At 67.3% G+C, this 57,671-nt stretch carries 46 protein-coding genes (1 of these 46 running past the window's edge); 13 read left to right on the top strand and 33 right to left on the bottom strand.

Annotated elements, in window-relative coordinates:
- On the top strand, window positions 1–617 hold the 3' end of the coding sequence (locus KY501_RS00230; protein ID WP_224360293.1) for an NUDIX hydrolase. Its footprint begins 1,141 nt before the window's first position; the window shows 617 of its 1,758 coding nt (coding positions 1,142–1,758); the start codon falls outside the window, past its left edge; it ends in the stop codon at window positions 615–617.
- Window positions 618–643: 26 nt separating this feature from the next.
- Here the strand turns inward: KY501_RS00230 and KY501_RS00225 are convergent, their stop codons facing one another.
- Together KY501_RS00225 and KY501_RS00220 are read right to left on the bottom strand one after the other, a co-directional pair.
- The gene (locus tag KY501_RS00225) at window positions 644–2,458 is read right to left on the bottom strand and encodes a tetratricopeptide repeat protein (protein WP_224360292.1); all 1,815 of its coding nucleotides are present in this window, start codon (window positions 2,456–2,458) and stop codon (window positions 644–646) included.
- Between the two features lie 59 nt (window positions 2,459–2,517).
- Window positions 2,518–3,360, bottom strand: coding sequence for a LysR family transcriptional regulator (locus KY501_RS00220; protein WP_224360291.1), 843 nt, complete (start codon window positions 3,358–3,360; stop codon window positions 2,518–2,520).
- Window positions 3,361–3,458: 98 nt separating this feature from the next.
- Between KY501_RS00220 and KY501_RS00215 the strand changes: the two genes are divergently transcribed.
- Window positions 3,459–4,433 (top strand): quinone oxidoreductase family protein, encoded by a 975-nt coding sequence (locus KY501_RS00215; RefSeq protein WP_224360290.1) that lies wholly within the window; start codon window positions 3,459–3,461, stop codon window positions 4,431–4,433.
- Between the two features lie 22 nt (window positions 4,434–4,455).
- On the opposite strand, the gene KY501_RS00210 is transcribed toward KY501_RS00215, so the two are convergent.
- Complete coding sequence (locus KY501_RS00210) at window positions 4,456–5,301, bottom strand: class I SAM-dependent methyltransferase (RefSeq protein ID WP_224360289.1); 846 nt, start codon at window positions 5,299–5,301, stop codon at window positions 4,456–4,458.
- 102 nt (window positions 5,302–5,403) lie between these two features.
- Between KY501_RS00210 and KY501_RS00205 the strand changes: the two genes are divergently transcribed.
- Complete coding sequence (locus KY501_RS00205; RefSeq protein WP_224360288.1) at window positions 5,404–6,033, top strand: hypothetical protein; 630 nt, start codon at window positions 5,404–5,406, stop codon at window positions 6,031–6,033.
- 22 nt (window positions 6,034–6,055) lie between these two features.
- On the opposite strand, the gene KY501_RS00200 is transcribed toward KY501_RS00205, so the two are convergent.
- The 7 genes from KY501_RS00200 to KY501_RS00170 all read right to left on the bottom strand — a co-directional run bounded on the left by KY501_RS00200 (window position 6,056) and on the right by KY501_RS00170 (window position 14,873).
- A complete protein-coding gene (locus tag KY501_RS00200; protein ID WP_224360287.1) occupies window positions 6,056–6,382 on the bottom strand; it encodes a hypothetical protein in 327 nt (108 codons plus the stop codon).
- A gap of 3 nt (window positions 6,383–6,385) precedes the next feature.
- Entirely contained in the window at window positions 6,386–7,141 is a 756-nt protein-coding gene (locus tag KY501_RS00195) for a hypothetical protein (RefSeq protein WP_224360286.1), read from the bottom strand.
- A 412-nt stretch (window positions 7,142–7,553) separates the two neighbouring features.
- A complete protein-coding gene (locus KY501_RS00190; protein ID WP_224360285.1) occupies window positions 7,554–8,702 on the bottom strand; it encodes a serine/threonine protein kinase in 1,149 nt (382 codons plus the stop codon).
- A 155-nt stretch (window positions 8,703–8,857) separates the two neighbouring features.
- Window positions 8,858–10,717: a serine/threonine protein kinase gene (locus KY501_RS00185; protein ID WP_224360284.1), complete on the bottom strand. Its 1,860-nt coding sequence runs from the start codon at window positions 10,715–10,717 to the stop codon at window positions 8,858–8,860.
- Window positions 10,714–11,577, bottom strand: coding sequence for a DUF2381 family protein (locus KY501_RS00180; RefSeq protein WP_224360283.1), 864 nt, complete (start codon window positions 11,575–11,577; stop codon window positions 10,714–10,716). The genes KY501_RS00185 and KY501_RS00180 overlap by 4 nt, the downstream gene beginning before the upstream one ends.
- 1,364 nt (window positions 11,578–12,941) lie before the next feature.
- The gene (locus KY501_RS00175; protein WP_224360282.1) at window positions 12,942–13,505 is read right to left on the bottom strand and encodes an imm11 family protein; all 564 of its coding nucleotides are present in this window, start codon (window positions 13,503–13,505) and stop codon (window positions 12,942–12,944) included.
- Between the two features lie 15 nt (window positions 13,506–13,520).
- The gene (locus tag KY501_RS00170; RefSeq protein WP_224360281.1) at window positions 13,521–14,873 is read right to left on the bottom strand and encodes an AHH domain-containing protein; all 1,353 of its coding nucleotides are present in this window, start codon (window positions 14,871–14,873) and stop codon (window positions 13,521–13,523) included.
- 3,777 nt (window positions 14,874–18,650) lie between these two features.
- Here KY501_RS00170 and KY501_RS00165 point away from each other — a divergent pair.
- Together KY501_RS00165 and KY501_RS00160 are read left to right on the top strand one after the other, a co-directional pair.
- Complete coding sequence (locus tag KY501_RS00165; RefSeq protein ID WP_224360280.1) at window positions 18,651–19,031, top strand: hypothetical protein; 381 nt, start codon at window positions 18,651–18,653, stop codon at window positions 19,029–19,031.
- Between the two features lie 1,558 nt (window positions 19,032–20,589).
- Window positions 20,590–20,985 carry a hypothetical protein gene (locus KY501_RS00160; protein WP_224360279.1) on the top strand — a complete coding sequence of 132 codons (396 nt, stop codon included), beginning with the start codon at window positions 20,590–20,592 and terminating at the stop codon, window positions 20,983–20,985.
- Here KY501_RS00160 and KY501_RS00155 read toward each other — a convergent pair.
- The 10 genes from KY501_RS00155 to KY501_RS00110 all read right to left on the bottom strand — a co-directional run bounded on the left by KY501_RS00155 (window position 20,963) and on the right by KY501_RS00110 (window position 34,251).
- Window positions 20,963–22,156: a site-specific integrase gene (locus tag KY501_RS00155; RefSeq protein WP_224360278.1), complete on the bottom strand. Its 1,194-nt coding sequence runs from the start codon at window positions 22,154–22,156 to the stop codon at window positions 20,963–20,965. The genes KY501_RS00160 and KY501_RS00155 overlap by 23 nt on opposite strands.
- Before the next feature lie 623 nt (window positions 22,157–22,779).
- Entirely contained in the window at window positions 22,780–24,246 is a 1,467-nt protein-coding gene (locus KY501_RS00150; protein WP_224360277.1) for an MATE family efflux transporter, read from the bottom strand.
- Window positions 24,243–25,343 carry a glycosyltransferase family 4 protein gene (locus KY501_RS00145; protein ID WP_224360276.1) on the bottom strand — a complete coding sequence of 367 codons (1,101 nt, stop codon included), beginning with the start codon at window positions 25,341–25,343 and terminating at the stop codon, window positions 24,243–24,245. The genes KY501_RS00150 and KY501_RS00145 overlap by 4 nt, the downstream gene beginning before the upstream one ends.
- Window positions 25,344–25,435: 92 nt before the next feature.
- Window positions 25,436–26,716: a bifunctional diaminohydroxyphosphoribosylaminopyrimidine deaminase/5-amino-6-(5-phosphoribosylamino)uracil reductase RibD gene (gene ribD, locus KY501_RS00140; protein ID WP_224360275.1), complete on the bottom strand. Its 1,281-nt coding sequence runs from the start codon at window positions 26,714–26,716 to the stop codon at window positions 25,436–25,438.
- A gap of 97 nt (window positions 26,717–26,813) precedes the next feature.
- Window positions 26,814–28,484, bottom strand: a complete 1,671-nt coding sequence (locus KY501_RS00135) for a WD40 repeat domain-containing protein (RefSeq protein ID WP_224360274.1) — start codon at window positions 28,482–28,484, stop codon at window positions 26,814–26,816.
- Between the two features lie 17 nt (window positions 28,485–28,501).
- Window positions 28,502–29,131, bottom strand: a complete 630-nt coding sequence (locus KY501_RS00130) for a GTP cyclohydrolase II (protein ID WP_224360273.1) — start codon at window positions 29,129–29,131, stop codon at window positions 28,502–28,504.
- Window positions 29,132–29,473: 342 nt separating this feature from the next.
- Window positions 29,474–31,330: an NACHT domain-containing protein gene (locus KY501_RS00125; RefSeq protein ID WP_224360272.1), complete on the bottom strand. Its 1,857-nt coding sequence runs from the start codon at window positions 31,328–31,330 to the stop codon at window positions 29,474–29,476.
- On the bottom strand, window positions 31,303–31,692 hold the full coding sequence (locus KY501_RS00120; RefSeq protein ID WP_224360271.1) for a hypothetical protein: 390 nt from the start codon (window positions 31,690–31,692) through the stop codon (window positions 31,303–31,305). Before KY501_RS00120 ends, KY501_RS00125 begins: the two co-directional genes overlap by 28 nt.
- Before the next feature lie 130 nt (window positions 31,693–31,822).
- The gene (locus tag KY501_RS00115; RefSeq protein ID WP_224360270.1) at window positions 31,823–32,263 is read right to left on the bottom strand and encodes a hypothetical protein; all 441 of its coding nucleotides are present in this window, start codon (window positions 32,261–32,263) and stop codon (window positions 31,823–31,825) included.
- A gap of 1,106 nt (window positions 32,264–33,369) precedes the next feature.
- Window positions 33,370–34,251: a LysR family transcriptional regulator gene (locus KY501_RS00110; protein ID WP_224360269.1), complete on the bottom strand. Its 882-nt coding sequence runs from the start codon at window positions 34,249–34,251 to the stop codon at window positions 33,370–33,372.
- A gap of 99 nt (window positions 34,252–34,350) precedes the next feature.
- Here KY501_RS00110 and KY501_RS00105 point away from each other — a divergent pair, with 99 nt between their 5' ends.
- A complete protein-coding gene (locus KY501_RS00105; protein WP_224360268.1) occupies window positions 34,351–35,028 on the top strand; it encodes a peroxiredoxin-like family protein in 678 nt (225 codons plus the stop codon).
- Window positions 35,029–35,067: 39 nt separating this feature from the next.
- Here the strand turns inward: KY501_RS00105 and KY501_RS00100 are convergent, their stop codons facing one another.
- From KY501_RS00100 to KY501_RS00090, 3 genes are read right to left on the bottom strand one after another with little or no spacing between them, the layout of a single operon-like run.
- Window positions 35,068–35,250 (bottom strand): hypothetical protein, encoded by a 183-nt coding sequence (locus KY501_RS00100; RefSeq protein WP_224360267.1) that lies wholly within the window; start codon window positions 35,248–35,250, stop codon window positions 35,068–35,070.
- A 24-nt stretch (window positions 35,251–35,274) separates the two neighbouring features.
- On the bottom strand, window positions 35,275–35,736 hold the full coding sequence (locus KY501_RS00095) for a carboxymuconolactone decarboxylase family protein (RefSeq protein ID WP_224360266.1): 462 nt from the start codon (window positions 35,734–35,736) through the stop codon (window positions 35,275–35,277).
- Window positions 35,737–35,745: 9 nt separating this feature from the next.
- Window positions 35,746–36,156 (bottom strand): cupin domain-containing protein, encoded by a 411-nt coding sequence (locus KY501_RS00090; RefSeq protein WP_224360265.1) that lies wholly within the window; start codon window positions 36,154–36,156, stop codon window positions 35,746–35,748.
- Between the two features lie 91 nt (window positions 36,157–36,247).
- On the opposite strand from KY501_RS00090, the gene pdxR reads away from it, so the two are divergent.
- Window positions 36,248–37,651: a MocR-like pyridoxine biosynthesis transcription factor PdxR gene (gene pdxR / locus KY501_RS00085; protein ID WP_224360264.1), complete on the top strand. Its 1,404-nt coding sequence runs from the start codon at window positions 36,248–36,250 to the stop codon at window positions 37,649–37,651.
- Window positions 37,652–37,822: 171 nt separating this feature from the next.
- Here pdxR and KY501_RS00080 read toward each other — a convergent pair whose 3' ends face one another.
- Entirely contained in the window at window positions 37,823–40,633 is a 2,811-nt protein-coding gene (locus KY501_RS00080; RefSeq protein WP_224360263.1) for a penicillin acylase family protein, read from the bottom strand.
- A gap of 228 nt (window positions 40,634–40,861) precedes the next feature.
- Here KY501_RS00080 and KY501_RS00075 point away from each other — a divergent pair, with 228 nt between their 5' ends.
- Together KY501_RS00075 and KY501_RS00070 are read left to right on the top strand one after the other, a co-directional pair.
- Window positions 40,862–43,513: a GH92 family glycosyl hydrolase gene (locus KY501_RS00075; protein WP_224360262.1), complete on the top strand. Its 2,652-nt coding sequence runs from the start codon at window positions 40,862–40,864 to the stop codon at window positions 43,511–43,513.
- Window positions 43,514–43,555: 42 nt separating this feature from the next.
- A complete protein-coding gene (locus KY501_RS00070; protein WP_224360261.1) occupies window positions 43,556–44,677 on the top strand; it encodes an ABC transporter substrate-binding protein in 1,122 nt (373 codons plus the stop codon).
- Between the two features lie 95 nt (window positions 44,678–44,772).
- On the opposite strand, the gene KY501_RS00065 is transcribed toward KY501_RS00070, so the two are convergent.
- Window positions 44,773–45,375 carry a hypothetical protein gene (locus KY501_RS00065; RefSeq protein ID WP_224360260.1) on the bottom strand — a complete coding sequence of 201 codons (603 nt, stop codon included), beginning with the start codon at window positions 45,373–45,375 and terminating at the stop codon, window positions 44,773–44,775.
- 781 nt (window positions 45,376–46,156) lie between these two features.
- Here KY501_RS00065 and KY501_RS00060 point away from each other — a divergent pair.
- Window positions 46,157–47,848, top strand: a complete 1,692-nt coding sequence (locus KY501_RS00060) for a sulfatase-like hydrolase/transferase (protein WP_224360259.1) — start codon at window positions 46,157–46,159, stop codon at window positions 47,846–47,848.
- Between the two features lie 759 nt (window positions 47,849–48,607).
- Here KY501_RS00060 and KY501_RS00055 read toward each other — a convergent pair.
- On the bottom strand, window positions 48,608–48,889 hold the full coding sequence (locus KY501_RS00055; RefSeq protein ID WP_224360258.1) for a hypothetical protein: 282 nt from the start codon (window positions 48,887–48,889) through the stop codon (window positions 48,608–48,610).
- A gap of 640 nt (window positions 48,890–49,529) precedes the next feature.
- Here KY501_RS00055 and KY501_RS00050 point away from each other — a divergent pair.
- On the top strand, window positions 49,530–51,092 hold the full coding sequence (locus KY501_RS00050; protein WP_224360257.1) for a tetratricopeptide repeat protein: 1,563 nt from the start codon (window positions 49,530–49,532) through the stop codon (window positions 51,090–51,092).
- A gap of 65 nt (window positions 51,093–51,157) precedes the next feature.
- Here the strand turns inward: KY501_RS00050 and KY501_RS00045 are convergent, their stop codons facing one another.
- The 4 genes from KY501_RS00045 to KY501_RS00030 all read right to left on the bottom strand — a co-directional run bounded on the left by KY501_RS00045 (window position 51,158) and on the right by KY501_RS00030 (window position 52,707).
- Entirely contained in the window at window positions 51,158–51,502 is a 345-nt protein-coding gene (locus KY501_RS00045) for a hypothetical protein (RefSeq protein WP_224360256.1), read from the bottom strand.
- Window positions 51,503–51,543: 41 nt separating this feature from the next.
- Complete coding sequence (locus KY501_RS00040) at window positions 51,544–51,822, bottom strand: hypothetical protein (protein ID WP_224360255.1); 279 nt, start codon at window positions 51,820–51,822, stop codon at window positions 51,544–51,546.
- 9 nt (window positions 51,823–51,831) lie between these two features.
- Entirely contained in the window at window positions 51,832–52,209 is a 378-nt protein-coding gene (locus tag KY501_RS00035) for a hypothetical protein (protein ID WP_224360254.1), read from the bottom strand.
- A gap of 126 nt (window positions 52,210–52,335) precedes the next feature.
- Window positions 52,336–52,707, bottom strand: a complete 372-nt coding sequence (locus KY501_RS00030; protein WP_224360253.1) for a winged helix-turn-helix transcriptional regulator — start codon at window positions 52,705–52,707, stop codon at window positions 52,336–52,338.
- Between the two features lie 121 nt (window positions 52,708–52,828).
- On the opposite strand from KY501_RS00030, the gene KY501_RS00025 reads away from it, so the two are divergent.
- Window positions 52,829–53,719, top strand: coding sequence for an SDR family oxidoreductase (locus tag KY501_RS00025; RefSeq protein WP_224360252.1), 891 nt, complete (start codon window positions 52,829–52,831; stop codon window positions 53,717–53,719).
- A gap of 7 nt (window positions 53,720–53,726) precedes the next feature.
- Here the strand turns inward: KY501_RS00025 and KY501_RS00020 are convergent, their stop codons facing one another.
- Window positions 53,727–54,245: a hypothetical protein gene (locus tag KY501_RS00020; RefSeq protein ID WP_224360251.1), complete on the bottom strand. Its 519-nt coding sequence runs from the start codon at window positions 54,243–54,245 to the stop codon at window positions 53,727–53,729.
- Between the two features lie 85 nt (window positions 54,246–54,330).
- Complete coding sequence (locus tag KY501_RS00015; RefSeq protein ID WP_224360250.1) at window positions 54,331–55,224, bottom strand: NmrA/HSCARG family protein; 894 nt, start codon at window positions 55,222–55,224, stop codon at window positions 54,331–54,333.
- A gap of 71 nt (window positions 55,225–55,295) precedes the next feature.
- Between KY501_RS00015 and KY501_RS00010 the strand changes: the two genes are divergently transcribed.
- Window positions 55,296–55,913 (top strand): TetR/AcrR family transcriptional regulator, encoded by a 618-nt coding sequence (locus KY501_RS00010; RefSeq protein ID WP_224360249.1) that lies wholly within the window; start codon window positions 55,296–55,298, stop codon window positions 55,911–55,913.
- 482 nt (window positions 55,914–56,395) lie between these two features.
- Here the strand turns inward: KY501_RS00010 and KY501_RS00005 are convergent, their stop codons facing one another.
- Window positions 56,396–57,583, bottom strand: a complete 1,188-nt coding sequence (locus KY501_RS00005; RefSeq protein WP_373691542.1) for a tyrosine-type recombinase/integrase — start codon at window positions 57,581–57,583, stop codon at window positions 56,396–56,398.
- Window positions 57,584–57,671 lie beyond the last annotated feature (88 nt).

Raw genomic sequence — 57,671 nt, 5'->3', positions numbered from 1 at the left:
TCACGAACGGGCGTGCCACCTGGGAAGCGGTGATGGCCGAGCCGTTCCGAGGCCACCTGGGCTTGAGCGGGAACTTCAACCGGACGCTCTGGCACGAGGTGGGTCACTACCTGGGAGTGGATCGAGACGTGAAGGGCCGCTCGGTGAACAGCGACGCCCTGGAGGAGAACTCGAGCGCCCTGGAGGAGATGAAGTCGGACCTGGTGTCCCTGTACCTGGGCAAGGCGCTGCGCGAGCGGCTCTTCTACGACGACACCACCTTGCGAGAGCTGTACGCGAGCGGCATCCAGCGGGTGCTGCAGATCGTCCGCCCGCGCCGCGATCAGCCGTACCAGACAATGCAGCTCATGCAGATGAACTACTTCCTGGAGAACGGACTGCTGGAGGCCCGGCCGGACGGGCTGCACATCCACTACGAGAAGTACCACGACGTCGTCGGCAAGCTGCTGCGCGAGGTGCTGGCCATCCAGCGCGCCGGAGACAAGGCTGCGTCGGATCGCTTCATCGAGAAGTACACCCGCTGGGACGACTCACTTCACGGCGCGTTGGCCGAGAAGATGCGTGCCCAGACGAAGTATCGCTTCACGCTCGTGAAGTACGCCGCGCTCGGCGAGTAGCCAGCACAGCGCCTCCATCGGCTCCGTCACGAGGGCTTCGCCCTGTGCTGGCGGAGCTGCTCCACAACGCGCTCCTTGCGCAGGAGCGCCTTGTCCACGGATTCGAGAACAGGTTCCTCACTCGCTCCGCCGAAGCCGCGGAGCAGCTGATCGTAGGCGGCGAGTGCCTCTTCGAGGCGCTCCAGGTGCTCGAGTGCCACGCCCTTGTTGAAGAGCGCCCGCGCCGCCAGCATCCGCACTCCCGCCGCGGAGCTTCCGCTGAAGCGCCGGACCGCTTCGTCATAGACGGCCAGCTCCTCGTCGCGCCGGCCCAGCTTTCCCAGGGCCGCGCCCTGGTTGAAGAGCGCCAGGGCCACCATCTCCAGCACCTCCGGCGCCGCGTCCGCACCGAAGCGCTGGAGCGCCTCCTCATAGACAGCCAGCTCCGCCTTGGGCTGCTTCAGCAGCGCCAGGATCACTGCCTTGTCCACGAACGCTTCGGCAGCCATGCCACGAAGAGCTCCCTCCTGGGAGGAGGCAAACCGCCGGATCACCTCATCATGGACGGCCAGGGCCTCCTCATAGCGGTGGAGTTGTTTCAGGGCCGTGCCCTTGTGGACGAGCACTCTGCCCAGCATCTGGGGAATCCGCCCGCTCCGCTCCTCGCCGAAACGCTGGACCATCTCATCGCAGCAGGCCACGACTTGCTCGGGTCGCTCCAGCTCAACGAGGAGCAGGGTCCGGCTCCAGAGGGCTCGAGCCACCTGAGAACGCAGCGACTCCTCCCCTCCTTCCCCCACCCGCTGAAGCAGCGCGTCGAGCGTGTCCAGGGCTCCTTCGGGCTGCCGCATCCGCCTCAGGAGCAGCGCCTTGCCTATGAGGGCCTGGGCCACCTGCTCCCGGACAGGTAGCTCTTCCACGTCGCCCAGCCTCTGGACCAACTCGTCATACGTGGCCAGTTCCTCCTGGGGCCGGTTCAGCTCTCCCAGAGCGGTCGCCTTCAAATTGAGCGCTCGGGCCACCGCCTCCCGAAGGTTCAGGAGCCCGAAGCCCGCGAAGCGCCGGAGCAGCTCATCACATACGGGCACCACCTCCGCGTGCTGGCGCTGCTCCATCAAGACCAGAGCCTTGCTCAAGAGCGCCTTGGACAACTGAAGGCGGGTCTCATCATCTGACGCCACGTCCAGGCTCTCGATCGCCTCGTCAAAGACATCCAGCGACTCCTGCTTCCGTCCTGTCACGGCGAGCAGGAGCGCTTTGCTGATGCGCATGCTGTTCGTCCCCGGCAGCAACGCTGGATCGGAAGCATCTCCGAAACGCTGGATGCCCTCCTCCAGGACAGCCCATGCCTCCTGGAGTCTCCCGATCTGCCAGAGGTGAACGGCCTTGGCGTTCATGGCCATGGCCACGGAGTTGAGAACGGGAGCGTGGGACGCGCCACCGAACCGCTGGATGATCTCGTTACCGAGGACCAGGGGATCCTCACTGCGCCCCAGATCCACCAAGCGGAGCATCCGGTTGACGAAGGCTCTGGCCAACCATTCCTGGAGGCTCGCCTCCGTGGTTCCACCCAAGCGCTGGATGACGGCATCGCAGGCGGCCATGGACTCGTCGGCTCGATTCAGGCGCCGGAGGATCACGGCCTTGTTCACGAGCGCCCTGGCCACTTGTGCGACGACTGCCGTCTCGGTCTCTCCGTCGAAGCGCAGGATGATCTCATTGAGGAGCACCAGCGCCTGCTCGGAGCGGCCCTGTCGCTCCATGGCCAGGGCTTCCGCGACGAGCGCCTGAGCCTCCTGCCCGGCCGACGCTGTGCCGTGCGGACGCTCGGGGTGGAGACTCACGTCATCGTCGACAGCCATGGACTTGCCTCTGAGGTGGTGGAGCAACGGGCCTTGCTACAGCATAGTCCATGCACGCCTCAGCCGAGGCAGTCCTCGAGGAACGCCATGACCGCGCGCACGGGAGGCGCGCGGCGCAGATCCCGGTGCACGACGAGCCAGACATCCCGAGACACCGGCTTGCTCTCCACATCGACACGCTGAAGGCCGGAGTCCCCATCGCCCAGGAAATGCGGGAGCGCGGCGATCCCCACCCCGGCACGGGCCGCGGCCCGTTGGCCTTCGAGATCATTCATCCTCAGGACGATCGGCCTCGTGCCGGCGATGGCCTTCAGCCACTGCTGCTGCGGCACATCATCCAGACCTTCGTCGTAGGCGATGAATTCGTAGGTCTCGGCCGAGTGCTCCGCCAGATAGCCGGGCGAGGCATACAGCGAGAAGGAGAACGAGCCGATCTTGCGAGCAACGAGCGCCTTCTCCGCGGGCCGACTCAGACGAACAGCGATGTCCGCTTCCCGGCGCGAGAGGGAAGCAAAGCGCTTCTCTCCGAGCAGGCGGACGTGGAGAGCGGGGTGCAGTCTGCGCAGCTCGCGCAGCCGGGGGGCGATCAGCGTGGCCGACATGGTTGGTGGAGCACTGATGGTGACTTCGCCTGCCAGCCCCTGGACTGCGCGAGCAGCCCGGCCGATGGTGAACGCCTGCTCCTCCATTCGAGCAGCGAGCGCGGCGATGCGTTCTCCATCAACGGTGAGGACATAGGAGCGAGGGCGCCGATCGACAAGCTTGAGCGCCAGCGAGGTCTCCAGCGCGGAGACCCGTCGAGCGACCGTGGCGTGATCCACATAGAGCCTGCGGGCAGCAGCCGACAGCGATCCTTCCCGTGCGAGCGCCGCGAAGTGGTGGAGGTCTTCCCAGTCGAACATTGCGCGTTTTCTCACATGCAGGGTGCAGGAATGGGGAATTTCGCATCTTGCGCTCCGGGCACAAGCTCCTCTTCGCGACGAACAGAAAGGAAGGGCGCATGGCTCGCGTGGTGCACATGAAGGACCCCGGGGGACTGGAGACGCTCGAGGTTGCGGAGCTCTCGCTGCCGACTCCGGGTCCTGGGGAGATCCGGATTCGACAGGCCGCGATCGGGGTCAACTTCATCGACATCTACCACCGCATCGGGTTGTACCCGCTCCCCTCGATGCCCGCGGTCCTGGGGGTCGAGGGTGCTGGGGTCGTCACTGCGGTCGGGACTGATGTCACGACAGTCGGAGTCGGCGACCGCATCGCCTACGCGTGCACTCCTGGAGGAGCTTATTCCTCTGAGAGACTCCTCCCCGCGTGGAGGGCCATCCCCCTCCCCTCCTCCGTAACGGACGAGGTGGCGGCCACCGCGATGGTCCGAGGGCTGACCGCGCAGATGCTGCTGACGCGCGTGCATCCCGTGGGCCCCGGAACGACAGTGCTCGTGCACGCTGCGGCGGGTGGGCTGGGGAGCCTGCTCACGAAGTGGGCGAAGCGCCGGGGAGCCACGGTGATTGGAACCGTCGGATCCGAATCCAAGTCCGCCATCGCGCGGGAGGCTGGCGCGGACCACATCATCGTCGGCCGGGAGACGGACTTCGCTCGAGAGGTCACGGCGTTCACGAACGGCCGCGGAGTCGATGTCGCGTATGACGGCATCGGCGGCACGACGCTCTTGAAGACGCTCGACTGCGTGCGTCCGTTCGGAACGGTTGCCAGCATCGGCCAGGCCGGAGGGCCCATCCCTCCCCTGGACGTCTCGGAGATAGGGCCACGGCGCTCGCTCTCGCTCGCCCGCCCGAGCGTCCTGCTCTACACGCGCGACCCGGAGACCTACCGAAGCGCGGCGGCGGAAGTCTTCGCGACGCTGGAGGAAGGCGTGGCTCCGGTCATCGGCCGTGCCTATCCCCTGGTCGAAGCAGCCGCGGCCCAGGCTGATCTCGAAGCGGGACGAACGACGGGCAGCCTGTACCTCGTCCCGTGACGTCCGAGAGCCTGCGAGCCCGTCACACGCGCGCGCTGGCAATCCGCGCGCGGCGCGGGGCAGGCAACCGGTCGCTCCGCCCCTGGAAGTACCGCTCGCGCGATTGCTCAGGCGTCAGGACGGTGACCTCGGAGAAGCCAAGGCCCGTGAGCTTGGGCACGAGATCTTCCTCGAAGAGATGGGAGCGAAAAGGCTCGCCGAGGGACTCCACTCGCGAAGCCAAGGCGGGGAGTGCGGGCTGGTCCACCTCCTGCCGGGTTCCGGTGAAGGTGAAGACGATCTCGCTGGAGGGAGGGAGCGAGCCCACGAACGTGAACACCTGGTGGACCGCTGCCTCCTCCAGATATACGAGCACGCCCAGACACGACATGAACGCTGGCACGTGGGGATCAAAGCCGCTCTGGAGGAGCCCCTCACGCAAGGAGGTCCGCTCGAAGTCGATGCCCGCCCAGACGAGGTTCTCGGGCGGCACGATGCCCGCATTCCGCAGGCGAGCCTGCTTCTCCTGCTGGCTCGCGGGGTGATCCACCTCGAAGATGCGCAGGCCCGCCGCCCACGCGGGCTGGCGGTAGGCAAAGGAATCGAGGCCTGCACCGAGAAGGACGTACTGCCGTACGCCTCGGGCGACGGCCTCCTGGAGCCGGTCCTCGGCAAAGCGGCTCCGCGTCACGACATGGGAGCGAAGCGCAAGAGACGCGGGCATCTGCAGCTCGGCCGGCTGCGTCGACAGCCAGGCCAGCGCCGTGGGCTCAATCAACTTCGCCGCGATGGGATCGGTGAGGACCTTGGGCTCGCCATCGATCAACTGGTGCGCCGCTCTCAGCAGCGCGACGCCGGCAGCGGTCTTGCTGGGGCTTCGGTCGGTCATGCGGCTATTCTAGGACGACTCGGAAGCCGCTGCGTCTCCAGCAGCTTCCGGCTCTGAAACGAGGGTATCCAGATCGGCACCGCCCGTGCTCAACTCCCACGGATGGCTGCCCTCGAGCACAGTGACGAAGTCTTTGAGCGAAAGCGCCGGTTCGCGGTGATGGGATTCCTCGTGGGGCTCGTCCTGTCGCAGTTCGGCTTCTTCGCGCTCCTGCGAGCAGGGGGTTTCTGGTCCGGGTACTTCCTCAACGCGGTGCTCTGGACCGTGGCATTCGCGATGTGGTCTCGGCTCCTCGCTCCCCTGCGAACCTATCGAGGCCACCTCAACGCACTCCTCTTCTTCCTGGTGATAGGTGGGGAGATCGGCGCCTTGCTCCTGGCGCAGGGGTTCCCGGACTCCGCGTACTGCCCTTTGCTCCGCGACGCTGCGCGAGAGGCGACTTGCTTCATCTCGCCCAAGACCCAGGATGCCAGCATCTTCTTCAGTTTCTTCTTCATCCCCGTGTCACTGACCACCCTCATCGTGGCGTTCATGACCACCCTGCGTCAGCCTCAGGCGCATCGTCTCGAGCCCGCCAATCCCACGGCGATGCCGAGCGGCACCTCCACGTCAGCCACCTCGAGAGGCAGCAGGAGCACCATCGCACCTTTGCTCATCGCCGTAGGCCTCTTCCTGCTCGCGTTCGTCGCGCTGCTGGTGCTTGTCATCATGAACACCCGGCCACCCGTTTGACGCTGGTGTTCGGTGTTCCAGGTCAAGGAGAGAGGGATCCGGCGGGAGGGGCGAGGACCCAGAGGTCTTCGACGGATTCCAGTTCCAGCGTCGCGAACCGCTCGAGGACGGCCTCGTCCATGCTTCGAGCGGCCTCGGGATCCAAGGGGCCACGCTCGAAGCAGCGGGTTCGTGCGTCGCGCTCCGGCCACCGGGCAATGGCCACCCACGAGCCGTCCTGGGCACGGAAGAGCGCCGAGCCCAGGCTCCCGCACTGCTCCCGAGCGAGCATCGTGGTACGGCTCCAGCCCTGCCGGAACTGCTCCTCCATGCCCGGCTTCAACTTCCAGCGATAGACCGCGACGAACATGTCCTATTCCTTTGGGCCCTGGATGAGCAGCTTGTCTCCCGGGGCTACCGACTCGTTGCCCGCCATGTCCACCGCCACGAGCCGCACCGAGTAGTGCACGTCCTCTCGAAGTTCGAAGCCTCCGCTGCACATGCCATGGCCGATCTGCACCTGCTGCTCGGAAGGGGTGAGGCGGAAGCGCACGGGTACGCCGCCCTCGGCACGTGTCACTTCGGCGAGAATCTGGACTTGGGAGCTCTCGTCCTCCACGGCCGCTGACACGTTGACGTGGATTGCGGGGCCGCATCCGAAGTGCACGACCTTCTGCCCGGTGACGCGCGGAGCCTCGTGCCAGCGGGGAGGTATCAGGTCCACGGGAGCGACCGTCCAGGCCATGGCCAGGGTCTCACCCTTCGACTCGATCTCGGGTCTCAGGACGGGGACTTTCGTGTCCACCGGCTTCTTGAGGCGCAGCGTGTAGCGCATGCCGGGCTTCAGCGGTCGCTCTGGCTGGAGGACGGCCTGGGTCAGCCGCATCTCGCCGCGATAGACAGCGATGAGATCCAGGGGAACCTCGTCCGCATCGGCGACGAGACGTGGGGAGCGCTCGGCGATGCGGGAGACCTGCTCCTGGAGCTCTCCGTACCCCTGGATGACCAGCTGTCCATTGGCTGGGAGGGAATGGCCGAGTGGCGGCCAGACGGAGATGCCCCAGTCGGAGCAGTCCGCAAGAACGAGCCGGGGTAGGAGGACAGCCAACAGTGAGAGGGAGCGAATCATGCTGGAAGAAACAGAAGCGGGCCTCGTGGGTTTCCTCAGCCTACAAGGAGTCCGCCCGGTTTCGAACCGGGCAACTTCAATGACTGGGCTTCTCAGGATGGAGGCGGCGGCAATCGAAGCCGTGTAGGGGGTAAAACGGCCCGCTCTGAAAAACGGCCCTCCCCCCGGTTTCCCTCTGAAAAACGGCCCCTCTAAGCGTCCACACGCGTCCGCACGCGTCCGCTCGATTTGGTCCTTTTTTGGTCCCCGGAGTCCCCCGGGACCAAGCCGGAAAATCGACGCGCGGCTCGTGGCGAGCGTCCAGGCCGGACACGTCGACGCGCCCCTCGCGGCGCATCCAGGCAGGCGGGGGAGCCACGCCTGCGGGGCCACGCCATGACAAGCGCAGCCCCACCGCGACGGCGACTTGCCCCTAGTTCGTCGTGATCGTGTCCTGGGTGCGTGCTCGGGGGCGCGGGCGTGGCAAGCCCATATCGACCATGTGCTCGCCCGCCTCGTCCGCTACGGCCTTCAACTCGGCGCCTGCCTCGTTCGCGCCGAACGTCTCCCCGAGCCATCGGCGCAAGTCGGCTTCGAGTTCTCCCGCAGTCTGGTAGCGGGCTGCGGGCGAGCGCTGGAGGAGTTTGCACAGGGGCACGCGCAGCGTATCGGGCAGGCCCGCCGTTGCCGCTTCCACGTCCTCGGGGGTGTACGTCGCCGCGCGCATAATCGTCTCTGCCACGGCGTCATCACACCCCGCAAGCCTCGCTCGCTTGAGGGCGCGCGTCAGGCCCGCAAGCTTCTTGCGCGAGAGGGCCGCTAGAGCTTTCTCCGGGATGCCATTCCCCGCGTAAAGCAGGTTCCGCCCGGTGGCCAGTTCGAGCATCACGAGGCCCAGCGCGAAGAGATCCGAGCGCGCGTCTACGCGGCCCGTCAGGAGCATTTCAGGCGAAGAAAAGTAGGTATCGCCCTGCGGGCGGCGCACCGTCGAAGCTACGCGCCCCGGCAACCCGGAGAGGGCAACGCCGAAGTCGGACACCTGCACCCGGCCCGCCCAATCTACGAAGATGTGTTCCAGGTCAATCGCTCGGTGGACGATGCCCAACGAGCGCCCCTTCTCGTCCTTGGCCGTGTGCGCGTGGTGAAGGGCGCCCGCCACTTGGGCGCCCACGTACAGAGCGAAGAAGGGAGAGAACCACCGCTCACACTCCATGACGAGCGCGAGCACATCGTTCAGCGAATTACCCGACGGGTGATCGGTGATCACGTACCAAGCCGCCTCTGCCTTGTGCATCCCGTGGACGCGGAGGATCCCCGGGTGCTGGAGATACGCGGCAAGCCGGACTTGCTCCTCTAGCTTCTCCCGCGCCTTGTAGACCCGCGCCCCTGCCAAGCCGCGCGGCATCCCAACGGCCTTGAGAAGCACTTTTCCCAGGGGCTTGCCGTCCGCCATGCGCTGGCGGGCGAGAAGCAGGTTTAGCCCGTGGTGGGCCTCCCCCAAGTTCTCCCGGAACTCGTAAGAAATCCCCTCCTGAGAGAAGAGGATCGCCCCCTTGGGAACGCGAAACTCGATTGCCGCCATGTGCCGTGTCTCCTTGGCTCGTGCGGGCCGCCAGCAGCCCGCCACGAGGGGGCGAATGTTACCCAACGAATGAGGCCCTAGTGAACAACTCTCTAGGTCAGACGAAGTGAGAAAGGGAGGGGGGCGATTTTGCCCGCCTACCTAGCGCGTCGCCTTCAGGGGCCCTCGTAGGGATAGAACGGTGTCGCCCTCGCCTCTCCGCTGTTGGCGGCTTTCGTGGCTCCGTCCTTGTCCATCGTGTACGCCTTGGCGCTTCGCGCGATGACGCACACGGGAACCTCTTCCCGTCCCGGCAACTTCGCGCGCTCGTACTTCACGAGGATCGCTGCGGGCTCGCCCCTTCCCTTGGCCGTCTCGTCTTGTGGATCCACGTAGACGCGCCCCCACAACTTGGTCCCCGGGGGGGCCTTCTGGCGCTGCTCGCGATCAAGGCCAGTGTCAGGAACAAGCGCCACGACTTCAGCACCGGGGCGGAAGATCACCTCGTCCGAGTCGCGATCAAAGCGGTCATCCAGCGCGACGGAGAAGCGATACCCGGCTTCCCAGCCCAGTTGATCGCGCATGACTTTCTGTGTGCGCTCTGGGCACTCGAAAGGCTCCGGCCTGATCGGGACTCCCGTGCATCCGGCAGCCACGGCGGCGAGAAACGCGAGCGACCTGCACACCGCCGCGCTCGGGGGCTGCTTCTCTGCGCGAGGGGTGCGCGCTTGCTTGGGGGCTTCTGTCTTCTGTGTCGTCACGGTTGAACCTTCCTTCTGTGTGTCCGCAGTAGCTGCGGGGCCTCTGTCCGCCGCTCGCGCGGGGGCAGGGGTGGACATAGCAGCGGCGCTCTCAAGTAGGGCCATGGGGCCAGCACTGGCAGGCACCGGGGCAAGGGCCACGCTAGGAGGCGCGGAGGATGGGACGGGCGCTTCTCCAGGCCAGAGCGAGAGGGCGAGCGCAGCGGCAACGGCAGCAGCCACGAGGCCCCCCGCCGCAAGAACCTTGCGCGAGTGGAGACGCCCCACGAGGGCGCGCAGCGCGGGCCATGAGCGTTTCTGCGTCTTCTCCAGCGCAACAGGCTCCCCAGCTTCGGAAGGCGCGGGCTGTCGCTGCTTCGAGGGAGGGTGTACCGGCTCCAGGTAGTCAGTGCTCGTGACTGCTGCCAGTTCCGCCGCTTCACGCCGCAGGGCTTCGGTATCAACGGGGCGCTTGCTTGGGTCACGCGCTAGGAGGCTTTCCACCCACTCGCTCACTGCCACGGGCACGCGGGGATTCAGTTCATGGGCGGGCGTGGGCGGCACTAGGTTGCTGTTGAGCGGTTCCCGGGTGCGCTCTTCCGTGGGGCGCGGATCCGTCAGCAGGTCATAGAGCATTACCCCGTAAGCGAAGATCTCGTCTGACACCTGGAAGGCGTACCGCGCCCGGTGTTCTTCCTTGTGCTCGCGGAGGAATTGGAACTGTTGGGGCGCACGCGAGCGATCCGTTCCTGGGGGCAAGCCTTCCTCGGTCAAGTCCTCGGCTAGAGCGTGGCTCGCGCACCCAAGATCGATGATGATCGGCTCTCCGTCGCTCTTGCGGATCAGCACGTTGGCCAGCTTCAAATCCCGGTGAAGCACGCCCCGGCTGTGCATATGGGCCAGAGCGGCGGCGATCTTCACGAAGACGCACAGGACTTCATGCACGGTGGGGTGTTTGCGCTCGATCCAGTCGGCCAACGTCCACCCGTCCACGTAGTCCAGGACGAGATACACGTTCCCGCTCGCCTTGTCCGGCAAGTACCCGTACCCGCACGATTGGACGATGTTGGGGTGGCCCGCGAACAGCAGCAGGATCCCCAACTCGCGCAGCGTGCGCGCGTGCGTCCTCTTGTCGTCGCCGCTCGCGTTGCGGTGCCGCGCCAGCTTGAGCGCGTACAGCTTGCCGTTCTTCTCCACGAGGTACACAAACGCAAAGCCGCCGTCCCCAAGCGGCTTGATCACTTTGAAGCCGTCGATAACAGCACCGGGGGGCAGCCCCACCACTTGCCCGATCATGGCTTGCGCTCCTGCGTGGTCGCGGGAAGTTTCACCTCGGGGATCGCAAGTGTCCGACCATCCGCCCCGCTCAGTTCCAGGATGAAGACGAGGCCCGCGCTAGGGGGCGGTTCCTCCGTCACCACGAGCACCCGCACACGCTCGCCCGGTGCTGTCTCCCCCTGTTCCTCTAGCACCACGCGGCCCTGTAGCTTCTCGCCCGTCTTGCTCGTTAGCGTCGCTTCCGTCGGCACCCATGGCTGCGGGCCTCGCATGTCGCGGATCCCGACTTGGAACATCAGCCACCCCTTGCCCCGATAGACCACCCCTCGCGTAGATTCCAGACCGTGCGCCGCGCCCTTGGTAACGCCAATCCCGGCAGTGGGCACGCCGCGCCCGTCCATGTAGCCCAGTAAGAGGAAGTCTTCCGGCCCCCTCGCCCCAGCGCGCACTTCTGCGGGGCAAGCTGGGGCGGCTGGCTCCTGCCGTGCGACGGTGACAAACGCATCAACGTCGGACGCATGCGCCACGAGGGCGAAGACGGCCCGCACTGGTGCCTTGTCGTCCGCGAACTGCACTTCTAGCTCTTGGCGCTCGCCGTCTTCGAGAGGCTTCACAGCTTGCACGATGATCGAGCGCGCTCCCTCGTCCAGCACCCGGATCCGCGCTGCGTCCACCCGCAGGGACTTCTTGCGAATGTCCGAGCCGAACAGGAACGCGGTGGGCGTTTCGTGGGAGACGCGAATCTCGTGCGGGGGCTCGGCTGGGTTGCCGGTAACGGTGACGGTGCGTTGTCTCGGCTCGCGTGCGGTGGCCTGGGCTCGTGCGCCCGTTCCCGCGAGGAGAACAAGCGCAACGGCAAGGGGAGCGGATTGGAACAAGGGGGCGTGACCTCCGAGGTAGGCACGCTAGCAGAGCCCGCAGCGCTGGTGTGAGCGCAGGAGGGAGCCAAGGCACAAAGGCCCCGCACGTCGGACGCGGCTTGCGTCCGGCCTGCCTGGATGCTCGCCACGAGGCCCGCGTCGACGTGGCCCGCGTCCGGCCTGCCTGGATGCTCGCCACGAGGCCCGCGTCGACGTGGCCCCGCGTCCGGCCCGCCTGGACGCGCTAGGAGGCCCGTAGCGCGCACCACGAGGCCCGCGTCGAGCGGTGCCCCTGTCCGGCCCGCCTGGATGCGCTAGGAGGCCCGTAGCGCGCACCACGAGGCCCGCGTCGATGCGGCCCGCACCTAGCCTGCCTGGACGCTCACCACGGGGCCCCAGCGCACACCGCGAGGCCCGCAACCTGCCCGCCTGGACGCGCTAGGAGGCCCGTAGCGCACCACGAGCCGCGCGTCCGACGTGTCCGACGGTGCCCGCCTGAACGCGCACCACGAGCCCCAGCGCTCACCGCGAGGCCCGCGTCGACGTGCCCGGCCTGGACGCTCATCACGAGCCCCAGCGCTCACCACGAGGCCCGCGTCCGACGTGTCCGACGGTGCCCGCCTGGACGTGCGCCACGAGCCCCGGCGCTCACCACGAGGCCCGTGTCCGACGTGTCCGACGGTGCCCGCCTGGACGTGCGCCACGAGCCCCGGCGCTCACCACGAGGCCCGTGTCCGACGTGTCCGACGGTGCCCGCCTGGACGTGCGCCACGAGCCCCGGCGCGCACCACGAGGCCCGTGTCCGACGGTGCCCGGCCTGGACGCTCACCACGAGCCCCAGCGCTCACCGCGAGGCCCGCGTCGACGTGCCCGGCCTGGACGCTCATCACGAGCCCCAGCGCTCACCACGAGGCCCGTGTCCGACGTGTCCGACGGTGCCCGGCCTGGACGCGCGCCACGAGCCCGCAGCGCTCACCGCGAGGCCCGTGTCCGACGTGTCCGACGTGTCCGACGTGTCCGACGTGTCCGACGTGTCCGACGTGTCCGACGTGTCCGACGTGTCCGAAGGTGCCCGGCCTGGACGCTCACCGCGAGCCCCAGCGCGCACCGCGAGGCCCGTGTCCGACGTGTCCGAAGGTGCCCGGCCTGGACGTGCGCCACGAGCCCCAGCGCTCACCGCGAGGCCCGTGTCCGACGTGTCCGAAGGTGCCCGGCCTGGACGCTCACCGCGAGCCCGCAGCGCTCACCACGAGGCCCGCGTCCGACGTGTCCGACGGTGCCCGCCTGGACGCGCACCACGAGCCCCAGCGCTCACCGCGAGGCCCGCGTCGACGTGCCCGGCCTGGATGCTCACCACGGGCCCCGCAGCTTCTGGTGGGCCGCTACACCTCCTCGAATCTCGTGCCCGTGGCGCCCATGCGTTCCAAGGCGTTCTTGATCTCCTCGGAGACAATCAGAGAACCCGACCATCCCTCAGGACGGAACACCTTGGTGTTCCCCACCTTCACCTTGTCGATGCGCAGGCGATCCACGGCGATGTATTGCCCGACCTTGTCGGGCACTCCATGTTCTGGCGTCCAGAATCTCACCTTGGAAGCCCCTTCATCAATGCAGCGGATGAGGCGCGTTGCCACGAGGACGAGGTATTGATCCGGCTGGCCCTCGATTTCTGCGGGGATAAGTTGCACGTCACCATGAGCCTGCTCCGCCAGCATGGATGCCACCTTGACGTGGACGACAGGGATCCTGATACCCGCCTCGGAGAAGTCCAGTGGCCTGCCCGCAACCTCGATGGGAATTCTCAATCGTCCGTCCACATGCACGGGCGTCCCTCTCTTGAAGTCCCAGTCGAACACCTTGCGGCCCTTACTATCGACGGGGGTATCCAGATGCCAGCGGTGGGGGAAATAGACGTCGTCAGCTAGGTCGAAAAAGCGCCGGGGCATAGGGAAGTTCTAGCGTCATTTCCCGAGGGTGACGAGTCGGTTCAAGTCCGTTCCGGGTGTGGCGATGTCCCTGGCAAGGTCTTCGAGCGCGGGGAGCAACCGCGCCCGGCATTCCGCGATGCTGCTGCAATCTCCCAGCGCCTCTTCCAAGCGCCTGTAGACGAGGTCATGGTATCGCTGTGGGTGCGGCCCCTTATGCCCCTTGATGGGCACGATGTTTTCTCGGTCGGTTGGCCGCATTCCCGCCCTGGAGAAAAGCCTCTCGAACCGGGGAGTCCACGGGCCACCGCGCAAGGTGGACTTCTTGTTCGCGATGGTTCCGATGTGGTGCTTCTCCGTGCGGTCGCCGCGCCCACCGCGCGCCGCCATCGCCACCGCGCCCGGTGCCAGAGCCAAGCTAAAGCCCTCGGAAGTCACCGCCACGGACTCGACCGCCCCCACCTCTGACAACAAGATCCCTTCGCGGCCCGCAGCCTGCATCGACACTTGAGCGGATCCGGGGAGTGTCGCTACCTGCTCCGCGAACCCCTTCGCCGTGTGCGTCAGAAGCGCCATGACGATCATGGCGAACGCTTGCGCAGCTTCACGCGAGAACAGCTTCCCGAACTTCTCGCCCGCGTCGCGGATCTCCTCGAAGGTGGTTGCGGTCTTCACCTCTGCCATCAACTGGAACCAACCCGTCACGAGGTTGTAGAGCGTGCTGGCGCCTACCCAGAGCACGAGCGCCGTAGTAGCCCACGCGGCTACAAACTTGGTGATCGGCTCGGGCAACGCGAGGAGGACAAGGAGCGTCACCACAGTCCCAATCGCGGCTTGCAGGACGGCCCGCATGCTCACCATCTCGCCCAGCGCCTTCTTGAACTCCTCCAGCACCGGACTTTTGCTCAGGGCCATGGCGAGCATGTACCGGCCTTGCATGTCCAGGTACTTGCCGCCCACGAGCGCGCCCAAGCAATCGCCCTCGAAACCATAGGCACTCCGACACCACGCCTTGTATCGGCTAACGAGGTTCTGCTCCTCCTCTGTTAACGCTCCTTCCAGGGGCATGCCGGACGACCCCAGAGCGATGAACTTTCGCTCTCGGAGGAGGAGGAGGTAATCCCCATAGAGCGCGTCGAGTTGAAACAGGCGCTCCACTGTCTGCCGGGGTGAGCCTGACAAGCGCACCTCGCGCGCCAGTTTCCGGATCGCCTCTGTCACTTGCTCCGGCGCCACCTGCACCGGCTCCACCGTGGCAGCACGGGGGATGTAGATCAGGGTTTCTCCCTCTGCTCCGGTGTCCACCCGGATCGCTGGCTGAGTAGCGCTGCACCCAACAAGCACAGCCAGCAACAGCGCTTCGGCCTTCCAGAGAATCCGCCAGAGCATGGGGCACCCCTTTTCTGTGAGAAGGGGAACAGGCTAGGGGGCTGCCACACGGGAGGGGAGGATATGCCGGGTGGTGTTCGCATGAGTGACCCACAGGCCCTGCGGGCAAGCGGATCCCTCCGTTTCCGGCCCGCGTGTGGTGCCCCGCTCGCGCCACGAGCCCCGCGCGCACCACGCGGCGCGCGTCGGCGTGGCCGCCTGGACGCTCACCGCGAGCCCCAGCGCTCACCACGAGGCCCGCGTCCGACGTGTCCGGCCTGGACGCCTTGCCACGAGCCCCGGCGCGCACCACGAGGCCCGTGTCCTACGGTGCCCGCCTGGACGCGCGCCACGAGCCCCGGCGCGCACCACGAGGCCCGCGTCCGACGGTGCCCGCCTGAACGCGCACCGCGAGCCCCCAGCGCTCACCACGAGGCCCGCGTCCACGTGCCCGCCCTGGACGCTCACCACGAGCCCCAGCGCTCACCACGAGGCGCGTGTCCGACGGTGCCCGGCCCGGACGCTCACCACGAGCCCCAGCGCTCACCGCGAGGCCCGCGTCGACGTGCCCGGCCTGGACGCTCACCACGAGCCCCAGCGCTCACCACGAGGCGCGCGTCGACGTGCCCGCCTGGACGCTCACCACGAGCCCCAGCGCTCACCACGAGGCCCGCGTCCACGTGCCCGGCCTGGACGCTCGCCACGAGCCCCAGCGCGCACCACGTCCGACGGCGCCCGGCCTGGACGCTCACCGCGAGCCTTTAGCGCGCACCACGAGGCCCCCGTCAGAAGCGCCCGCGTCGAGCTTGCCTGGATGCTCGCCACGAGCCCCGGCGCTCACCACGAGGGGGCGCGTCAGCGTAGGCCCCGCCTGTCCGGCCTGGACGCGCGCACCACGAGCCCAGCGCGCCCCGCACCACGAGCCGCAGGTCGACGCGGCCCTCGTCGCACGTCATCGGAGCGAATCCGCGCGCGGGCGTCCGTGCCATTTCGCGCGCCCGCTGGTGCGGCGTTCGTGCCCTTTGGCGCGCGGCGTTCGTGCCCTTTGGCGCGCGGCGTCCAGGCCCTTTCGCGCGCGGCGTCCAGGCCCTTTCGCGCCGTCCGCGCGCGTGGGCCACGGCGCGAATCCCGTGCCCGCTCGCGCGGCGCTCGTGTGCCATTTCGCGCGCCCGCTGGTGCGGCGTTCGTGCCCTTTGGCGCGCGGCGTCCAGGCCCTTTCGCGCGCGGCGTCCAGGCCCTTTCGCGCGCGGCGTCCAGGCCCTTTCGCGCCGTCCGCGCGCGTGGGCCATGGCGCAAATTCCGCGCCCGCTCGCGCGCGGCTCATGGCGCGAAACCCGCGCCCGCTCGCGCGCGGCTCATGGCGCGAAATCCGCGCCCGCTCGCGCGTGGCGTCCACCCATTTCGCGCGCCCGGTGGTGAGCGGCGCTTGTGCCCTCTCGTGCGCGGCATCGGCGCGAATCCACCCGCCGACAGGCGCGGGGCGTCGGCGCCAAATTCACCCGCCGCGTGTGCGCCCGTGCCTTCCGCCTGCCCTTTGGCGCGCGGCGTTCATGCCCTTTCGCCTGCCCTTTGGCGCGCGGCGCCCATGCCCTTTCGCCTACCCTTTGGCGCGGCACGGACGGCGCGAATTCAGCCGCCAACCAAGCACGGGGCGTCGGCGCGAATTCAGCCGCCAACCAAGCACGCGGCGTCGGCGCGAACTGGCCGCGCCCGCTTGCTGATCTGGAAGGGGGCCGCCTCGAAGCCGTTGGCAGTCTCCAGCAGCCGCGCTTGCCCGCCCGCCCCACGGCGCGACACCCGGCGCTTTTCCGGTGTTGCTCCCGGCGTTGAACCGGCGTTGAACCAGCGTTGAACCGGCGTTGCTCCCGGCGTTGCTCCCGGCGTTGCTCCCGGCGCTGAGCCCGGGATTTACCGGCGTTTTACCGGCGCTGAGCCCGGGATTTACCGGCGTTTTACCGGCGCTGAGCCCGGTGCTTCCCGGGACGCGGGCCGGGGCCACCCCCGGGACCACCCCCGGCGCCACCCGGCGCCACCGCTGGCCCCACCGCATCCCCACCGCTGGCCACGTTGGCGCGGGCCTCGTGGTGAGCGCTACGGGCCTCCTAGCGCGTCCAGGCGGGACGAACGCGCACACGGACCCGCGCCTCGCGGTGCGCGCTATGGGCCTCCTAGCGCGTCCAGACAGGCCGGACGCGCACCCGCGTCGACGTGGGCCTCGTGGTGAGCATCCAAGCAGGCCGGACGCGGGGCCACGTCGACGCGCGCCTCGCGGTGAGCATCCAGGCAGGCCGGACTCGGGCCACGTCGACGCGCGCCTCGCGGCGAGCGTCCAGGCAGGCTAGACGCGGGCCACGTCGACGCGCGCCTCGTGGTGCTGGGGCTGGTGGCGGCGAGTCTCCAGGCCGGGCACCGTCGGACGTGGGCCTCGTGGTGAGCATCCAGGCAGGCCGGACGCGGGCCACGTCGACGCGCGCCTCGTCGTGCTGGGGTTGGTGGCGCGAGTCTCCAAGCCGGACACGTCGGACGTGGGCCTCGTCGTGAGCGCTGCGGGCTCGTGGCGCGCGTCTAGGCGGGCACCGTCGGACACGTCGACGCGCGGCTCGTGATGCGCGCTCGGGCTCGTGGCGCGCGTCCAGGCGGGCACCGTCGGACGCGCGGCTCGTGGTGAGCGCTGGGGGGTTCGTGGCGCGTGTCCAGGCCGGGCACCGTCGGACACGCGGCTCGTGATGCGCGCTCGGGCTCGTGGTGAGCGTCCAGGCGCGCACCGTCGGGACAGGTCGACGCGCGCCTCGCGGTGAGCGCTGGGGCTCGTGGTGAGTGTTCAGGCCGGGCACCGTCGGACAGGTCGGACGCGCGGCTCGTGGTGAGCGCTGCGGGCTCGTGGTGAGCGCTGGGGTTCGTGGTGAGTATTCAGGCCGGGCACCGTCGGACACGTCGGACGCGCGCCTCGCGGTGAGCGCTGCGGGCTCGTGGTGAGCGCTGGGGTTCGTGGTGAGTGTTCAGGCCGGGCACCGTCGGACACGTCGGACGCGCGGCTCGTGGTGGGCGCTGCGGGCTGGTGGTGAGCGTCCAGGCGGGCACCGTCGGACGTGGGCTTCGCGGTGAGCGCTGCGGGCTGGTGGTGAGCGTCCAGGCGGGCACCGTCGGACGTGGGCCTCGTGGTGCGCGCTGGGGCTCGTGGCGCGTCCAGGCGGGCACCGTCGGACACGGGCCTCGCGGTGAGCGCTGGGGCTCGTGGCACGCGTCCAGGCGGGCACCGTCGGACGTGGGCCTCGTGGTGCGCGCTGGGGCTCGTGGCGCGCGTCCAGGCCGGGCACGTCGGACACGGGCCTCGTGGTGCGCCGCTGGGGCTCGTGGCGCGCGTCCAGGCCGGGCACCGTCGGACACGGCGGACACGGGCCTCGTGGTGCGCGCTGGGGCTCGCGGTGAGCGTCCAGGCCGGGCACGTCGGACACGGGCCTCGCGGTGAGCGCTGGGGCTCGTGGCCCGCGTCCAGGCCGGGCACGTCGGACACGGGCCTCGCGGTGAGCGCTGGGGCTCGTGGCACGCGTCCAGGCGGGCACCGTCGGACACGTCGGACGCGCGGCTCGTGGTGAGCGCTGGGGGCTCGCGGTGAGCGTCCAGGCCGGGCACGTCGGACACGGGCCTCGTGGTGAGCGCTGGGGCTCGTGGTGAGCGTCCAAGCCGGGCACCGTCGGACACGTCGGACACGGGCCTCGCGGTGAGCGTTGCGGGCTCGCGGTGAGCGTCCAGGCCGGGCACCGTCGGACACTCGGCTCGTGGTGAGCGCTGGGGCTCGTGGCGCGTCCAGGCGGGCACCGTCGGACGCGGGCCTCGTGGTGCGCGCTGCGGGCTCGTGGCGCGCGTCCAGGCCGGGCAGCGTCGGACACGGCGGACACGGGCCTCGTGGTGCGCGCTGTGGGCTCGTGGCGCGCGTCCGGGCGGGCACCGTCGGACACGGGCCTCGTGGTGAGCGCTGGGGCTCGTGGCACGCGTCCAGGCCGGGCAGCGTCGGACACGGCGGACACGGGCCTCGTGGTGCGCGCTGCGGGCTCGTGGCGCGCGTCCAGGCTGGGCACGTCGGACACGGGCCTCGTGGTGAGCGCTGGGGCTCGTGGCGCGTCCAGGCCGGGCAGTGTCGGACGCGGGGCTCGTGGTGAGCGCTGGGGCTCGCGGTGAGCGTCCAGGCCGGACGCGGGCCTCGCGGCGGGTGTCTAGGCGCAGTCCGCGAGGGACTTACTTAGGGGTGGGCCGCGCTGGCAGTTCAACGCGTCTGACGATGGGGACGCCTGACGCGTTGTCTGCGACAATGTAGAGGCGCACGCCCTCGACGTGAGCAATGAAACCGCCGCTGGGCTCTGGGTTCTTTTCCCAGAGCATGGAGATCCGGCCAAGGGGAGCAGAGCCGAGGAGAACGTCAAGGTTCTCTAGGTACGCTTCGACGTACACGCGAAGCTCTGCCGGAAGCCCCGCGATCTCCTGTGCCGTTCTCGTGGGAATGACGACGTTGCGCGCTTGCACAGGCCACGCATAACACGAGGCGCGCAGTAGCAACAGCGAGCCGGGGCCGCGAGGGATGGTAGGGCCTCGGAGTGAGCCTCTAGGCCGGACACGTTGGACGCGTCGACGTGGGCCTCGTGGTGAGCGCTGGGGCTCGTGGCGAGCATCCAGGCCGGACGCGTCGACGTGGGCCTCGTGGTGAGCGCTGGGGCTCGTGGCGAGCATCCAGGCCGGGCAGCGTCGGACGCGGGCCTCGTGAGCACTCGCCGCGTCGACGCGGGTGCGATCTGTCCTCTCTGCGTGCGGGCCTTGGTTGCCCGGCTGCACTCTTGCCGATCACCCCTCGCGCTTTGCGCGTGGCCTAGACACGCCGCTTTGCTCTGTGTCACTCCTGGCTTGGGCAGTTCTTGGGCTTTTGGGCGGGTGGTTAGGGCGGGCAGGTGATGAACAAGATCGATTCCCAGGAGGGGAAACCCTCCGTGTGTGGCGCAGTCGTGCGCCTCCGTTGGCTGACAAGTGGCGACACCGGGAAGAACGCCGGTCGTCACTCCAGGCCGCGCCGGTCGTCACTCCAGGCCGCGCCGGTCGTCACTCCAGGCCGCTCCGTGCATGCTGGCGCGTGGGCTGCCTCGGGGCTGTCTTGTCTGAGTACCGAACGGGCGAGCGTAAACGCTGGCACCCCAGCACGCGGGGCCACGTCTCGCGCCTGCGCGTGCTCCACTGCGCCGCGCTTGTCTGGTGCTCGTGCGTGCTCCAGCGTGAAACGCGGAGATTGTCGGCATCTGCCTGGATCCGCCTGGATCCGTCGGAATTCGCCTGATCTTGCCCAATGTCCAGACGCGCGCCGTTTGGGCACCGTGGGCGGCATGAGTCACGCCGCACAGAACACCCCGCGCCGGACGCGATGGGCGCCCGCGCTTCCCGGGCGGGAAGCACGCGCCACCTGTCCAGCGGTGGCCAAGCCTGCCCAGCAGTGCCCAACGCGGCCAGTCGCGTTGACGGTCCACGGTGGGACGCGAGACAACGCGGGCCGTGCAGTGAGACACGACGGCGGCCCCCGAAGCTGGGGGCGGCCCGTTGTGAACGGCACCCGCAGCGCATCGTCTCTCCGTGCCCCCGGAGTGCGCGCGGCTCGCCCCCAAACCCTCGCGGGTTCTGGCCTCTCACGGCATGGCATCGCGCATCCTGGAGACAGGCGCGCGGCGTCCCACCTTGAGCAGTCGGGAGAGTGTCAGCCGTGAAGGGGCAAGGCGAGCAACAGGAAGACTTCCTGCGGGCCATCTACGAGGAGCTGCGGGGCCTGCGTGAGTCCGTCAACGAGATCCGCACGAAGATCAGCCACGCGGCGCCCGCTCAAGCGGCGCGGGCGTTGGCTGTCTCCATGGAGCAGGCGCAAACCCTGCTTGGCTGCGGGCGCTCGCGGATCTTCGAGTTGTTGAGGAGCGGAGCGCTACGACGCGGGCCGAAGGTGGGTAGGGCCGCGATGATCTGCGCGAAGAGTCTAGAGGCGCTTCTAGAGCGCGTGGACCGCGAGCCAGAAACCCCCAAGCTCAAGCGGCGCCCCGCCCGGCGCGATACCGGGCAGGGCAAGCGGGAGAGTGCAGCGATCCTTAAGCTGATTCGGCCAGCTTGAGCGCAGCACGGCGGACAGGCAGCACCACGGGATCCTCGGGGTGCTCCAGCTTGATCGGGATCTTGATCATCGGGGGCACCTTCACGTTTTCGTAAAACCGTTTCGTCGTGTGCGCGGAGTGGTGGCCCACCACAGCGGCAACAGCCGACAGGGGCAGCCCTCCCGACTTGGACCGCACTTCCTGTCCGCACTCCGAGGCCCAGGTAACGAAGCTGTGCCGCAGTTCTCCGAAGCGCACCAGAGGCAGCCGCGCCGCCTTGCACGCACGACGCACCACGCGGCGGATATGGCTGTCCACAGGAGCCGCGCCGCGCGCTTGGAGACGTTGCACCGCGCCCAACGTCTGACGGTCGATGCTCTGGCGGTGTACCTGTCCGCTCTTGTGAATGAACGTCACGGTTGCGGCGATCTCGCCCGGCTCCGTCACCAAGGACACCTTGCCCTCTCCGCGTGCCAGTCGTTCGATCTCCGTGCCGTGCATGCCCGTCTTGGCGTGGATGCACAGCACGTCTCGCACGCATTGAACGTCCGTGCGTTGCCGCGTCTCCTCGCGGTTGAAGCTGGAGAATTCCCAACCGGTGATCGCGCTGTAAACCCGCTCGATTGTTTCGATGCTGTAGCCCTTCTCCCGCACGGACTTCTCGGGACGGGCCACCGGGATTTTCAGGGAGATCGAAGCGTCATCCCCCGCAGTCAACGCGCCCTCTACTTCCCGCAGCCACGCACAGAAAGACTTGAGCGCCGTTATCCGGTTCTTGCGCGCGGTCTTGTGCTTCTTCAACTCCCGCAGCAGGTCTTGAAGCGTGACGGTGCGCAGGTCGCGCCCCGCGAAGTCTTCCGCCCACGCGGCCAAGTAAAAGCCCACGTTCTTCGCGTAGCGCTCCGTTGTTCCCTTGCTCCGCATGTGTTCCAGGTAGCGGGCCACCGCTGGCGCGTCCATGTAGACCGCCGACTCGTTCTTCATCTTCTGGGCCTCGCCTCGCGTGCGGTAGCCCTCGGGGTCACGCACGAACAAGGCGAGTTCCGCTTCTGCTTCCGCCTCGCTGCGAGCGTCCAGGTGGATCGTGTAGTTCCGCCCGTTGATCATCTTGCGCAGCACGTAGACGGGGCGCCCGTCCTTGTCCGCGAACATCCGCCCGCCTGCCCACTTGCCGATCCAGTCCTTGCCCATGTCGTTACCGCCTCCGGTTTGGTCCTTTTTTGGTCCCAAAAGACCCGATTTGGTCCCGAAATGCAAGCGCCGCCCCCTTTCCCAGAGGGCGGCGCCTTGGAGGCGGCGGGTTGTCCCGCTGGGAGGCGGCGGCAATCGAACCCGCCGCCATGTGTCGGGAGCCTGGCCTCGGCCAAGCGGCCGGCTCCCAGCCCCTGCCTGTCGTTGGCATGCAGGGGCGTATTGGCATACAGGGAGAAGCCTTCCAGCAAGGCGCACCGGGGCTGCTTTCGGGGAGGGGGCCGGACGTCCACCTCCGTCCAGCGCAGCCGTTGCTGGAGGGAGTGCGCCTGGTACGCCTGCAGCGCGTCCTCGGATCCTTGCGCGGGCAGGGCCCCTCTTTTCTCCAGCAGGCGCAGCACCCGAGCCCTTCGAGGCGAGCGCGCTCCAAGCGGCTCACGGCGAATGGGTGAAGGCGAACCTCTACACGTCAGTCCGCTCACGCGGTGCACCCTCCGTGGGGAAGCCCGGGCTGGGCCTCCACCCTGCCCTGGAGGTCGACAGTTCACGCCGAGCTTCGATGCACTGACGGACCTGGAGCGCCTACTTCGGCCACCCGTCCCCGGCCACCAAGGCGGCCCCTGTCAGCGGCCCTCCACGGCCCCTGCGCCCCAGCCCTCACCCTCAACACGGCCTCTATTCTGCCTATGCGCCGCGACGGGGGCCCGCTCGGGAGTCACGAGGGATTTGCGTGCCCATGCCCGACTCCTCCAGCGCCACCCGAAGACAATGCCACGCAGCCACTCATCCGCCGCCATGGCCAGCCAGACGCCGACAAGTCCCAGGTGCAGTTGGAAGACGAAGAAGTAGCCCAGGGACAAGCCCATACAGACCATGGAGAAGACACCTATCTTGGCGATGAACGCGGTGTCCCCGGCCGCCCTTAACGAGTGCACCAGGACGAGATTGATGGACCGGCCGCTCTCCAGGACGATGCTCAGGGCGATGATGTGGGAGGTCAGCCCGCGGATCTCCGCGTTTTCCGTGAACAGTCCGACCAGGGGCTGTCTCAGCAGGATGGCGAGCCCATCCAATAGCAACGAAAACGTGGCGCTCCACTTGAGGCTGCTGAGGACCTGGCGGTAGGCGGCCTCCGGGCGGTGCGCGCCCACCCACCGCCCCACCAGGATGGCCGTTCCGAAGCCAATCGCCAGACAGCACAGGTAGATGTACTGGGAGATGGTCATCGCGTACTGCCGGGAAGCCAGGGCCGCGGAGCCGAGGAAGGACACGTAATACAGGTACACGGCCTGACAGGCGTAGGACGTGATCTGCTCGACGGCGGACGGGGTGCCCACCTTGAGCACCTTGCGGACGTACTCCGGGGAGAACGTCACGTAATCCCGGGGCGCCATCCGCACCTCCATCACGCGGTAGAGCATCCACACGAAGAAGCCAAGCGCGACGGCGCGGCTGGCCACGTTGGAGAGCGCCGCGCCCGCCACGCCCAACGCGGGCGCGCCGAAGTGGCCAGAGATGAGGAGGAAGTTGCCGAGCACGTGCAGCAGGTTCATCCCGATGGCGATAGACATCGCCTGCCGGGTGAAACCATACGTGCGCAGCATGCTGGAGAAGATGTTGATGAGCGCTTGCAGGAAGAGAAAGCCGCCCGCGATGTCCAGGTACGTGCGCGCATGGTCCAGCACTGCGCCCCGCAGGTTCACGTGGCGCAGCAGCGTGTCACCCACCAGCCACAGGCTCGCGCTCACCGCGAGCCCGAGCAGCAGGTTCAACGTGATGCACAGGGCCACCAGCCGGGCGGCCTCCTGGGCCCGTCGAGCCCCCAGATACTGGGCCACGACGACCGACGCCCCGTGACTGATCACCCCCATGATCATGGTGCAGACGAAGATGTACTGGGTGACGACGCCCACCGCGGCGGCGGCCTCGTCAGAGACACGGCTGAGCATGAGCGTGTCCGCCGTGCCCATCAGCAAGAACAGCAGGTACTCCAGGAAGATGGGCCAGGTGAGCCGCAACAGGCCCAGGGACGGGGGGGGCCGTGCCGACTCCCCCCGGGGCAAGGTGTCCCCGGGTGCGCACGTGCTCACGAGACCCTCCGCGACAACAGCCGCTCATAGAGGGCGATGTGATCGTTCGCCGAACGCAGGAAGCTCTGGCGCAGGGCCTCGCCGTAGTCCCGGTCCCTCGCCGTGGCCCTGGGCACGCCGTGGTCCAACCACCGGGAGATCGCTTCGCGCAGGGCGCCCACGTCGTTGATGGCGATGATCTGCTTGGGACCGTAGTCCTTGAGCAGGATGGGCAGGTGCCCCGACTCGGTGGCGATCACCGGCATGCCGAGGATGACGGCCTGGGCCGTGGCGAGCGAGAAGGGCTCGCCATGCGTGCCCCCATCGGCTGTCGGATGCAGGACGAAGTCCGCCTGGCGGATCGCCTCCCAGCTCTCCTCGGGACTGTACTGGACGAAGTGGATGCGGCCGCGCTCCCGCCAGGGCGCGGCCCGGGCGAGCAGCGCCTCATCCAGTCCGGTGGGCCACAGGCGCGAGGCGCTGCCTGCCTGGACGAACGTGAAGTCCTCCCGGCCCGATTCGAGCAACTCGAGCACCGCGCGAAGCGAGACCGCCGACCCCTTCCACTGCGACAGGCGCGTCGGCTGCAGGATGAGCGTGCCGGAATGCGGCGGGAAGGTGTACGGGCGCTGGTCCATGGTGAGCGACAGCAGCTGCTCATGGACCTCGGCGGTGGGCATGCGCTGGAGCACCTCGTTGGCGATGTAGCGCGAGTGGACGAGCATCGGCAGACTGCGGTAGCGCAGCAGCTCCCACTCCGCCGCGTTCTCCGTCAGGCCATGGATGTCGTGGAGTACCTGGGGCGGTCGAGGCAGGGCGAGCAGACCATCGAGCAGCTGCTTGATGAGCGTCTGCCGGTGGTTGTGCGAGTTGTGGATCTGCACCAAGTCGAAGTCCTGGACGGCGTGGAGCAGCGCCGCCACGGCCCGCGGCTCGTCTCGCGGCGGGGCTTGCATGTCGAGTGCTTCCTGGTAGTGCGCATCCAGCGCGTCCCGGGTTCCGGAGAACACCTGCGTGGTGAGCCCCAGTTGGCGCAGGCGCGCGACCAGGGCATCGATGTGCACCGGCACGCCTCCGGGAGTTGGAAGGGCAATCCAGTTGATGTGGGCGATTCTCATGAGGGATTCCTCCAGGAGCGGGAACGAATGGCCCCGGGGGCGGTCATGGGTGTCTGGCCGGGTTGGAGCGGGAGCAGCCCCCTGCCCTTGTTTCAGGCCGCCTCGGAGGCCTGGACCGGCGCACTCGCCGAGCGCTCCGTGTCGAGCCGGTCCATCAGCAGCTGGGTGGAGGGCGCCACCAGTTCCACCAGGAGATCCTCACCCAACCGGGTGTGGACCATGGGGCACAGCCGCAGTCCCCTGCCATGGGGGGCGGGGAACCGCAGCCGGTGCCGGGTTCCTCCCCCCAGCGTGGGGGCCGTGAAGACATGGGCGATGTCGAGCATCCCCGCCTCGGCCAAGGTCGAGAGCAGCCGCGGCCCCCCCTCCACCATGACGCTGTGAATCGGGGGGCCGAGGCGCGCCAGGGAGGAATCCGCCAGGGCCGCGCGCAGGCTGAGCGCGGGCGACGCATCGCTCAGGAGCGGCAGCACGTGCTCGAGCCGCTCGAGCCGCCGCGCCATGAGCTGGTCCGTCCGAGCGCGGGCCAGGACCGACTCCCGCACCATCAGGACGCTCGGCGTTTCGGCGGAGAAGGTGCTCCGCAGCACGCCCTCCCAGACGTCCTCGGCGCAGGAGAGCAGCCGCGCCGTTGGATCGAACAACAGGCGGATGGGTTGACGGTGATGCGGCTCCACACAGGAGCGCACGGTGAGCGCCGGGCGGTCGACCAGCACGGTCCCCGCGCCCACCAGGATGGCATCGTACTTCTGGCGCAGCCAGTGGGTGTAAGCCCGGGACTCCTCACCGGAGATCCATTTCGAGCGGCCATCGTCATAGGCGAGCTGTCCGTCGAGGGTCTGCGCCCACTTGGCGGCGATCAGGGTCCGTCCCGTCACCTGCCAGAAGAGGAAGGGGAGATGCCAGGCCATCGCCTCGCGCAGGAGCACGCCCGTCTGAATCTCCATTCCCGTCTGGCGCAGCAGGCGCAGGCCCTTGCCCGCCACCAGGGGGTTGGGATCGCCTACGGCGACCACGCAGCGAGCGAAGCCGCAGCTGGCCACCAAGTCCGCGCACGGAGGCTGCCGCCCGGTGTGGGCACAGGGCTCGAGCGTCACATACAGGGTGGCGCCGCGCAACCGGCTGCGGTCCGCCACGCTCTGGATGGCCACCCGCTCGGCGTGTCGGCCTCCGTAGACCTCGGTGGCCCCGCTGGCCAGCAGCCTTCCCTCCCTCACGATGACACAACCCACCGTCGGATTGGGATGGCTGCGCCCCACGGACCGCATGGCCTCCTCGAGCGCCAGCCGCATCCACTCCTCATCCGCGTTCCTCAGGGAGGGCACAGACTCCGCACCCTGCCGGAGGGCCGCCGGCAACGTCCGCTCGATCACGCCTCCTACTCCAAACCCTCTGCGCAAAGTGCTCACCATCGTTGTTCTCCAGGCTCGAAGGCCCCTTCGGACGGAAGAGGCTTCGCCAATCAGGGCTTCACGCGCGGACGGTGTAGAGCGAGCCGTCGTACGAACTCACCGTGAAAGTGCCGGGCTGGGGGGACGGTGCGATCGAGGAGATGCCCGAGGCGGTGGGCCGGGTGGTCCGAATCCACTTGCGGCCCTGGACATCGAAGAGCGCCACCGTGCCGGCGTAGTCGCCCGAGGCCAGCCAGCGTCCATCAGGCGACGCGGTCACGCATTTGATGGAGTTGTGGTGCGGGGAGTCGAAGACCTCGGCCTCGCCGTCGCGCCACAGCCGCAGCTTCTTGTCCCGGCTGACGCTGGCGAAGCGCTCGCTGCCCAGGGAAACGCAGCCGTTGGCGATGCGATCGTGCGCATGGTCCAGCCGGCGCACCAGGCTGAAGTCCGAGGTGCGGTGGAAGGCGGCGGTACTGGTGGCGCAGACCGAGAAGAGGGTGTCCTCGGAGCAGGCCACGCCCTTGATGGCATTGACGTGCAGTTGCACCGTGGCCACGTACTCGATGCCGTCCGCCGTCTGGCGGAAGACGAGGCCCTCACCCGTGTAGGCGCCGATGACGGCGTGCAGCACACCCTCGCGCATGAAGGTGGCCCCACAGTTCAGCGGAGAGCGGTGGCGGTAGATGGAGTGGCCGCGGACGGCATCGAACACTTCGCCCATCTGGCCACCGCTGAGCACGGTCGAACCGAAGGGCAGCAGGAAATTGCACAGACTGCCCAGCGCGCGGATGGGCTTGCCATCGCGGAAGAGTTGGCCCGCGTCCCCAATGGAATAGGTACTGCCATTGGAGTGGGTCACCGCGTTCAGGCTGATGTCCGGCTCAATGCCGTCCGTGTTCCAGACATCCTTCTGATAGTCGTAGATCGCGTAGGTCGACCCGAAGGTGCCGAAGACGAGCCGGGACTCACCCAGGAAGGCGCACGAACGCGGCCACACGATGGTCGGCAGGGCGGAGACCCGCTGCTGCTGGAGCCGACCGCCCGTGAACGACCAGACGATGATGCTGCGGTCATAGCTCAGGCTGACCAGCCGTCCGGCGCCATAGGTCAGCCGCTTGATCCCCGCGGAGTGGGCGGGCACGCGCGTGATGTTGCCCTGGCGCAGCAGCAACAATTCCCCGTGGTCGTTGCCGGCGAAGACCGTCCCATCCTCGGCGATGGCGATGGTGTCCGTCTCCACACCCTGCATGTCCACCGTCTCCAACAGGGCACCCGTCTGCGCGTCCCAGCGGCGGATGGTACAGTCATCGCTGGAGGACAGCAGACTGCGGCCCCCCTGCTCCCAGATGACCGTGATCACATCGGACGTGTGGCCACGCAGCTCGGTCAGCAGTTGCCCCTCGAGAGAAAAGATGCGGATGACGTGATCTCGCGAGCACGTGGCCACGCGCTTGCCATCCTCGTGGAAGACGGACATCTCGACATCGTCCGCATGCGCCGAGAGGACGGCACGCAGCCGCAGGGAGGGCACCTCCCAGATGCGCGCCGAATAGTCACTGCTCGAGGTGACCAGGTAGCGGCCACAGGCGCTGAAGGAGCACTGGTTGGCCAGGTGATCATGACTCACACGCGCCAGGGACGTACGGTCACGGCTATTCCAGAGGATGACCTGGTTGTCGTAGCCCGCCGTTGCGACATATTGGTCCTTGTACGTCGCGATGCCACTGATGGGTCCAATGTGTTTCATGGAGGTGCGTGTCCTTGTTACTTCAGGTTGTTGATCGTGTGCTGGGCCCGCCGTACCTTGGCTTGCAGGTAGCCGCGGTTGTGCGCGCTCTGATAGGTACCGGTCTGGACCCTCTCGGTGACCGTAATGCCATTGGCCGTCAGCTGCGCTGCCTTGTCCGGGTTGTTGGACAGCAGTCGGATCTGCATGACATCCAGGGCCTTGAGCATGGCGGCCGCGGCCGAGTAGTCCCGTAGATCATCATCGAAGCTCAGCTGCCGGTTGGCCTCGTACGTGTCCATTCCCTGGCCCTGGAGATGGTAGGCATCCAGCTTGGAATAGAGGCCAATCCCACGTCCCTCCTGGCGCAGGTACAGGAGATAGCCCCCCTCGGAGTTGATCCGGAACAGGGACTCGCGCAGCTGCGGTCCGCAGTCGCACCGCTGAGAGCCAAAGACATCTCCCGTCATGCATTCGGAGTGCAGTCGGACCAGCGGCGCCTTCGCCGTGTTCTTTGGCCCCAGTTCCACCAGGAAGTGCTCCTTGCCATCAGGCAGGCCATAGAAGGAATAGAACATGCCCGTCACATAGCCATCGAGCACGGGAATCGGCACCTTCTGGCGAATGGTCGAACCGGATTTCATCATTATCGGAGGCTGAGCAATCATTTTCTGTATCCGGCTTTGCATACATCTGATGAAAAAAAATTAAAGCTCACCTCGAAAAGGCAAACCAAGACGTCGTCATCACCTCTCTTCTTACGAGCAGGCAAGCGGCAGAAATGCTGACTCGTGCGAAATCCATGTGGTTCTCCCTTCCTTAGGTAGAGCGCGCCTCGCTCCGATGTGATGCGCTCTGTCTTCTTCGCGCCGGATTTCGCACCGGGAAGCCAGGAGCGAGTCAAGGAGCAGGCGCTGCGGTGTCCAAACCGAGAGCAGGCACGATGGCGTCACCCGGTGCGGCCCTCGTCCTCGCAGGGCTCAGTTCGTATCCAAGTCTGGGGCTCGGGGTCACGGCCGCGCCTGCTCCGCGCGCCACCGGGCCTGGAGCCGGGTGACGAACTCGTCGCTCACGGTGTGGTCGCGCGTCTCGGCCGCGTGCTCCACCAGATGGTCCTGCACCTCCAGCGCCAGCTCCGGCTCCAGCAGCTTCGCGAGCAGGAAGTACACGCCCCGGAAGCGCGGCTCACCCAGGTGATCGAGGATGCGCTTGTTGTCCTGCCCCAGGAACGTCTGGGCGATGAAGAAGTCCCACAGCTTGTCGTGACGGAAATGCCACTCGCGCCCCTCCTCTCCGTCCGGACGCCGCCACTGCCGGCGCACCACCAGCTTGTAGGCCTCCATCTTCTGCAATTCCTTGTCGAAGCCCTTCTCCGGGATGGCGCTCCGGTCCTGCAGCCTCATCTGGTAGGCCTCCTCCGAGAAGGCCTTCAGCGGGAACTCCGTCAGGTTCTTCTCCTGGTAGTCGCGCGCCATCAGCTCGTACTGCTGCTCCTGCAGGTGGAACAGGTCCGGCACGTGTCCCTCCGCCAGCATCTGCGCCACCAGCGTGAGGTCCATCGGGTTGCTGAGCACCTCCAGCATTTCCCGGCGCAGCTCCTCGGGCTGCTCGGCGGTGAGCGCCAGCGCCAGGAAGTGCTCACAGGCCTCCCGGTACGCCTCGCCGCGCAGCCGCGCGCGCTCCGTCATCAGGGGCTCGCGGCTGAAGAGGAACTCGCGCACCTGCTCCTCGGTGAACGGCTGCAGCGCGTACACCCGCGCCGTGGCCGGCGGCGTCCACTCCATCCGCTGCGTCGCCAGCAGGATGTTGCCGCGGAACCTCGGCTCCACGAATCCCACGATTCGCGTGCGCGTGTCCGCCGACACCTCGTTGAGCCCGTCGACGTAGAGGTCCAGCGCTCCGCTGTAGATGATGCTCTGCAGGAAGCCGCTGTCCCCCGCCATCCCCTCCAGCTTCGCCTGGATGGCCTCCAGCACGCCCCCCTTGCACCGTTCCGCTGGCAGATACACCGCGAGCTGCTTCGAGCGGCTCAGCAGGTAGCGGATGAACATCGACTTGCCCAGCCCCGAGGCCCCTTCCAGCACCACCAGCCCGCGCACCCGGGGAAGGGCCCGCGGCAGGGGCTCTCGCCGTTCCGTGGCCACCATGCGCACCTCGGAGCGCTCGAAGTAGGCCTCCGGAGAGAAGCGCCCCAGGTCCGCGTCCGCCACCAGCAGCCGCTGGAAGGGCGCCAGCAGCCGCCTCCTCAAGAACGGCACCCACGTGAGCAGCACCCCCACGTACCCCAGGCCCAGAATCCGGCGCACCCACGGGTTCCAGAAGAACACCGCCTGCACCTTCGTCGAGCGTGGATAGACGAGGACGAGCAGCAGCCAGAAGCCGGCGTGCGCCCCCCAGCTCCACGCCGCCGTCCGGGGCCACCTCCGGGGAATCGAGTCGAGGGCGGCGCGCACACTCGCCGCGTGCTGGGGCTGGGGGCCGCGCAGGTTCTTCTCGTGCTGCTTCAGCAGCGCGCGATCGCTCGCCTGCCACTGGCCCCGCCCGAGCATCGCCACCTGGGCGATCCGCTGCGCCAGCTCGTCCGCCAGCGCGGGGAACTGCTCGACCTGGGGCCAGAGCGTGGCGAACTGCTGGAGGGTGGCCCTCGCCTCCTCGGGGGTGAGCTCCTCGGCCGAGGGCAGCTGCGCGGAGTCCCTCCTCCCGAGCCACCGCAGCACTTGCTCCGCCCGGGGCTCGCCTCCCCCCAGACCATGCGCCCGTGCCAACCACAGGAAGCGCTCGGCGGGATTGTCACTCTGCACCGCGACCAGGAGCGCGACGTCCCGGGGCTCCAGGGGGCTCATGTCGACGAGGGCATTCCATTCCACGGAGAGCCCTCGCCCAGGTTCGCCTGGGTGACGAGGAGCGCCTTGGGCAGAGTCCCCTCCCGGGCCCGCGAGGCCCGGGTCGCACGAGGGGTCCGCAGGAAGTCCACGAGCCGCTCCCGGACGCCCGGGAAGCGCTCTTCGTTCAGGAAGCCGAGGTCCGGGTTGCCCGACGCCAGAGACAGCAGGGCCCAGCCCACCACCTCGTCGTCGGCGTCCTCCAGGGCCGCGAGCAGTCCCCGGGCATAGGCCCGCTCGCCGGGAGAGGGCTCCGGGCTGGAGAGGACCTCCAAGTCCGCCCGCGCCTGTCCACCCAGGACCAGGCTGGCGGCGAGCACCACCGGTATCACGTTCCATGCGCGCATGGGCTCTCCTGTCGAGGGGCCGCTGCCCCACCCCCTCCCGGCGGCCCGGGCCCCTGGACAGGGCCTCATCCCGGGAGGTGGAGTCCACCCGCGCCCGATGTGAGGACACCGGGAGGTAGCCTCCAGGCCTTCACTGCGAGGGGCCGCTCGCTTCTGGCGGCGAGCCGCTCACCCGCTGGTAGCCGGCGGGAATCTGGAAGAGCGACTCGGGCTGCGGGCCCAGGTGGATGTCGGTGAGCTCGGTGAGCAGGCCCGTGGGCTCCTCCGTGCGCAGGATGAAGCCGCCCAGTTCGGGGGCGACCCACACCGTCACCGCCGCCCATTGCCGTTGGGGATCCGTGGGCACCACGCGCCACCGCTGGGTGGAGTGGCCGTCCACGCGCTCGGTGCCCAACCGCTCGCATGCGAGCTCCGGCCGGCCGGTGCAGGGGCTCTCGCCACGCACGACCAGCCACCGGGCGCAGTCGGGCCAGGGCTCCGTCCAGGAGTCATCCACGTCCGCGGCCGTCCGGTCCTCGGAATCCAGGAGCGTTTCCCGGTAGAGCCCCTGCAACCTCAGCGACACCCCCACGGAGATTTCTTCTCCTGGGAGACGTGCGCTCCAGAGTGCAAGGGTGCCCCGAGCCCCCTGCGAGCACGGAAGCCCCAGCCCGAGCGCCTCGGCCCGCCGCACCGGAGCGGGCCTCGGCCCGCCGCTGGCCTCCGTCGTGCCCAGAACCCGATTCCGCGTATAGGCGGGATAGAGGCCATGTTGAGGGTGAGGGCTGGAGCGGAGGTGCCGAGGAGGGCCGCTGATGGGGGCCGCCCGAGCAGTGAGCCAAGCGGGTGGAGAAGCCGCGCAGCCCCTTGAGGTACACGTCCTGGTATGTTTTGTCATCGATCCACCTGATGATTCCATAATCCGTCCTGTCCCAGTGGCCATCTGTCTGGGTCCACGTCATGAACTCACGCGTGGAGGGAACGTATTGGTAGAAGCCATCACAGGTGGGGATCTCGGGATTCTTCGAGTTCGAGAGGAATGCGATAATGGCGAGTTTGACCTTGCCGTTCCGAATGGATGATTGTGGAGCGCGAAGATGTACTTGAGTTCGCCTTGCGCATAGCGCGAGTCATCCACGAACGTGGGAAGCACACAGGTCTTCCTGTTGGCCAAGACATCATCCGGCCTCGACAAGTCCGTCAACATGCTCAGTTCGTACTTGTGCTCCGGCGTGTAATACAACCAAGCGCAATACTCGGTGGCTGTTCGGGCTGCCAGTTCGGGATTCAAGTCTTGGAGGTAGCCCACAGTGGCGTTGGGCTTGGAGAGGATCAACGGGCAAGCCGCCTTCAGCGCGTCCGCGTAGGAGTCGAATGGCCCGAAGTTCTTGATTGGCCCCGGGATGTGGTTCGCGTCCTCCCCAGGGCCGGGCCTCCAGACGCCTTCGACGGGCTTGGGCGGTGAGCATCCCAGCCCCATGAGGAGTATGGCCAGCAGGCGCATGGGAAACCGCTTCGTTCCAGACATGAGGCAATCGTACAGGCAAGCCCGGCCACGTGCTCGGCACAGGGCCCCCAGTTCCGCAGGCCATTCCCGCGTATCATGCTGCATCGACCCGAACAGGGAGCGACGTACTCGAGCGCGACATACAGATTGCCAGCTTCGGCGTAGCCATACCCGAGCCGCTTGAGTCGCGCTCACTTCAACCGCGCCGCGATGTGCTCAACCAACGCGCGCACCTTCGCCGATGGCCTGGGGCCCCCAGGAAACACCGCATGCACCTCCGCTGGCGCCAGCGTGTAGCCAGCCAGGAGCCGCACCAGCGCTCCTGACGCAAGCTCTTCCCCGCCCATCACGCTCGAGACGAGGGCGATGCCCATACCGGCCACCACACAACTGTACAGCCCTATTCCGGAGCTGGCGCGGATGCGGCCCTCGACATCGATCGACACCGTCTTGCCGCCGCGCGCGAACGTCCAGATCGCGCGGCTGGAGCCGCCAGGGCCCACGATGCAGTCATGTTTGGAGAGCTCCGCCGGTGTCTTCGGCACGCCACGGCGCTTCAGGTAGCCCGGCGTCGCCACCACATAACGCTCCATGGTCATGAGCTTGCGCGCACCGAAGGAAGAAGCGTCGAGTGGGCCTACACGGATCGCGACATCGGTGCCATCGGCCACGAGGTTCTGCCGTTCATCCGTCACGTTCATGTCGACGCGCAGGAGCGGATGCGCCTCCAGGAACGCGGTCAGATGCGGAATCACGGCGCGCGTGCCGAAGACCACGGGCAGGGAGAGCCGGATCGTCCCTCGCAAGGAGTCGATGCCCCGCACCGCATCCTCAGCATCCTCCAGTTCGGCGAGCACCTGGCGCGCGCTCTCGACGAGCAGTGCCCCCGCATCCGTCACGCTGATTCGCCGCGTGGTGCGAAGAAGGAGCTTCACGCCGAGCCGCGCTTCCAGCTCGCTCACGATGCGCGAGACAGAGGGCTGAGAGAGTCCAAGCTCGCGCGCCGTCCGCGAAAAGCTGCCGCTCTCCGCCACTCGGACGAACACCGTCAATTCCTGGATCCGATCGCTCATTTGCACCGCGAATAGATGTTGTCCGCCGTGCCGGTATACCCCCGTGACAGCGGCTGGAACAGTCTTGTGGGGTCAGCGCAACCCACCCAGGAGAAGACCATGTCTCTGCAAGACCGCCTCGACGCTCTGAAAGCCGACTTCAAGGCCGGAAGGTTCCCGCTCATCCCCACCCACGAGCAACTGGCCCTGATGGAGCGGGCCACCGCTGAGCTGATCGCCTCCGGGCAGGCGGGCCGTGCCAGGAAGGCCGGCGACATCTTCCCAGACTTCACGTTGCTCGACCCCGACCGGAAGCCCGTCTCCTCGCGCGAACTCCTCGCCAAGGGGCCGCTGGTGGTGAGCTTCTATCGCGGCGTGTGGTGCCCCTACTGCAACCTCGAGCTCCAGGCGCTCGAAGCTGCGTTGCCGGAGCTCCAGGCGCGGGGGACCAACCTCGTTGCCATCTCGCCCCAGACCGCCCCCAACAGCCGCAGATCGCAGCGCGAGAACAAGCTGAGCTTCCCGATCCTGACGGACCCGAAGAGTGAACTCGCTCGTGAGCTTGGCCTGCGCTTCGCTCTGCCGGACTACCTGATCGGCGTCTACAAGGGATTCAAGAACAACCTGCCGCTGACCAACGACGACCCCTCCTGGGTGTTGCCGATGCCCGCGCGCTACGTGATCGGCACCAACGGTGTCATCGCCTACTCCGAGATCAACCCCGACTACACCCAGCGGCCCGATCCGTCGGAGCTGCTGCCCGTCCTCGACCGCCTGCTCCAGAGCAAGGTGGCCTGACCCTCAACTTCACCGCCCGCTCAGGAGCGGGACACGGGATCACGCGGGGCAGTTGGCGGGACGCTGCGTCTCCCACAGGATGAGCTGGGTGACGACCACCACGCACTTGAGGACGATGGCCTCCTCCAAGCCCGGCACGAGCAGGCCGACGAGCTCGATGATGACCTGGGTCACCATCCACAGGAAGTCCCACCGCGACACGCTGTCCAGCACCGCCTTCACGAACGCGGTCAGCCCACCGTTGGGTCAGCCTTCCGCCCGGCGTGCCGCCTCGGGCGGGATACGGAAGCTGATAGCGAGCCGGTTGTAGGTATTCATCAGGCCGATGGCGAAGGTCAGGTCGACCAGTTCCTTCTCGTTGAAGACCGCCGATGCCGCCTGGAAGTCCGCGTCGGGCACGCCCGTCTGCGCCACCTGCGTCACCGTTTCGGCCCAGGCGAGGGCGGCTCTTTCCCGCTCGCTGAAGAGCCTGCCCGCTTCGCGCCAGGCCTGGACGAGCGCGAGCTTGTCGATGGCGACGCCTTTCTTCACCAGGTCGCGGGTGTGCATGTCCAGGCAGTAGGCGCAGCCGTTGATCTGGCTCACCCGCAGGTAGACCAGGTCCACCAATTCGGGATCCAGGCCGGACTGCACCACGTAGCCATAGACGCCGCCGAGCGCCTTGGCGCCAGCCGGCGAAACCTGCGTGTAGTCGATGCGTTGGGACATGTCGGGTACCTATTCGTCAGGGGTGGTGAGGGGCTGGTCGCCAGTATCGACGACGAACACGGCAAGCAGCTTCGCTGGCTGGGTCTTGCTCGCGTTGCGGCTGATCCGGTGATGGGCGCCGGGCTCTTCGTAGAAGGACTCGCCCGCCTTGTAGACCCGCGCTGGCCCGTCCCCGACCTGGCTCTGGATCTCGCCCGAGACCACGTAGGCGTAGATGAAGGCGGACTGGGCATGGCGGTGCGGCGCGGTGGCGCCGCCCGGGGGATAGGTCACCTCCACCGCGACAAGCGACTTGCCGGGGACATTGGGGATCTCGTGGGAGAAGTTGGGTTTGACCGTGCCGTCGGGGGCGTGCGCGTAGGCAACCCCGGCGAGTGCGGCAGTGGCCAGTAGAGCGGCAAGAAAGCGTTTGATCTGCATGGCGGACTCCTGTCGGGAACGCGGCGATATTGCGCCCGGCAAGGTGCACCTGAAAGAACCAGAAACCGATATTTTCGCTGTACCATGAGGCATGGCGCCCAAGCTGGACCTCCGCATCGACCGCTCCGCCGGGCTTACGCTGGCGGAGCAGATCCGCCTGGGCGTGCTGGCGGCCATCGGCAGCGGTGCACTCGCGCCCGGCGCAAGGCTCCCCTCGTGGCAGGCCCTGGCCGCGCAACTGGGCGTCGCCAGGGGCACCGTCAAATCCGCCTACGAGCGGCTGGCGGACGAACAAGTCATCGTCTCGTCACGACCGGGCGGCACGCGGGTGGCCGATCATCCCGCGACACGACTGGCGGTTCCTCCCAGCGACGCCGATGCGCCGCCCGAGCTGTACCAGCACCTGCTCGCCGGCCCCGCCATCTTCCAGATGGGCGTTCCCGCGTCCGACCGCTTCCCGACAAGCCTGTTCGCACGCTTGCGCGCGCATGCCGCCCGGCTCGAGGTCGCCGCGCCCGCCGTGTATCCCGACCCGCGCGGTGAACTCGCATTCCGGCGCGAGATTGCGGCGCACCTGGCGCTCGCGCGAGGGATCGAATGCCAGCCATCCCAGGTCTTCGTCACCGCGGGTTTTACCGGTGCCCTGGAGATCACGTTGCGCGTGCTGGGTGCGGAAGGCCGCCCGGCTTGGATGGAAAACCCGGGCTTCTTCCAGAGCCGCAGGGCGCTCGAACTCGCCCGGCTCGTTCCCGTTCCGGTGCCCGTGGACGAAGACGGCATGGACGTCGCCTCCGGCATCGAACACGCGCCCGATGCAGCCCTGGCGCTGGTGACGCCGGGCCAACAGGCGCCGCTGGGCGCAACGCTGTCGTTGAACCGAAGGATCGAACTGCTCGCCTGGGCCGCGCGCACCAGCGCGTGGATCCTCGAGGATGACTACCTTGGCGAACTCCAGCTCAAGCGTCGCGCCGCCCCCGCCCTGGCGTCGCTGGACCGCAACGGGCGCGTCATCCACATCGGCTCTTTCAGCAAGACCATCAGCCCCGCGCTCAGGCTCGGTTTCATCGTCGCCCCCGCCGGACTGGTGGACCGGTTCACCGAGGCGGTCATGTGCCTCGGCTCGGCGCCCGGCCCGGCCGTGCAGCAGGCCACCGCGCGGTTCATGCGCGAGGGACACTACATGCGGCACCTGCGCCGCATGAAGCGCGTCTATTCGGCCCGGGGCGAGGCTCTGCGGGCTGCGTTGGAACGGAAGGGATACCGCGTGCAGATTGGCGGCCTGGCCGCCCTGGTGCGGTTGCCCGACGAGGTCCCGGATACCACCATAGCCCGCGAAGCCCGTGCCTGGGGACTCGCACCCGAATCGCTGTCCAACTGGTTCCACCCCGGCGGCGTGCGGCAATCGGGGCTGCTTCTGGGCATCGCCACCGCGGACGAAGCGGCGGTCCCGTCAGCGTGCGAGCGGCTGCACAAGCTCATCGGCAAGTTCTCCTGAAGCCCGCCGCTGCAGCTGCAGCAGCGGTGGGCAGGACAGGGTCGGATCCAGGCGGTACACCGGACCCGACTCCCTGTTCGTGCTTACACCCGGCGCGCGCAGCCGCACTACGTCCTGCCGCAGCAGGTACACCGCCGAGCACGAACGGGAACCGATAGGGCACCCTCTCCGCTACGGATAGAACGAGAGATTCGTGGCCTTGTGAGCATTCACGTCATCGTCCGAGAAGTAGAGGCTCGGCGCCTCGTTGCGGCGCCAGTGCTCCATCTCGTCCGCGTGGTGCGGGCTCTTGGGATCGAAGACCTGGCCTCCCGGCAGCGCATCCCACGCCCGCGGGCCCTGCGGCGTCATCTCCACCACCAGGCGCTGCACCGGACCGTTCTCGTACGAGAACTTCTCCGGGTCCGTCATCCCGAACACCGCGGCGTCCACTCCGAAGTTATCGCCCGGCCGTGGGAACCCGTCGGGGAACGTCGCGTCTCCCGGCGCCGGGATCGTCACCACGCTCTCGCCCGCCGTCGATGGAACCAGCGACGTCAGCTTCAGCGTGTGCAGCTTGCCCCAGCGCCACTGCGCCTGATCCGCCCCGAGCCGATCCTTCAGGTAGTTCGCCCCCAGGATCATCGAGGTCACGATCTGCTCGTCCCGTGTCTCGGTCACGCTCGTCGTCGCCAGGTTGTCCCACAGCACCGTGTCACCCCGCGCGGCGCTGTACGTCGCGAGCCGGCTCGGCTCCAGGATGGCGAACTGCAGCACCTTCGCCAGGTGGCTGCTGTCCGGCTTGAAGCCGATGGCCCCCAGTTCGTCATCGAACGCGAGATTGACCAGCCGCAACAGCGAGGCATTGAAGATCGACGTCGCGATGCTGTCCGAGACCTCCGCCGCCGAGGGCTCGCCATCTCCGATGTTCACGCCCGGCGGCGTCTCGTACGTCCACGCCGCCAGCCGGTTCGCCACCTGCGCGAGCAGATCCAGATTCGCCGCGGAGGTCCGCGCCACCAATCCCGACAGATCGGGGTACGTGCCAGGATTGGCCCGCTCCGCCGCCACGCGCCGCGCAACCTCCACGAACTTCGGCGCCAGCAGCGAGCCCAGCGCCGAGCGGTGGTCTCCCTGCAGCGCCATCAGGTCCTCGGGCTGCACCCCGCCCTTCGCCACCAGCGCCTCGAGCCGCTCGGTGATGCGGGCGATCCGGTGTCCGAGATCGTACTTCCACCCGATGTAGTGCGCATCGTTGAACGGGTTGCCATCCTTCGTCGTGCCCACGAGATCGTTGTTGGCCGTCGCGATGAAGCCCTTCGACGGGTCCGCGTCGTGGGGGAGGGACGCATCCTCCAGGTTGCCCGTCCACTCGCAGCTTCCATCTCCGGGCAGCACCATCGCGGGAGACAGCCCCGCCTGCGTCACCGGGTCATACGTCAGCGCCCGCGCATCGCGCACCGGCAGCCGCGACTGCGTGGACCAGAAGATGTCTCCCGCCCGCGTCGCGACCACGAAGTTCTGCGCCCCGACCTTGAAGTTCGTCAGCGCCGCCTGCGCCTCCGCCTTGTTCGTCGCCGAGTTCAGACCCTGGAACGCCGCGAACTCGTTGGAGACCTCATCCCCTGTCCACCGCACCGAGAGCGCCTTGTTCGACTTGCGAGGCACCACCGTGCCGCTCTCGATCGTCGGGATGATGAGCCCGTGGTGCGGGACGTTCTCGAGCCGCAGCACCACATCCGGCTTGCCCGAGACCTTGATCGTCTCCGTGATGATCTCGATGGGCACCTGTTGGCCCTGGAAGAGCACCGTGTCGGGCGCGCCACTCACTCCCGGGGTGATCGTCTCGTCGTAGACGTCCGTCACGTCGTGGTTCGCTGTCGTGACGCCCCAGGCGAGCTGATCGTTGAACCCCAGCATGATGCCGGGCACGCCCACCAGCGCGAGCCCCTCCACATCCAGCTTGCCTCCCGCACGCTTCGTGTTGAGGTGCGCGTACCAGAAGAGCGGCGGGCTCGGCAGCGACAGGTGCGGATCATTCGCCAGCAGCGGAGCTCCCGACGCCGTCTTCGCTCCCGCCACCACCCAGTTGTTCGATCCCCGGCTCTCGTCGCCCATCACCTCCCGAAGCCGCCGCGCCGCGTCGAAGAAACCCTGGGCGTTCGCGAGCGTCCCGGCGCTCGGGAGCGCGGGCTCGGCGGAGGGCTTCCGCCGGACCTGCGCCTTCATCCCCTCCGAGGCCTCTCGCCCCAGCGAGAACCCGTCCCGGGAGAACACGTCCCGCGCTGGTGCGAACGACCAGAAGTCCCGGAAGCTCCCCGCCCGAGGGTTACCCGTGGGGAACGCCGCGGCCGCCGCCGCACGCGCTTGCGTCAACTGCACCTCTTCGTCGGCCGAGTACGACAGCGTGTAGGACAGGTACCGTCCGAGGGCGAGCGAGTCCTGAGGCGTCCAGTCCGTGAAGGCCGCGCGGTTGCTCAGCAGCAACCCGAGCAGCTCCGCGCCCGAGGAGAGCGTCGTCGTGCCGGCGCGCAGCTCCGCGATGTACGCGTTCACGCCCTCGGAGAACCCATCCAGCGCGATCTTCTCCGGAGCGTTCGCGTCCATCGACGCGTAGATCCGGTCCGCCACCCGCTTGAAGCCAATCACCCGCGCGGAGACATCGTTCTCCAGGGCCGTCGGGGACAGCGTGCCGATGAACTCGGCCAGGCGTCCCGTCACGTTCCGCTTGAGGATCTCCATCTGCGGGAACCGGTCACGCGCCATCAGGTAGCCCTGCACCAGCGCCGCATCGTGTAGCGATGAAGCGTAGATGTGCGGCATGCCGCGGGAATCCACGACGACGTCCACCGCCCCCTCGAGCCCCCGCAGCTGCGGGCCGCGGGGCTGCGGTTGCTCCACCGGCGGGGGTTGGGTCGGTGTGTCGCTGCTACAGCCGCTCGCGCCTCCGAGTACGGTGAGCACGACCAGACCGACAGAGGACAGCAAGGAAGGACGTCGCACGAATCGCTCCTCGTCAAAGGGGGCGCGATGCTAGCTCCTTACTCCGGGGACCACCCCCACGCTTCCGATCACCACGGAAAACAGGCTTATATTGATTTTCATATAATCCATGGTATCCCGCGCCTTTCGGGCGAGTTCGCCCACGAAAGGCGGTGCACGGTGATTCAGCGAAACACGAGGCAAGCACACCGGCGGCTCACTCGCGGTCTGAAGGCCCTCGGACTGGCAGTGTTTGGGCCCCTCTGGGCGCAGCAGGCCCTGGCGCTCCCGTCGGACTACGTGAACGCGCTGCGCGGAAGCAACTCGGGGGGCAGCTACTCCCGGGGCAACACGTTCCCGGCCACGGCGGTCCCCTTCGGCTTCAACTTCTGGACGCCGATGACGGACGCGAACTCGACGAGTTGGATCTACGACTACACCCGCGGCTCCATCCAGGCCTTCACCATCAGCCACATGCCGAGCCCGTGGATGGGCGACCGGCAGACCTTCCAGGTCATGCCCCAGACGGGCGCGGTGACGGTGGATCGCGCGACGCGGGCCGCGGCCTACAGCCACGCGAATGAGGTGGCCCGGGCCCACTCCTACAGCGTGAAGTTCAACAACGGCATCCAGACCGAGATCGCCCCCACGGACCACGCGGCCTCCTGGCGCTTCACCTTCCCCGCCTCGGCCTCCTACCTGCTGTTCGACACCGTGAACGGCATCGGCGGCTCGCTCTCCATCGACCGGACGAATGGCACCATCTCCGGCTACACGGACCACGCCAGCGGCTGGGGCCCCGCGCCTCGCATGTACTTCTACGCCAAATTCAGCAAGGCGATCGCCGACTCGGCGAACGTCACGGGCCAGCGCGCCGTCACCTCGTGGGTGCGCTTCAACACCGTGGCGGGCGAGCAGGTGACGATGTCCCTGGCCACCTCCTTCCTCAGCGTGGCGCAGGCCCAGTCCAACCTCGCGCAGGAGATCGGCTCGAAGAGCTTCGACACCGTGAAGCAGGAGTCCCAGAACGCCTGGAACGCCGTGCTGGGCAAGATCGAGGTGGAGGGCGCCTCGGAGGATCAGAAGACCATCCTCTACTCCAACCTGTACCGGGCCTTCCTGTACCCGAACTCCGCCTGGGAGAACGTGAACGGCACGCCCACCTACGCGAGCCCCTACGCGAGCGGCAACCCGGTGAAGACGGGCAAGGTGTACGTCAACAACGGGTTCTGGGACACGTACCGGACCACCTGGCCGCTGTACACGCTGCTGGTGCCCACCCAAACGGGCCAGATGCTCGACGGGTTCGTCAACGGCTACAAGGACGGCGGCTGGGTCACCCGGTGGTCCGCGCCCGGCTACGCCAACATCATGGTCGGCACGAACTCGGACGTCATCTTCGCCGATGCCTACCTCAAGGGCGTGCGCAACTTCGACGTGTCGGCCGCCTACGACTCGATGCTGCGCAACGCGGCGACCTACAGCAGCGATCCGGCCCGGGGCCGCAAGGGCATGCAGCGCTCCATCTTCCTGGGCTACACCCCGCAGGACGTCGTGGGCGAGTCCACCTCCTGGTCCCTGGAGGGCTACCTCAATGACTTCGGCATCTCGCAGCTCGCCCAGGCCCTGGGAAAGAGCGAGGACGCCCAGTACTACCTGAACCGCTCGCTCAACTACGTCCAGCTCTTCTCGCCCTCGGTCGGCTTCTTCCGGGGCAAGAACGCCAACGGCAGTTGGAGGACCTCGGATGCGGACTTCAAGGCGAACCGCTGGGGCTGCGAGTACACCGAGGGCAACGCCTGGCACTACGCCGTGCTCGTCCCGCAGGATGGGCAAGGGCTGGCCAACCTCTACTCGGGCCGGAGTGGCCTGGCCAACAAGCTCGATGCGCTGTTCGAGGCCCCGCGCGACTACGACGTGGGCTGCTACGGCGGCGTCATCCACGAGATGAAGGAGGGGTACGACGTGAACATGGGGCAGTACGCCCACTCCAACCAGCCCGTGCACCACACGCCGTACATGTACAACTACGCGGGCACACCGTGGCGGACCCAGGAGCTCGTCCGGAACATCCTCAACACGCAGTACCAGTCGGGACTCAGCAACGGGTACGGCTACCTGGGTGACGAGGACAACGGCGAGATGTCCGCGTGGTACCTCTTCAGCGCCATGGGCTTCTACCCGGTCAGCATGGGCCGGCCCGAGTACGCGGTGGGTGCCCCCTTCTTCACGAAGATGACCGTGCACATGGAGAACGGCGCGAACCTCGTCATCAACGCCCCGAGCGTCAGCGACACGAACCGATACATCCAGAGCGTGACGCTGAACGGGCAGCCGTACACGAAGAACTACCTGCCGCACAGCGCGCTGGTGAATGGCGCCACGCTGGACTTCACCATGGGCCCTGCCGCCACGAACTGGGGCTCGGGGAGCAGCGATCTGCCCGCCTCCATCACCACGGGCACCTCCGTCCCGCAGCCGCTGGCCGATGTGGCCAAGGGCGGCACGGCGACGGCCAGTGCGGACAATGCGGCGAGCGGCGAAGGCACCGCGCAGGGCTTCGACGACAACTCGCAGACGAAGTGGCTCGCCTTCCAATCCACCCCGTGGATCCGCTACCAGCTCACGGGCGGGGCGAAGACGGTGAAGATGTACACCCTGACGTCCGCCAATGACTTCCCGGGCCGGGATCCGAAGGCCTGGACGCTCCAGGCCTCGAACGATGGCTCCACCTGGGTCACCCTGGATACGAGGACGGGCCAGGACTTCCCGTGGCGGTTCCAGACACGCGGATTCGCGCTGGCCAACAACACGCCCTACATTCACTACCGGTTGCAGATCAACGAGACCCACGGGGACTCGATCACCCAGCTCGCGGAGATCGAGCTGCTCGGGAAGTAGTGCAGGCGTTCACCCTCGCTTCTGGAAAGTGAGCAACACGTGATGATTCGATCCACTGTCTTCCGCATGGGCTCCTCGGCCCTGCTGGCCGGCCTGATGCTCGTAGGTACCGGTTGCAAGAGCGACAAGAAGCCCGAGGCGGCCGGGGACACCGCCGCCAAACCCGCCGGGGAGGCGCCCACGATTGCCCTGCTCCTGCCCGAGTCGAAGACGATGCGGTACGAGTCCTTCGACCGGCCGTACTTCGAGCGGAAGGTGAAGGAGCTGTGCGCGGAGTGCCGGATCATCTACAGCAACGCGGACCAGGACGCGTCCAAGCAGCAGAACCAGGCCGAGGCGGCGCTGACCAACGGCGCCAAGGTTTTGGTGCTGGATCCCGTGGATTCGCTCTCCGCGGCCTCCATGGTGGCGCGCGCCCGCCAGTCGAAGATCCCGGTCATCAGCTATGACCGGCTGATCCTCAACGCGGACGTGGACTACTACATCTCGTTCGACAACGAGAAGATCGGCAAGCTCCAGGGCCAGGCGCTGGTGGACAAGCTCAAGGCGGATGGCAAGGGCAAGGGCACCGTCGTGGTGATCAACGGCTCGCCCACGGACAACAACGCCAAGCTGTACAAGAACGGCGCGCACAGCGTCATCGACGGCAGCGGCCTGGTGATCGGCGCCGAGTACGACACGCCGGACTGGAGCCCGGACAAGGCCCAACAGCAGATGGAGCAGGCCATCACCAAGCTGGGCAAGGACTCCATCGTGGGCGTGTATTCAGCCAACGACGGCATGGCGGGCGGTGCGATCGCCGCGATGAAGGCGGCGGGCTTCAACCCGCTGCCCCCCGTCACGGGCCAGGACTCGGAGCTGGCCGCCATCCAGCGCGTCGTCGCCGGCGAGCAGTACATGACCATCTACAAGGCCATGAAGCTGGAGGCCGAGGCGGCCGCCGAGGTGGCGGTGGCGCTCGCCAAGGGAGGCCAGCCTGCCGCGGACAAGGTCAACGGCAAGGTCAACAACGGCCAGAAGGACGTGCCCTCCATCCTCCTGACGGCGGGCACCGTCACGAAGGACAACGTGAAGAGCACGGTGGTGGCCGACGGCTTCTGGAAGGCCGAGGAGATCTGTTCGGGCGCGTACAAGGACGCCTGCGCGTCCGCCCAGGTGCAGTAACCCCCGGAGGGGGTGCCGGCGCACTGTGCCGGCACCCTCTTCCCAGGACTTCATCTCCCAACATGAGATAGCGCAGTGGGTGGGGCACAGCGCGCTCAGTAGTACACGCCGTCCAGCTTCTCGATGACGGCCCGGATGGCTTCCGGGGTGGTGTCATACCGCTTCGCGAGTTCCGGAGCTGAGTACGTCACGGCTACCATCGGAACCGGGCTCTCCGCGAAGCCCTCCACCACGACGGGCCCGATCCTCGAGGGCCAAGACAGGGTGCTCAGCTCGCGCCCCCTGCTCACGGGATCGAAGATGGTGAAGCAAGGCCACCGTGGGAGGCGTAAGGTGTTGACGTCGCACGCGAGGAAGCGACATCCGTGCAATCGCGCCTCGGAGAAATCACAATCAACAATGCTTCCCTTGCCAGGAGCATATGGCAATTCCCCAAAGTCGTTCCCAATCAGGTGCCCCTTGAAACGGCAGCCCTGCAAGTGAGCTGTTTCCCAGCGGAAGTTGCTGAGTGGTTTCTTGAAGATGAATTCGCAATCCACGAAGCGCGCTTGAGGAATGATCAAGTCGCGCGCGGCCATCCCCAGCTTGAGTGTACAATCGCTGAGCGTCAACTCGGGGCCTAGAAAAAGAATGACCTTGGAGCCGAATTCAAGCTCCTCCTGAACGAGTGTCATGTGTTCAAGGTTGACTTGGGTCAATTTCTGCTGCCCTCACGCATCAGAACGGAATCATTCGAAAGAAACTTTTCGCCAGTCGTCGCCCGTGCAGCTCCAGGTGAGGTCGGCCGGATTGGTCAGCTTCTGTTGGTAGGTGATCTCCACGGCCACGTTGAAGGCCAGATCTTGAATCTCGTTGAGGAATCGAGAGTCAACGTTGCCCCCACTGTATGATACTGGTCTGCATTCCTGCATCCGAGCGGGCTCTTGGTCTGGGAGAGTTCGTAGGCATCCCAGAAACCGTAGTATTTGTAGGCCACGGCTCGGCTGGAGCCATCCGAGATGAGCCAATTCGTTCCATCAGGCACGGACAGGCTGCCGTTCAAGGTTTGCGGCGACCCTGGCAAGCTGTAGCCGTTCTGCCGGACCTTCCATGAGCCGCATCGTAAGGGATGTATCAAGGCCCCGGGCGCCATCAGGTGCTTCGGGGCTTTCTTTTTCGGCCGAGGCTGCGAGGGGCAGCCGGACGAGCTGGCCGCGCTCGTGGCGCTGGACCTTGAGCTTGGCCACCTCGGCACAGAGTGCCTCCAAGCCCTTCACCAGCCGCTTGTGCGTGCAGTCGGCTGTAATACAGGGCGCCAGGCGCGGGCGCTCGCCCGTTCGCGGGCGCGTTCGGCCGCTTCGGATCCTCTTTCCCAGCCGATGGAGTCTTAAGGGTGAAACTGCGGTAACGTGGGGGCGAGTAACACGCGGGGGGCGCAGGGACGAGCAGCCGAAGCGCACTGCCCCCTCGTCGCGTAACCCGAATAAGGAGGCAGAGACCATGAACGGCTTCTGGGGACCTTTCAAGCAGCAGCCCAACGTGCTGATCTTGCTCACGGACCAACAGCGTACGGCGCAGTACCTGCCAAAGGACTGGGTGAAAACGAACCTGCCCAACTTGTGGGCGCTAATGCGAGGCGGTGTCCAATTCCCCAACGCGATGACGAGCACCACGGCCTGCTCTCCTTCGCGGGCAACGCTCTGGACCGGCACCTTCCCCATGATCAATGGCGTGGACAGTGTGGGAGCCACCCTGAACATGAAGGCGCATCCCAACCTGACCACCCTGGGGTTGGCTCTGGCGAGCTACGCCCCGAAAGGCATCACCTACGATATCGCCTTCAAGGGCAAGTGGCACCTGAACAAAAGCTTTGAGAGCGGGCAAACCCTCGCGCAGCAGCAAGAGGACGCCGATCGCGCAAAGCAGCTTTCAGACAATAACGCCATGCAGTCCACGTATGGTTTCCCCGGGTGGACATCGCAGGACTTCGGCACCGCCATGGCGATGGAGCTCGGCGGATGGAAGAGCGGGCCAGTGACCATCCCCGAAGCCACGATCAACACGATGGGCGCCGGCTACGGGGGGAACGACGCGCGGGTCGCGACGGGCACGAGCTACGTGACCAAGACCGAAAGCAACCCCAATGGCACGGTCGACAGCGCCAAAGACTGGCTCGCGGCGCGGGCCGGCAAGAGCGACCCGAGCAACCCCTTTTGCCTCATCGTCTCGCTGCTCAACCCCCACGACATCTTCGCGTCGCCAGCGGGCTATACCTCGGCAGGCTACCTGCCCATTGCGAGCGGTCCAAACAAGGGCAAGCTGCCCTGGCAAGTCGCTCCATTCACGGACATCACGACCCTGCCGGACAGCTACGATCTGAGCGCGGACCAGCTCGCAAACAAGCCATCCATGCAGGGCAACTACCGCTGGACGGCGGCCCAGGGCGCGTCGGAGGAGGCCGAGCGCCGCGCTGCGGCCCTCGATTACCTTCGCTTCTATGCCTACCTGGAGACGCTCTCTGACGCGCTCCTCGGGGAGGTGATATCCGCGCTAACCGGCGATATGGCGGCGAACACGCTGATCATCCGCCTGGCCGACCATGGCGAGATGGGCATGTCCCAGGGCGGCATGATCGAAAAGGAGCACCAAGCGTACAACGAGACGCTGCTGGTCCCGATGGTGTTCAGCAACCCGGGCCTACCCCAGGCCGCCGTGTGCACCGGCTTGGCGGGTCTTATCGACGTGCTGCCGACCCTGGTGGAGATCTGCCAGCTCAGCGTCCCCGAAGGCATCCTGCTTCAGGGCACGAGCGTGGCTCCCGCTATCATGGCCGGCGCCTCGGGGAGCACCTATCACCAGCTACAGTTCGCGACCAATGACAGCGGCGTGGAGATCCGGGCCCTGATCGATGATAACAAGTACAACGCCAAGTACGTGGCCAGCTACAATGGGAGCTCCTGGCAATGCGAGCTCTATGACTTCAGCTACGACCCCAGCCAGAATACCCCGTGGCCGTCGGAGATCATCAATCAGATTCCGGTGAACGGCCTGCAAGACGGCGGCTACGCCTCTTCTCAGGCCACCCAGGCGACCTGGAGCGCCATGCATGCGGCTCTCACGAGCGCGATGCAGGCTACGAATACGACGCCCCCGGGCTGGCCGGCGACCCCGCCGTCCGTGATTCCGAGCTAAGCGTCGGCTCTCAGAATGATCAGCAGCGCGGTGGCGTTCTCACCTTCGCCGGTGATGGGGGATTGGAAACGATCTGCGGAAAGCGCGGGATTCCGATCGCGGGGAGCGCGAGGAAGCGCGGGTTTGCCCCCGGCGGTGTGAGGATCGAGGTCGGATGAAAACTGGCGCGGTGTGAAGATCGCGGCAGGGCCCCCGGGAGCAGGCAAGGGAGACGGGGCAGCCGTCGTCGAGGGCTCCCCAGCCTGGGCCGGTGAAGCGCGCGCGTCGGACAGCTCCAACCCGAGCCGGTGGGGCTTGAGAGGGTGGCAGCCGTCATCGCGGGCTCCCCATCTCAAGCTGGCGGAGGCGCACGTCAGACAGCGCCAGCTCGTCCCCGTGCCACGCGACAGGGCGGCAGCCGCCGTTGTCTGGGCGTCATACCGGTTATTTTGCGACGCGCCCTAACGGCCGCGCTGACCGCGATCGAAATCCCGCGCTTCACGCGGATCGTCTCCACTTTGACCATCGCGAGCGGCGAGTCTGCGTCTTCGCCTGCACTGTCGACCGGCTCAAAGCGGCGGGTTGTTCTGCATGGAAGCGGCGGCAATCGACTACCACGTCGCGCCGTCCCGTCGAGACCCACGTCTTCCAGAATTTCGACGGGAGGGCGGTGTTCCGCGCAGACTGGTCGTCCCGTCCCGCACCGCCTCGTACCGTTTCGAACCGCGCCCTCGGGGAACAGGAAGGGAACAAGGCCGCAGGGACGAATTCAGAGAGCAATTATTGAGCTGCGCTTTGAGGCACCTGCTCAGTGTTATTTACCCAGCCATAAACTGTGTTGATGTAGGTCGCCTTTTTGCCGCAACCTTCAACACCCACGGTACCGACAGGATCACCGATGAATGCAGTCGAGCTCTCAATTTCATGCAGGACCAGATCCTGCTCGGGGCAGCTCAACTCAAATGCAGCCTTCTTGACGCCCTTGTTCCGGAAGCTCTGCATTGTGGTTGTGCACCCCGCGACGACTACGGCCAGGAAGAGAACAATGTAGCGGGCGTTCATGTTGCCTCCGTTCATTTTATTGCGAGGCGAGATAGGTGAATGGTCCGGAAAAAGCAAGGTCTCCGACGAGAGCGTTGTGTCGCAGGGGTTTCCCACCACCAGTCCCTCCGATGCGCCTGAGGGGAACAGGGGAGGAACAAAAAAAGGCCCCCGGATCGCTGCGTGCATATAGGCAGGATAGAAGCCATGTGGAGGGTGAGGGCAGGAGCGGAGGTGTCGTGGAGGGCCGCTGACAGGGGCCGCCACGCCAACACCCGCCGCCGGCCTCCACACCTCGCACAGGCGAACACCTCACTCCCCTCTCTCGCTTCCTCGGCTGGGGAGAGCAACGACGGGTAACCAAACAAGAGAAGAGCCAATGAAGTCACCTGACTGGTGCGTTCGAGCCAGGAGCGAGCTACTCTTGCTCGCCGTGACCAGCCCACTCCCTACCTTCGAGGCGGAGATCGAACGGTATCTCCGCACTGGCCGCTTCGGCAGCTACAAGGTATGGGAGGGATTGCAGAAAGCGCCAGAGACCGCTTCCGAAGCTGTAGAAGCAGCTCTCGTGCGCGAGGTGCGCTGCCGCGTCGGAGATCGCGCGCCGCGAGCGCTCCCTCGAGAGGAGACCGCGACGCTCGCGCGGAAGAAGATCGCGCCGATGGTGCGCGGCTTGTTCCCGCCAGAGGAGCAGGAGGCCGTGCTGTCGGCCCTCGAGCAGTCCGTGTTCTTCGTCGACGGTGAGAACATCGAGCGGCTCTTGTGCGAATGCACCTCCCACGACGAAGCCTGGGTTCTCGCGAACCTCTACCTCGTGAGCGCGGGCGCGGAGCCACTCGGCCAGTCCAGCCTCACAGACTCGGTCGTCTATAGGGCCGACGGCCGAATCTACGTACTCCCGCGCTACCTCGTCGAGAAGACCGCCTTCGCGGATGCCCTGGTCTACGAGGCGGCTCTTGACCTTCTCTTCCGTCGCTTCGGATACGACAACGGTCATTGGAGGCAGTTCGAGGCCTTTGCCTCCTCGTGCGAGGCCTATGCGTGCATCCTCGAGCGCGAGGGGACCGCAGCGGAACGAATGCAGATCGCGCGGGAGTACGGGTCGAGACCGCACACCTCGGCCAGGCGCGCGGACCCGAGGGAAGTGGCCGAAATCGTCCGGGAAGCCGTGGCGACCCCGAACGGTTGGGAGATCATCCTCGCTCACCACGCGGTGGTCAGGCAGCGGAAGGACATCGGCGCGCCGCTCACCGCGTTCCGCGCATCGCTGGCGATCGCCGAGCGCCTGGCCCAGCAAGACCCGGGCAATTCCCAATGGCAGCGCGACCTCTTCCTCAGCCACCACCAGGTGGGCGACGTCCTGCTCGCGCAGGACGATACCGAGGGAGCCCTGAGCTCCTTCCAGGCCGCGCTGCCCATCGCCGAGCGCCTGACCCAGCAGGACCCGCACGATTCCCTGTGGCAGTACCACCTCGGCTTCAACCACAGGAGGGTCGGCAACGTCTTGCTCGCGCAGGGCGACACCGAGGGAGCCCTGCACTCCTTCCAGGCCTCGTTGGCGATCGCCGAGCGCCTGACCCAGCAGGACCCGGACCACACCGGTTGTCAACGCGAACTCTCCTTCAGCCATGAAGAGGTCGGTAGGGTCTTGCTCGCGCAGGGCGATACCGAGGGAGCCCTGCGCTCCTTTCAGGCCTCGCTGCTGATCGATGAGCGCCTGACCCAGCAGGACCCGGGCAATTCCGAGTGGCAGCGCGACCTCGGCCTCAGCCACAAGAGGGTTGGTAGGGCCTTGCTCGCGCAGGGCGACAGGGAGGGAGCCCTGCGCTCCTTCCAGGCCTCGCTGGTCATTGCCCAGCAGCTTGCCCAACTGGACTCGGACAATTCCGAGTGGCAGCGCGACCTCTCCATCAGCCATGAACAGATCGGGCACATCCTGCTTGAGCAGGGCGACAGAGAGGGCGCCCTGCGCTGCTTCCAGGCCTCGCTGGCGATCGCCGAGCGTCTTGCCGAGCAAGAGCGGGGCGACTCCGAGAGGCAAGAGGACGTCGCCAGGTTGTGCTTCAATCTCGCTCTAGCCAGCGGACCCGACGAAGCGCGCCCACTCCTCGAGCGCGCCCGCGCCCTCGTCCTCGATCTCTCCGCGGCTTCCCGCCTGACCCAAGAGCAGGAGCAGTGGCTCGCCGCCATCGACGATGGCCTGGCCTCAATCCCTGCCAAGTGAAGCGGGATGGACTTTGCCGAGGTGATCAGCACAAGGCGAGCGGCGCGGTAGCTCACCTCGCTGGGCTACCGCCACGGCTTCCCACGCCTCTCCGCCTCGGCCAGGTCCACCCGGACGTAGCTGCGCCCTCGACCATCGAGCCCGACCCACAGCGACTCGGGCGTCGTCACGTAGGTGTGCGTGCCGGCCCACTCGGTTCCTCGTTGCAGCAGCGGATCGATGTCGAAGCTGATCGGCTGCCGTCCCGGCGAGATCAACCCGAGATGATCGCCCCAGTGCACCCACAGCCCGCAGTCCGCGCGTTCGCCAAAACCCCAGGGCCGCGCCAGCTTGCGCAAGGCCGTGAGGGTCGTCGACTGCTCGCCGCCCTTCGCCAGGTAGCGCCGGATCTCCAGTTGGTCCGGCTTCACGTCCCAGTGCTCGACCAGCTCGATGAAGTCGTTGTCCCGGGTCAGCAGCCACTTCGGCTCGAGAGCGCTGTTGCCGGGCGGGGGGAGAGGTAGACGTTCGCTCCGAAACCATCGCCGGCGAGCACCGTGTGCTTCTGGATTCCGCTGTCGGTGATCTCGTAGGCGACGAGGGCGGTGATGGGGAAGCACGTGACGTACTCGCATTGCTGCCCTGGATACTTCGGCATCGCGAAGATCGCGCCGCGCCGCGATTCGTACACGCGATAGGCGAAGTCCTCGTGGAACAGCATCTTCGGCTCGGAGCTCCCGTCGAGTGACATCCGCCAGACCTACGTCGCGGTGCTCGAGTAGTAGAACCGGAGCGGCTCTGGAGGGGTGCCGTGGGGAGGCGACTTGACCTCGCCATCCAGCATGACCAGGACCTCACGGCCGTTCGGCAGGAAGAACATGTCATCGACATGGTACTTGTCCATCTGCACCGATCCCCCCGCCGGGTTCGACGGCTTCGGGATCGTCACGTGCCGCGCGCCGTCGAAGAAATGGATGAAGGGATCCGTTTCCCAGGCCGCCAGGATGCGCCCGCAGTCGTCCCACTCCACCCGGTAGAGGTTGTCCTTCGGGATCGCGTGCAGGGTCCGCCAGCGCTTCTCTCCATTCCGGAGCACGCGCAGGGCCCCGCCGCCGAACGAGACCAGACCGTCAGGCATCTCGAACTCCCTCCGACCGCGCCGCGGCCCTGGACGAGAAAACCCCGAGCGCTGCTCCCCTCGAGAAGCGGCCATCGCGGTTGCGGTAAAGCAAGTCGTACGCGGTCGAACGTCTCCTCACCCATGTTACGGGGGGCGCCGGACGGGGCGCTTCCGCTGAGCGGCGGGTTGCATCTTCAGCGCAACACCCACGAGCGCGGTGAGGGCGGGGAGGAGCTCGCGCCCGAGCTCGGTGAGCGAGTATTCCGCCGACGGTGGGCTCGTCAACAGAGGCGTCCGGGTGATGACGCCCCGGTCCTGGAGGTCGCGGAGGCGGGCACTCAGGACACGCGCGGAGATGCGAGGGATGTCCTTCCGGAGCTCGCTGAAGCGACGCGGCTGCTGGCTCAGATACCAGATCACGTGAGGCGCCCACGCGCCGCCGAGGAGTTTCACTCCCTCGTCGATCGGGCATGCGGGCGGGATGACGGCCTTGTTTTTTCGGACGCGCAGCGCCATTTGAGTATCTCGCGAGTTACCACAATCGCGTGGTAACTATGAGTTACCACCTGGAACAGCTGCTTTCGCTCGTTATCTTCCGGTCGTTGGCGTGCTTGCTCAACGAGAAAGGGAGAGCGCGATGCGAGTGTTCGTTACGGGAGGTTCGGGATTCGTCGGCGCAGAGCTCGTTCCAGAGCTCATACGCGCGGGGCATCGTGTGCTCGGTCTCGCACGGTCCGAGGCGTCGGCGCGTACACTGCGGGCCGCGGGAGCCGAGGTGCACGAGGGCAATCTCGCGGACCTCGACGGTCTCCGTCGCGGTGCCGTCGCGGCGGACGCCGTGATCCACGCGGCCTTCGATCTCGACCTCGCCGACTGGGCGAAGGGTGGCGAGGCGGACCGGCGGGCGATCGAGGCGCTCGGCGCCGCGATCGCGGGCTCGGAGCGCCTCCTGGTCGTCACTTCCGGCGCATTCGCGATCGGTGCTCCTGGCGTTGCGAGCGAGGAGGATGGAGCGCGGGCGGGTGGGCACCCGCGAGTGACGGAGCAAGCTGCCGCGGAGGCCTCGGCGCGCGGAGCGCGGGTCGCGCTCCTCCGGCTCGGTGTCGTGCACGGTGACGGCGACCGGCACTTCTTGCCGGCGCTGATCGCGCTCGCTCGCGCGAAGGGGATCTCCGCCTACGTCGGAGATGGCGCCCAGCGCTGGCCGCAGGTCCACGTCCGCGATGCGGCGGAGGCGTACCGGCTGACGCTCGAGCGAGGCGCGGCGGGCGCCCGTTATCACGCAATCGCCGAAGAGGGGGTCGCGGTCCGGGAGATCGCCGCCGTCATCGCGCGGAAGCTCGGGATTCCTCTTGTCGCGCAGTCACCGGAGGAGGCCGCGGCGCATTTCGGAGTGCTCGCGCCATTCGTGAGCGCGGACCGGCCGACGACCAGTGCCCGCACCCGTGAAGAGCTCGGCTGGAGCCCGCACCACCCCGGGGTCCTCGAAGATCTCAAGGCGGGAAACTATTTCACGCTTCCCGCGTGACCTCAGATCACAGCATGCAGGTGGGAGCGGTGTACGTCAGGATGACCAGCCCGGCGTTGCCACCCCCCGTGGAGCCAGTGCCCGCTGCGGCCGGAAGGGTCGTAGCAGTCGACCACGTGTTGGCACCGAGCCCGTCTCCGTTGCCGCCGGCCGAGCCGCCCGCAGTGCCACCGCCACCTACGATAGTGCCGAATCCAACGCCACCGTTGAGCCCAATTCCACCGCCGGTCTCGACATTGTGACCCCCAGCGCCGGCGGTACCGGCCGTGGGGTTGGCGCTGTAATAGTTCTGGGAGGCGCTGGTGACAGGGACTCCCAACGTCCCGGAGTCGGCGCTCCACGCAAAGGTGAGGGCCGCGCTCTCGGGGTCGTGGGCACTGACGACCAGCTCCACCGTGCCGTTGACGGCAACGGTGTCGGTGGATTGGTAGAGCTGATCGATGATGGGGGGCATGGTGGAGATCTGAGGCAGCCCGATGTTGATGCCCAACTGACCTGTCGTGCTCCCACCGCGTCCATCGTTCAAACTCACCGTCACCTTGCATACCCCGCTCGTGGGAGCCGAGGCCGGAGCCGTCCAGGTGGGGCTCTTGACGGTGGTGTCGCGTGAGCTACGCCGCGAAGCGCTCCCGGATCGCCGCGGCGCCCCCGCGCTCCAGCCATGCATCGAACGTGAGCAGGTCCGGCGCCAGCCGCCGCAGCGCCGGGATGTCCGCGTTCCCGATCACCCGCTCCTCATCGAGCATCTTCACGAGCTTGTGCAGCATCGGGCTCTGCGCGAGCACCTCTGGTGGAAACCGGGCGTAGGAGATGGACGTCCCGGTGGCCCGGCTGATCTTCTCCGCGAGCTGCTTGCCGGTGAGCGAATCTCCCGCCAGCCCCAGCGTGGTCCCCACGTACGTGCGTGGATCCGCGAACACGCGTGCCGTCAGCACGCCGATGTCCTCCCCCGCGATGAACTGCATGGGCTGGTCCGGACGCATGAAGAACTGGAGCCCGCGCGGGGTCAGGCCAAAGTTCGGCACCAGCAACAGCTCCATGAAGGTCCCCGGCCGCACGATGGTCGCGCGGAGGCCGCTCGCCCGGACATGCTCCTCGATGCGCCACTTGCTCTCGAAGTGGCCCACGCCCGTGCCGGACCGCAGGCCCAGCACCGAGGTGTAGACGAAGTGATCCACACCCGCGGCCTTCGCCGCGTCCGCGATGTCCATGCCGAAGCGGACCTCGTCGTCATCCGTGACGCCGTAGTGCTGCTGCCCCGAGCTGGGCTGGATGCTGAAGACGCCGTACGCCCCCGCGACCGCCCGGTCGAGTGACGCGCGGTCCCCCATGTCTCCACGCACCAACTCCACGCCCGCCGCTTCCAGTGCTCGGGCCTTCGCGCTCGACGGGTCCCGCACGAGCGCACGGACCCGCCAGCCGTCCTTCAACAAGGCCCGCGCCGTCGCGCCTCCCTGCTGTCCTGTCGCTCCCAGCACCAACACGGCCTCGCTCTTCTTCGCCATCAGGTCCTGCCTTTCTCCTGTCAAACGGAGGGTTGCTCCGGTTAAATACGGAGCTAACCTCCGTTTTTCAAGTGAAGGCGCAGCCCACCAGGAATCCACCGGTCGAGGACACGAAGGGCGGAGCCCTGCGCGCGGACGCGCGGCGCAACCGGGAGCGGCTGCTCGCGGCGGCGCATGTCGTGTTCTCCGAGCGTGGCGCGAACGCGTCGCTCACCGACGTGGCGGAGCAGGCGGAGGTCGGCATCGGGACGCTCTACCGGCACTTCGAGTCGCGGGAGTCGCTCCTCGCCGCGACGTGCGACGAGCGGCTCCTGACGCTCGCGAAGGAGAGCCGCGAGCGCTCGAAGGCCCTGCCCCCGCTCGAAGCGCTGCGCGTCTTCCTGGCGGAGTTGGTGCACTCCGCGGGCATGTACAAGGGGCTCGCGGCGGCGCTGGGCATCGTCCTCAGGAACCACACCGCGGGCTGTGACGCGACGACGGCCGAGGGACAGCGCCTGCTGGAGGCGGCCCAGCACGCGGGCGAGGTGCGAAGCGACATCCTCCTGGATGACGTGGTGTGCATGGCCATGGCCATCTCCCTCGCCGCCGCGGAGAACGCCTCGGACCCCAAGCGCATCCCCCGCCTCACCGAGATGTTCTTCGACGGGCTGCGCTCCCGCCCCGAGCCGCGCGGCGCACGCCGCCGATGACTCCGATGCGCCGAGTACGTCTTGCGTGGGCGGCGGCAACGGCTCGAAGCGCACGCCGCCCTCCCACGGCACGAAGACGCCGTCCGGCACCAGCGAGTGGAAATAAGGAGTCACTTGCAAGGCGGAGCCGAAGAACTGGATGAACGACACGGCCCCGGCCTGCCCACCGCGCAGGCCCTGCCGCCGTGCCGCTCCACATACCGGGGCAGGCCGCGCCCGACCTCGCTGGCTTCCGCCAGCAATGTGGCCAGGTTCTCCCGCACCGCTCCATACAGCACCGTCCCCTCCGGCTGCCTTCGCCGGTACGCCCACACGTGCGTTCCCACCTACCCCTCCCCAGCCACACCTCGCCAGGGAACACGCTACCGTTCGCCTCCCACGGGCCCCCGTGGAGCCCCTGCCTGCTTGTGGGATCGGGGCCTATAACAGCAGTTGGAGGCGGCAGGTTCGATTCCCGCCGCCTCCACATTTTTACGGCGTGATCACGGGTGGTTAGCAGCCCCTTCCATCCGTGTTGCGTCAGTGTTGCGTGCCGGCGCAAGGGGCAGGTCGAGAACACCGACCGCCTCTCGCCGGGTGTCGGGGCTCAGGTGGGCGTAGCGCTCGGTCATCTCGATCGTGGCGTGCCCCATCAGCTCCTGGATCACCTTGAGCGGGACGCCACGCATCGCAAGGTGGCTGCCGTAGGTGTGACGCAGGTCGTGCCAGCCGATCCGCCCCTCCTCCCGGCCAATGCCCGCCCGCTTGAGGGTGCGGCGAAGCGGCGACTCCATCTTGCCCGCCGTGAGTGGCTGGCCGTCGTCCTGGCAGAAGACGAAGCGCCCGCGAAGGTGCCGGTGTCCCTTGAGCGCATCCACCGCCGACTGCGGCAGCTCTAGGGTCCGCTCGCGCCCGCCCTTCGGCAAGCCTTCCACACCGCGCCAGATCGACCGACGCACGGTGAGGACCCCCCGCGAAAGGTCGAGGTCGGCCCACTGAAGACCGATCAGCTCCCCCTGCCGCAGGCCCGTCTTGAGCGCCACGAGCAGCAGCACCCGCCACTCAGGCTCGGCTGCGTCGATCAGCCGCTCGGCTTCCTCGAAGGTGAGGAAATCGAACTTGGGCTTGGGCAGCTTGCCGAAGAGCTTCACGCGCGGAGCCTGCTGGATGACCTTCTGCTCTTCCGCGAGGTTCAGCAGTTTGCTCAACGCCGACAGCACGTTGTTGATCGTCTTGAGGCTCAGGGGCTTCGGCAGGACGTCGGCGCGCTTCCGAATGGCTGCCAGTGTGGGGGCTTCCTTCCGGGCGCGAGCCGCCGACCTCTTCTTACGCATGGCCGCCTTGAAGTCTTCGATCTCGGCGGGCCCGATGCTTGCGAGTGCCATCTCGCCGAAGAACGGCAGCAGGTGATCGTCGAGGATCTGCCGCTTGCTCACGACACTTGAATGCTTGTTGTTGTTCTCGCTGTAGGTGAGGAATCGCGCGGCGAACTCCGCCAACGTGACGCGATCCTCGCTCTTCTTCTCCTTTCCGAAAGTCCCGTTCAGGAGTGCGTGCCGCAGCTCGCGCTCGTATTGCTCAGCACCGCGACGGGTCTGCACGGGCGACACCTTCGTCACCCGCTCGATCCGCCCGTCGGCATGCTCAAATACGATGTCTGAGCCTGCCCCGATTTTGTGGACACCCCTGATGAGTCGAAACACGAGAGGATGTGTCCCATGGAACGAAGGAAGAGACGGAGCTTCACGCCCGAGTTCAGGGCGGAGGCAATCCGGCTGG

Source organism: Hyalangium versicolor, from assembly GCF_020103695.1.
In the GTDB taxonomy this organism is placed as follows: domain Bacteria; phylum Myxococcota; class Myxococcia; order Myxococcales; family Myxococcaceae; genus Hyalangium; species Hyalangium versicolor.
The sequence above is the reverse complement of the archived record's forward strand: the minus strand, read 5'-3'. Positions and strand labels throughout refer to the sequence as shown.

Excerpts from the sequence above, each read along its gene's own strand:
- KY501_RS00200 (WP_224360287.1), bottom strand. The coding sequence starts at position 6,382 with ATGTTCGTCGCGGTCTATCGCTGGAAGTTGAAGCCGGGCATGGAGGAG.
- KY501_RS00070 (WP_224360261.1), top strand. The coding sequence starts at position 43,556 with ATGATTCGATCCACTGTCTTCCGCATGGGCTCCTCGGCCCTGCTGGCC.
- KY501_RS00155 (WP_224360278.1), bottom strand. The coding sequence starts at position 22,156 with ATGGGCAAGGACTGGATCGGCAAGTGGGCAGGCGGGCGGATGTTCGCG.
- KY501_RS00170 (WP_224360281.1), bottom strand. The coding sequence starts at position 14,873 with ATGCTCTGGCGGATTCTCTGGAAGGCCGAAGCGCTGTTGCTGGCTGTG.
- KY501_RS00210 (WP_224360289.1), bottom strand. The coding sequence starts at position 5,301 with ATGACCGACCGAAGCCCCAGCAAGACCGCTGCCGGCGTCGCGCTGCTG.
- KY501_RS00090 (WP_224360265.1), bottom strand. The coding sequence starts at position 36,156 with ATGCAGATCAAACGCTTTCTTGCCGCTCTACTGGCCACTGCCGCACTC.
- KY501_RS00095 (WP_224360266.1), bottom strand. The coding sequence starts at position 35,736 with ATGTCCCAACGCATCGACTACACGCAGGTTTCGCCGGCTGGCGCCAAG.
- KY501_RS00015 (WP_224360250.1), bottom strand. The coding sequence starts at position 55,224 with ATGGCGAAGAAGAGCGAGGCCGTGTTGGTGCTGGGAGCGACAGGACAG.
- KY501_RS00060 (WP_224360259.1), top strand. The coding sequence starts at position 46,157 with ATGAACGGCTTCTGGGGACCTTTCAAGCAGCAGCCCAACGTGCTGATC.
- KY501_RS00220 (WP_224360291.1), bottom strand. The coding sequence starts at position 3,360 with ATGTTCGACTGGGAAGACCTCCACCACTTCGCGGCGCTCGCACGGGAA.
- KY501_RS00135 (WP_224360274.1), bottom strand. The coding sequence starts at position 28,484 with ATGAAACACATTGGACCCATCAGTGGCATCGCGACGTACAAGGACCAA.
- pdxR (WP_224360264.1), top strand. The coding sequence starts at position 36,248 with ATGGCGCCCAAGCTGGACCTCCGCATCGACCGCTCCGCCGGGCTTACG.
- KY501_RS00225 (WP_224360292.1), bottom strand. The coding sequence starts at position 2,458 with ATGGCTGTCGACGATGACGTGAGTCTCCACCCCGAGCGTCCGCACGGC.
- KY501_RS00175 (WP_224360282.1), bottom strand. The coding sequence starts at position 13,505 with ATGCCCCGGCGCTTTTTCGACCTAGCTGACGACGTCTATTTCCCCCAC.
- KY501_RS00215 (WP_224360290.1), top strand. The coding sequence starts at position 3,459 with ATGGCTCGCGTGGTGCACATGAAGGACCCCGGGGGACTGGAGACGCTC.
- KY501_RS00025 (WP_224360252.1), top strand. The coding sequence starts at position 52,829 with ATGCGAGTGTTCGTTACGGGAGGTTCGGGATTCGTCGGCGCAGAGCTC.
- KY501_RS00035 (WP_224360254.1), bottom strand. The coding sequence starts at position 52,209 with ATGCCTGACGGTCTGGTCTCGTTCGGCGGCGGGGCCCTGCGCGTGCTC.
- KY501_RS00205 (WP_224360288.1), top strand. The coding sequence starts at position 5,404 with ATGGCTGCCCTCGAGCACAGTGACGAAGTCTTTGAGCGAAAGCGCCGG.
- KY501_RS00130 (WP_224360273.1), bottom strand. The coding sequence starts at position 29,131 with ATGATTGCTCAGCCTCCGATAATGATGAAATCCGGTTCGACCATTCGC.
- KY501_RS00040 (WP_224360255.1), bottom strand. The coding sequence starts at position 51,822 with ATGTCACTCGACGGGAGCTCCGAGCCGAAGATGCTGTTCCACGAGGAC.
- KY501_RS00055 (WP_224360258.1), bottom strand. The coding sequence starts at position 48,889 with ATGAACGCCCGCTACATTGTTCTCTTCCTGGCCGTAGTCGTCGCGGGG.
- KY501_RS00050 (WP_224360257.1), top strand. The coding sequence starts at position 49,530 with ATGGTGCGCGGCTTGTTCCCGCCAGAGGAGCAGGAGGCCGTGCTGTCG.
- KY501_RS00190 (WP_224360285.1), bottom strand. The coding sequence starts at position 8,702 with ATGGCGGCAATCGAGTTTCGCGTTCCCAAGGGGGCGATCCTCTTCTCT.
- KY501_RS00105 (WP_224360268.1), top strand. The coding sequence starts at position 34,351 with ATGTCTCTGCAAGACCGCCTCGACGCTCTGAAAGCCGACTTCAAGGCC.
- KY501_RS00145 (WP_224360276.1), bottom strand. The coding sequence starts at position 25,343 with ATGAGAATCGCCCACATCAACTGGATTGCCCTTCCAACTCCCGGAGGC.
- KY501_RS00195 (WP_224360286.1), bottom strand. The coding sequence starts at position 7,141 with ATGATTCGCTCCCTCTCACTGTTGGCTGTCCTCCTACCCCGGCTCGTT.
- KY501_RS00120 (WP_224360271.1), bottom strand. The coding sequence starts at position 31,692 with ATGCGCGCATGGAACGTGATACCGGTGGTGCTCGCCGCCAGCCTGGTC.
- KY501_RS00110 (WP_224360269.1), bottom strand. The coding sequence starts at position 34,251 with ATGAGCGATCGGATCCAGGAATTGACGGTGTTCGTCCGAGTGGCGGAG.
- KY501_RS00185 (WP_224360284.1), bottom strand. The coding sequence starts at position 10,717 with ATGATCGGGCAAGTGGTGGGGCTGCCCCCCGGTGCTGTTATCGACGGC.
- KY501_RS00030 (WP_224360253.1), bottom strand. The coding sequence starts at position 52,707 with ATGGCGCTGCGCGTCCGAAAAAACAAGGCCGTCATCCCGCCCGCATGC.